Annotated in this window: 42 protein-coding genes and 11 riboswitches (1 of these 53 running past the window's edge); of the genes, 3 read left to right on the top strand and 39 right to left on the bottom strand. The window is 50.4% G+C overall.

Annotated features, from left to right (window positions below):
* The 10 genes from BMW43_RS14840 to BMW43_RS14795 all read right to left on the bottom strand — a co-directional run.
* Window positions 1-121, bottom strand: the 5' portion of a protein-coding gene (locus BMW43_RS14840; protein ID WP_091749230.1) for an ABC transporter substrate-binding protein. 839 nt of this gene lie to the left of the window's left edge; 121 of the gene's 960 nt are visible here — the first part of the coding sequence; the start codon lies at window positions 119-121; its stop codon lies beyond the left edge, outside the window.
* A gap of 185 nt (window positions 122-306) precedes the next feature.
* Window positions 307-1,269, bottom strand: coding sequence for a sugar phosphate isomerase/epimerase family protein (locus tag BMW43_RS14835; RefSeq protein WP_091749227.1), 963 nt, complete (start codon window positions 1,267-1,269; stop codon window positions 307-309).
* A 72-nt stretch (window positions 1,270-1,341) separates the two neighbouring features.
* Window positions 1,342-3,249, bottom strand: a complete 1,908-nt coding sequence (locus BMW43_RS14830; RefSeq protein WP_091749223.1) for a TonB-dependent receptor plug domain-containing protein — start codon at window positions 3,247-3,249, stop codon at window positions 1,342-1,344.
* A gap of 156 nt (window positions 3,250-3,405) precedes the next feature.
* A riboswitch (cobalamin riboswitch) is annotated at window positions 3,406-3,586 on the bottom strand.
* Between the two features lie 94 nt (window positions 3,587-3,680).
* The gene (locus BMW43_RS14825) at window positions 3,681-4,787 is read right to left on the bottom strand and encodes a glycerol dehydrogenase (protein ID WP_091749221.1); all 1,107 of its coding nucleotides are present in this window, start codon (window positions 4,785-4,787) and stop codon (window positions 3,681-3,683) included.
* 132 nt (window positions 4,788-4,919) lie between these two features.
* Window positions 4,920-5,102, bottom strand: a riboswitch (cobalamin riboswitch).
* Window positions 5,103-5,184: 82 nt separating this feature from the next.
* Entirely contained in the window at window positions 5,185-6,282 is a 1,098-nt protein-coding gene (locus BMW43_RS14820) for an adenosylcobinamide amidohydrolase (protein ID WP_091749219.1), read from the bottom strand.
* A gap of 66 nt (window positions 6,283-6,348) precedes the next feature.
* The gene (locus tag BMW43_RS14815) at window positions 6,349-7,473 is read right to left on the bottom strand and encodes a hypothetical protein (protein WP_091749217.1); all 1,125 of its coding nucleotides are present in this window, start codon (window positions 7,471-7,473) and stop codon (window positions 6,349-6,351) included.
* A gap of 46 nt (window positions 7,474-7,519) precedes the next feature.
* Window positions 7,520-8,416 carry a C1 family peptidase gene (locus BMW43_RS14810; protein WP_091749215.1) on the bottom strand — a complete coding sequence of 299 codons (897 nt, stop codon included), beginning with the start codon at window positions 8,414-8,416 and terminating at the stop codon, window positions 7,520-7,522.
* A gap of 115 nt (window positions 8,417-8,531) precedes the next feature.
* On the bottom strand, window positions 8,532-12,932 hold the full coding sequence (locus tag BMW43_RS14805) for a TonB-dependent receptor domain-containing protein (protein WP_091749213.1): 4,401 nt from the start codon (window positions 12,930-12,932) through the stop codon (window positions 8,532-8,534).
* 69 nt (window positions 12,933-13,001) lie between these two features.
* On the bottom strand, window positions 13,002-14,420 hold the full coding sequence (locus BMW43_RS14800; RefSeq protein WP_091749211.1) for a hypothetical protein: 1,419 nt from the start codon (window positions 14,418-14,420) through the stop codon (window positions 13,002-13,004).
* 195 nt (window positions 14,421-14,615) lie between these two features.
* Window positions 14,616-15,059 carry an OmpH/Skp family outer membrane protein gene (locus BMW43_RS14795; RefSeq protein ID WP_177173615.1) on the bottom strand — a complete coding sequence of 148 codons (444 nt, stop codon included), beginning with the start codon at window positions 15,057-15,059 and terminating at the stop codon, window positions 14,616-14,618.
* A gap of 238 nt (window positions 15,060-15,297) precedes the next feature.
* A riboswitch (cobalamin riboswitch) is annotated at window positions 15,298-15,512 on the bottom strand.
* Window positions 15,513-15,781: 269 nt separating this feature from the next.
* A riboswitch (cobalamin riboswitch) is annotated at window positions 15,782-15,996 on the bottom strand.
* A 274-nt stretch (window positions 15,997-16,270) separates the two neighbouring features.
* Window positions 16,271-16,445: riboswitch (cobalamin riboswitch) on the bottom strand.
* A gap of 197 nt (window positions 16,446-16,642) precedes the next feature.
* Here BMW43_RS14795 and BMW43_RS14790 point away from each other — a divergent pair.
* Entirely contained in the window at window positions 16,643-18,316 is a 1,674-nt protein-coding gene (locus BMW43_RS14790; protein ID WP_177173614.1) for an ABC transporter ATP-binding protein/permease, read from the top strand.
* 56 nt (window positions 18,317-18,372) lie between these two features.
* Here BMW43_RS14790 and BMW43_RS14785 read toward each other — a convergent pair whose 3' ends face one another.
* Window positions 18,373-19,038 carry an NAD(P)H-dependent oxidoreductase gene (locus BMW43_RS14785; RefSeq protein ID WP_091749201.1) on the bottom strand — a complete coding sequence of 222 codons (666 nt, stop codon included), beginning with the start codon at window positions 19,036-19,038 and terminating at the stop codon, window positions 18,373-18,375.
* 282 nt (window positions 19,039-19,320) lie between these two features.
* Between BMW43_RS14785 and BMW43_RS14780 the strand changes: the two genes are divergently transcribed.
* Window positions 19,321-19,659 (top strand): winged helix-turn-helix transcriptional regulator, encoded by a 339-nt coding sequence (locus BMW43_RS14780; RefSeq protein WP_091749199.1) that lies wholly within the window; start codon window positions 19,321-19,323, stop codon window positions 19,657-19,659.
* A gap of 195 nt (window positions 19,660-19,854) precedes the next feature.
* Here the strand turns inward: BMW43_RS14780 and BMW43_RS14775 are convergent, their stop codons facing one another.
* From BMW43_RS14775 to BMW43_RS14640, 28 genes are all read right to left on the bottom strand, one after another.
* The gene (locus tag BMW43_RS14775; RefSeq protein ID WP_091749197.1) at window positions 19,855-20,418 is read right to left on the bottom strand and encodes an adenine nucleotide alpha hydrolase family protein; all 564 of its coding nucleotides are present in this window, start codon (window positions 20,416-20,418) and stop codon (window positions 19,855-19,857) included.
* Between the two features lie 56 nt (window positions 20,419-20,474).
* Entirely contained in the window at window positions 20,475-20,792 is a 318-nt protein-coding gene (locus BMW43_RS14770) for a hypothetical protein (RefSeq protein WP_091749194.1), read from the bottom strand.
* 38 nt (window positions 20,793-20,830) lie between these two features.
* Entirely contained in the window at window positions 20,831-22,264 is a 1,434-nt protein-coding gene (locus BMW43_RS14765; RefSeq protein WP_091749191.1) for a monomeric [FeFe] hydrogenase, read from the bottom strand.
* Between the two features lie 25 nt (window positions 22,265-22,289).
* The gene (locus tag BMW43_RS14760; RefSeq protein ID WP_091749188.1) at window positions 22,290-22,712 is read right to left on the bottom strand and encodes an iron-containing alcohol dehydrogenase; all 423 of its coding nucleotides are present in this window, start codon (window positions 22,710-22,712) and stop codon (window positions 22,290-22,292) included.
* A 386-nt stretch (window positions 22,713-23,098) separates the two neighbouring features.
* Complete coding sequence (locus BMW43_RS14755) at window positions 23,099-24,394, bottom strand: acetyl-CoA hydrolase/transferase family protein (protein ID WP_091749185.1); 1,296 nt, start codon at window positions 24,392-24,394, stop codon at window positions 23,099-23,101.
* A 25-nt stretch (window positions 24,395-24,419) separates the two neighbouring features.
* Window positions 24,420-24,716: a NifU family protein gene (locus tag BMW43_RS14750; RefSeq protein ID WP_218140699.1), complete on the bottom strand. Its 297-nt coding sequence runs from the start codon at window positions 24,714-24,716 to the stop codon at window positions 24,420-24,422.
* Between the two features lies 1 nt (window position 24,717).
* Window positions 24,718-26,181, bottom strand: a complete 1,464-nt coding sequence (locus BMW43_RS14745; protein ID WP_091749182.1) for a 4-hydroxyphenylacetate 3-hydroxylase family protein — start codon at window positions 26,179-26,181, stop codon at window positions 24,718-24,720.
* A 239-nt stretch (window positions 26,182-26,420) separates the two neighbouring features.
* Entirely contained in the window at window positions 26,421-27,533 is a 1,113-nt protein-coding gene (locus BMW43_RS14740) for a 4-hydroxybutyrate dehydrogenase (protein ID WP_091749179.1), read from the bottom strand.
* A gap of 188 nt (window positions 27,534-27,721) precedes the next feature.
* Window positions 27,722-29,080 carry an aldehyde dehydrogenase family protein gene (locus tag BMW43_RS14735; RefSeq protein WP_091749176.1) on the bottom strand — a complete coding sequence of 453 codons (1,359 nt, stop codon included), beginning with the start codon at window positions 29,078-29,080 and terminating at the stop codon, window positions 27,722-27,724.
* A 43-nt stretch (window positions 29,081-29,123) separates the two neighbouring features.
* Window positions 29,124-30,266, bottom strand: a complete 1,143-nt coding sequence (locus BMW43_RS14730; protein WP_091749174.1) for an acyl-CoA dehydrogenase family protein — start codon at window positions 30,264-30,266, stop codon at window positions 29,124-29,126.
* 24 nt (window positions 30,267-30,290) lie between these two features.
* Entirely contained in the window at window positions 30,291-31,337 is a 1,047-nt protein-coding gene (locus BMW43_RS14725) for an electron transfer flavoprotein subunit alpha/FixB family protein (protein ID WP_091749171.1), read from the bottom strand.
* A gap of 3 nt (window positions 31,338-31,340) precedes the next feature.
* Entirely contained in the window at window positions 31,341-32,162 is an 822-nt protein-coding gene (locus BMW43_RS14720; RefSeq protein WP_091749168.1) for an electron transfer flavoprotein subunit beta/FixA family protein, read from the bottom strand.
* Window positions 32,163-32,206: 44 nt separating this feature from the next.
* Complete coding sequence (locus tag BMW43_RS14715) at window positions 32,207-33,349, bottom strand: acyl-CoA dehydrogenase family protein (RefSeq protein ID WP_091749166.1); 1,143 nt, start codon at window positions 33,347-33,349, stop codon at window positions 32,207-32,209.
* Between the two features lie 210 nt (window positions 33,350-33,559).
* Window positions 33,560-33,743: riboswitch (cobalamin riboswitch) on the bottom strand.
* A 242-nt stretch (window positions 33,744-33,985) separates the two neighbouring features.
* A riboswitch (cobalamin riboswitch) is annotated at window positions 33,986-34,170 on the bottom strand.
* 242 nt (window positions 34,171-34,412) lie between these two features.
* Window positions 34,413-34,596, bottom strand: a riboswitch (cobalamin riboswitch).
* Window positions 34,597-35,139: 543 nt separating this feature from the next.
* Window positions 35,140-35,523: a DUF1667 domain-containing protein gene (locus BMW43_RS14710; RefSeq protein WP_091749163.1), complete on the bottom strand. Its 384-nt coding sequence runs from the start codon at window positions 35,521-35,523 to the stop codon at window positions 35,140-35,142.
* 1 nt (window position 35,524) lies between these two features.
* Entirely contained in the window at window positions 35,525-36,790 is a 1,266-nt protein-coding gene (locus BMW43_RS14705) for an NAD(P)/FAD-dependent oxidoreductase (protein ID WP_245732502.1), read from the bottom strand.
* Window positions 36,774-38,276, bottom strand: a complete 1,503-nt coding sequence (locus BMW43_RS14700) for an NAD(P)/FAD-dependent oxidoreductase (RefSeq protein WP_091749160.1) — start codon at window positions 38,274-38,276, stop codon at window positions 36,774-36,776. Before BMW43_RS14700 ends, BMW43_RS14705 begins: the two co-directional genes overlap by 17 nt.
* Window positions 38,277-38,730: 454 nt before the next feature.
* Window positions 38,731-38,904: riboswitch (cobalamin riboswitch) on the bottom strand.
* A 237-nt stretch (window positions 38,905-39,141) separates the two neighbouring features.
* A riboswitch (cobalamin riboswitch) is annotated at window positions 39,142-39,326 on the bottom strand.
* A gap of 136 nt (window positions 39,327-39,462) precedes the next feature.
* Window positions 39,463-40,221, bottom strand: a complete 759-nt coding sequence (locus BMW43_RS14695) for an SDR family NAD(P)-dependent oxidoreductase (RefSeq protein ID WP_091749157.1) — start codon at window positions 40,219-40,221, stop codon at window positions 39,463-39,465.
* A gap of 86 nt (window positions 40,222-40,307) precedes the next feature.
* A complete protein-coding gene (locus BMW43_RS14690; protein WP_091749154.1) occupies window positions 40,308-41,201 on the bottom strand; it encodes a sirohydrochlorin cobaltochelatase in 894 nt (297 codons plus the stop codon).
* 192 nt (window positions 41,202-41,393) lie between these two features.
* A complete protein-coding gene (locus BMW43_RS14685; RefSeq protein ID WP_091749152.1) occupies window positions 41,394-42,428 on the bottom strand; it encodes a sirohydrochlorin cobaltochelatase in 1,035 nt (344 codons plus the stop codon).
* A gap of 259 nt (window positions 42,429-42,687) precedes the next feature.
* Window positions 42,688-43,809, bottom strand: a complete 1,122-nt coding sequence (meaB, locus tag BMW43_RS14680; protein WP_091749149.1) for a methylmalonyl Co-A mutase-associated GTPase MeaB — start codon at window positions 43,807-43,809, stop codon at window positions 42,688-42,690.
* Between the two features lie 2 nt (window positions 43,810-43,811).
* Window positions 43,812-46,001: a methylmalonyl-CoA mutase gene (gene scpA / locus BMW43_RS14675; RefSeq protein WP_091749146.1), complete on the bottom strand. Its 2,190-nt coding sequence runs from the start codon at window positions 45,999-46,001 to the stop codon at window positions 43,812-43,814.
* Complete coding sequence (locus BMW43_RS14670; RefSeq protein ID WP_091749143.1) at window positions 46,001-48,151, bottom strand: methylmalonyl-CoA mutase family protein; 2,151 nt, start codon at window positions 48,149-48,151, stop codon at window positions 46,001-46,003. The genes scpA and BMW43_RS14670 overlap by 1 nt, the downstream gene beginning before the upstream one ends.
* A 661-nt stretch (window positions 48,152-48,812) precedes the next feature.
* A riboswitch (cobalamin riboswitch) is annotated at window positions 48,813-48,995 on the bottom strand.
* A gap of 141 nt (window positions 48,996-49,136) precedes the next feature.
* Window positions 49,137-50,165, bottom strand: a complete 1,029-nt coding sequence (locus BMW43_RS14665; protein ID WP_177173613.1) for a TIGR00266 family protein — start codon at window positions 50,163-50,165, stop codon at window positions 49,137-49,139.
* Window positions 50,166-50,298: 133 nt separating this feature from the next.
* Window positions 50,299-50,532, bottom strand: coding sequence for a hypothetical protein (locus BMW43_RS14660; RefSeq protein WP_091749137.1), 234 nt, complete (start codon window positions 50,530-50,532; stop codon window positions 50,299-50,301).
* Window positions 50,533-50,994: 462 nt separating this feature from the next.
* Window positions 50,995-52,245 (bottom strand): PTS galactitol transporter subunit IIC, encoded by a 1,251-nt coding sequence (locus BMW43_RS14655; RefSeq protein ID WP_091749134.1) that lies wholly within the window; start codon window positions 52,243-52,245, stop codon window positions 50,995-50,997.
* A gap of 99 nt (window positions 52,246-52,344) precedes the next feature.
* Entirely contained in the window at window positions 52,345-52,647 is a 303-nt protein-coding gene (locus BMW43_RS14650) for a PTS sugar transporter subunit IIB (protein ID WP_091749131.1), read from the bottom strand.
* A gap of 23 nt (window positions 52,648-52,670) precedes the next feature.
* On the bottom strand, window positions 52,671-53,138 hold the full coding sequence (locus BMW43_RS14645) for a PTS sugar transporter subunit IIA (protein WP_091749128.1): 468 nt from the start codon (window positions 53,136-53,138) through the stop codon (window positions 52,671-52,673).
* Window positions 53,122-56,088 carry a sigma 54-interacting transcriptional regulator gene (locus tag BMW43_RS14640; protein ID WP_091749125.1) on the bottom strand — a complete coding sequence of 989 codons (2,967 nt, stop codon included), beginning with the start codon at window positions 56,086-56,088 and terminating at the stop codon, window positions 53,122-53,124. Before BMW43_RS14640 ends, BMW43_RS14645 begins: the two co-directional genes overlap by 17 nt.
* A 387-nt stretch (window positions 56,089-56,475) precedes the next feature.
* Between BMW43_RS14640 and BMW43_RS14635 the strand changes: the two genes are divergently transcribed.
* Window positions 56,476-57,540 (top strand): NAD(P)H-dependent glycerol-3-phosphate dehydrogenase, encoded by a 1,065-nt coding sequence (locus BMW43_RS14635; RefSeq protein WP_091749121.1) that lies wholly within the window; start codon window positions 56,476-56,478, stop codon window positions 57,538-57,540.
* The last annotated feature ends 131 nt before the right edge of the window (window positions 57,541-57,671 follow it).

The following is a 57,671-nucleotide window of genomic DNA, read 5'->3' as shown; positions in this document are numbered from 1 at the left end:
TGTCGGTCACCGTATAATCTTCCGCCACCGGCTGCTGTTGCCCGGCGCCATGGCCGCAGCCGCTCAGCAACGCCATCAGCAGCATCCATATGAATAAGACGCTCAGCCATCTTTGTTTCAAAAAGGTTACCTCCTTACGCTAAGGCGTATCTTCAAACTATCCAAAACGCTCCCTGACGGCGCTTTTTATGCCATACTTCATTACATTTTTTTTTGGAATAGGGGCCGCTATTCCTGCAAAAATTCGCGTGCCCCTTTGGGGTATAATCCGCCTGGCGCAAAAAAACCTCGCCATGGATCATTCCGTTAGCTCGAAGACACGCCTAAGGCCTGCTGCTGCTGAGTTATTTTCTCGCTCCAGTCTTGCAGCGAAGTCTGGATAAATTCATGCACCACATACTCCGGCTGTATATATTGAATGAGTTGCCGGACTGCCGGACTGCTAAACGGCAGATGCTCATCAATTCGCAAAACATGGCTCATAGTTTCCGCCATGGTATATTCCGTCTTTAGCTTTTGCCTGCTTCGCCTTACATATTCCCCTGATAGGGAACGGTGCAGATGAATGCCTTTGATGCGTTCTTTATATTTGCCCAGTGCCTTTACTGTGTCGATAATATAGGCCACGCCCTCTTCTTCCGTTGTCAATGCCGGATTGGTATTCATCAAGTGACCGGTATCCAGCATAATGCCCACTCTGGGATGGGCAATTCCTTCCAAAAGCCGGGCCGTCAAATCCCTGTTGGTGAGAGTCATTCCCGGCCACCAAAGATTTTCCAGGAGCAACGTCATATGCTCCGGTATTTCTTGGACCAGACTATTCAATACTTCCAGAGCCGCCTCCACTACTTCGCAATCATTATATCGAAAGTTCCAGTCGAATGCTTCGCTTGGAGCAGTATGACTGACATGAAACACCGCATACCGGGCACCAGTCTGCCCGGCGGCGCGGATATTCTCCCGGTACAGTTGAAGCCAATCTTCCCGGTGTAAACCACCATAGCAGGCTTTGATTTCTGCCTCATTCTTAAAACTTTTCGCCAGAGCCTTCGTATCGCCCCGCCAAAAATCCAGCCAATAGGGCCAAAACCGCAAATGCACGCCATAAACCCATTCCGGCCGGTGAATACGGCTGTCCCAGGCATCGCAGAGCATAAGCTCCAAACCGTCGAGCTGATTCCGTTCCAGAAACAGACGAAGACAGGTGGCGCTATGGCTGATTAAATCTAAATCAGTTTGGTAGTTGGATAAGTTTACAAGTTGCAGCATGACTTCCTCACAAAAATAAAATTACGAGAGAAGATCCCCGGCATCAGGCATCTTCTCTCTTTCCTCTGTTGCTTAGAATTGATATTGAACTCCGAGTTGATAGTTGCGGCCAGGGCTGGTATACCATTCACCAGGACTACCGCCATAGTCGGATCTGGCATAGGACTGTTCTGCATAGAACTTATCTAACAAATTATTAACCCGCAAAAAGGTTTTTGTATTGGGGGTTATTTTATAGTTCAAGGCCAAATCCCATACCCAATAGGTGTTTTCAGGAAAATAGTTGCTATAAGCAGCACTATTTTGCGGACCTGGTTTATCAAACACACCACGGCCCTGCAAATGAACATCGTATTTTTCCTGACGATAATCTACTCCTACATTCCAGTATCCTTTGGGAATACAGCCATCTACATTTTGCGACCGTTCAACCGTAGGATCGATAGTAGTGTGAGTATAACCGATATATGTACTCAATTGCTCCGTCAACTTTTTGTTTAACTGAATGTCCCAGCCATGAGCTTTTTCATCAAAATTAACGTACTTATATGAACTCATGTCAAACCCTACGGCATTGCTGGAATCTCTTCTGAATAGATGAAATGCGGTGCTCAACGTATCACTTAATTGATGATTCACACCAAGTTCCAGATTGTCACCTTTTTCCGCTTTCAAATTATAATTGCCGTAAGTGTCATTAAACACTTGATAAGGGGTCGGCACAATAAAATATTTATTATAAGAAATATAGTAATTTGTCTCATCGCTGGCTTTATATCCGATATTGACGTGTGGCGAAGTATTGGAACCGTATTGCGTACTGTCATCATAGCGGATGCCGGAAGTCAGCTTCCATCGCCGGTCCAAATCCCACTCATCCTGAACATAGTAGGCAGAATTGCTGATCTTTTTATTCCCGCTGGAAACCACTTTGTCCCGTGAATATTCAAAACCACCGGTAACGGTGTGATTGTCGGCAAAGGTTTGAGTAAACTCGTCCTGCAACCGCATAGTTTTTACTTTTGTCCAGGATGTACCTATACCCATTCCCCAATAGGGATCATTGGTTTGGAACGTATTATCATATACACCATTATAAAAAGTCAGCCGGTTTTTTAGATTGTCCGTTAATTGATTATTATAAATCAATTTCCAATTGTAATTATCCATATTCCCCGGATTACGCTGGCTTAGATAATAATTCGTTCCCGAATACATATAGTCCGACTGATACTTCTGATAGTCAAAGGTTATGTCCGACTTTTCATTAATCGCCTTAGTCAGTTTAAAGGTTGTGGTCTCTGCATTACGGTGCTCTGGAACCGTAGTGCCGTTAGCATCCCTATAATCTCCCATGATATCCTTCTGGCTGGTAACAACCCAACTGTAATCGCCTGATTTGCCTTGATTCATGAAAGCATAGTTTTCCTTATCATAGCTGCCGCCGGTATAGGTCAGCGTACTTTTGTTTTCCTCAGCCTTTCGCGTAATAATCTGAATAACCCCGCCTTTGGCATTTGCCCCATATAGAGAGGCGGCGGCTCCTTTTAGTATTTCAATTCTTTCCACATTATCCAGATTGCCGTATGCGGCGGCAGCAAAATTAACCCCTGCCGCATCCACTCTGACACCGTCAACTAATACAACGATTTTATCGGAACCGTTAATTCGCAGCATGTTCGACGCTTCATAACCAATACCTGTACCGAAATTATTGATGGTTACACCGGGTACATTCCGTAAGGCTTCCGATAAATCAGAGTAATGCTGTTCTTCAATATCCTTACGGGTAATCACCGTCAGGTTGGCATTAGATTCTGAAAGCTTTACCGGTGTCTTGGTAGCTGTTACTACGATGGGATCAAAATCAAACTGGTTATCCTCGCCTTCCGCCCAGGATATTCCCGGGATTTGGCAGAGAACGGCGCTGCTGAGCAAGGCACAGAGCACGGCTTTACTGTGTTTTCCTTTCCTTTTCAATGTTTTCCCCCCAATAAAATAAGTCCTCCACGCGAGCGGGAAGGACTTAGAAAATAGGGCCGCTCAATCAAAAATCCCGGCACATATGTAGCCGGGATGATAGATGAAAACGAAAGACCTGCATCTAAAATCCCCTTCCCATCGCTCGTGGGTCAAACGGTGATTGTCAAACAGGCAGTTCTCCTGGCTCTGAATCATCGCGCAGCCAAACCTTCCCAGGATTTTCATCCCAGTGGCATTTTTTTGGCCTTGCTCCTCATTACAGTGGCGGGACCGCGCCGGCATTACACCGGACTTCCCTATTAAGCCTTACGGCACCTGTTTCTTACTATGTAGTTTGTACTATTTATAACTTTCGTGTTAAAAATAGCACATTACGGTAACGATGTCAAACGGTTCAGGTGTGAAATACTGTATACTATTGTAAAAGCTCAGTTCCGCCACTCTTTCAGGCAATGCTTGCCCCACGCATCGGCCGCCAGAATGGCTGCATAGACTCCGTCGACAGTAACGGCAAAGGGCTCATTATGCACCGTTTCGCCGCCGGCACAAACTGCTTCTGCCACTTGGTAGATTCTCTCATCGGAAACTTGTTTTACGCCGATGTCCGCCAAGGTGACCGGCAGCCCAACCTCGATGCAAAACTTTATAACCCGCTCGATTTCTTCGGTCTTTCTATTTTCCATTACCAGTTGCACCAGCGTGCCGAAAGCAACCTTCTCACCATGATACATCGCATGAGTTTCCGGTAACAGGGTAAACCCGTTGTGTACGGCATGCGCTGCCGCCAGCCCGGAGCTTTCAAACCCCAGACCACTGAGTAAAGTATTGGCTTCTACAACCTTTTCCACTGCCTCCGTAACGACGCCCTTCTCCACTGCCAGCTTGGCCGGAAAGCCATAGTCCAGCAAAGTATCAAAGCATAGCCGCGCCAGGCATAACGCCGCCGCAGTGGACAAGCCGCCTGGTAAATTAAGCGCCGGAGCTTTGCTGCAGGCCTCAGCCTCAAACCAGGTGGCCAGCGCGTCACCCATGCCGGACACAAACAAGCGGATCGGCGCCTTGGCGATAATTGACGTATCCACCAATACCAAATCCGGATTTCTGGGCAGAACCAGATAGGACTCAAAGACTCCCTGTTCGGAATAAATAACCGACAAAGCACTACAGGGTGCATCGGTGGCAGCAATGGTAGGTACAATCGCCACCGGCAGCTTGGCGTAATAAGCTACTGCCTTAGCCACATCCAGCGCTTTGCCGCCGCCGACTCCGACAATCACATTAGCGCCAAGCCGTTCCGTGATGCCAACCAGTCTGTCAATTTCAGCCTTCGAACATTCGCCCCGAAAGGTTTCCAACGAGCAGGTAACCTGGTGCTCGCTGCAGCTTTGCCGTAATTCCGCTTCAACCGACTGCAGCCCCCGTTTGCCACCAATGCACAGCGCACAATTGCCTAAGAGCAAAATGTGGCGGCCAATATTTTTCATGGCACCACTGCCTTGCACATACCGACTGGGAGATATCATAATCCGTTCCATATCATACCCACCTTACCTTCTCAATTTTTTTATAAATAAAAAAACTCCCTTTGCGGGAGTATGCTTACGCTAATCGGACAGACAACGGCCTTGGCCTATGCGTAATCCCCTCCCCATCGCTCGCAGGTTATAACGGTGATTGTTAAACAGGCAGTTCTCCTGGCTCCGGATCATCGCGCCGCCAAACCTTCCCAGAAACTTCATTCCAGTGGCATATTCTTGGCTTTGCTCCCCATTACAGTGGCGGGACCGCGCCGGCATTACACCGGACTTCCCTATTAAGCCCTAACGGGCACCTGTTTCTTGCTTATGTAATTTGTACGATTTGTAACTTTCGTGTTAAAAATAGCATATTATAGTAACAATGTCAAATATCTTATTTGAAAAAGGCAGAGTTTTATAAACTATTTTTCACGGTCATTGTCTTACTTGCCAGCATCGCCAGCAGCCTGCCCCAGGCCGTCAAATAATCCTCCAATTTCCCCCCGCCAATTTGCGGTGCACCTATGCCAAAACGGGAACTTACCTGTTCGATTAGCTCCTGTCCGGTCCGACGGACTTCTTCCGGGTTCAACAGCCCCCAAAGCCATTGGTCCAGCAAATGGACATAGAGTGAAGTGTAGGTTACCAGCCGGGAATTGGCATCCAGGCATCGCAACCGTTGTAAAAACCGCACTTGATCGGAATCACCGCTTTCTTGCCGATAAAAATCCCACAGGGTTTCCTCCCGCACACCAAACCGCTTGAGCCGCCGCAGCGAACTATACTGCAGCGTGGGCGACAGTCCGGTCTGCCGCTGCAACGCTTCCTTTACGGCCTGTTTAACCACACAGCCGATCAGTTCACCCAGCTTGGCATGCTTTCCCGCACTCTCCAAATACAGGGGCGAGTGGGGATTGGCAATGATCATAGTCTGATCGGTGCCTGAGCCGGTTGCCAGACCGGTGGAGTAATTGCTGCCGGCCATCAGCTCCTGCAAAGCGGCGGTTTTGGCCTCCGTGCAGGTCACCAGCGCCCGTACCAGTGAGGCCGGCGGCATATCCGCATCAATCACTAAGAAGATATTGATCGTACCCGGCTTATACAAGGTATTTCGTTCCGCCGGTTCAAAATACGTGGCCGGGTCGCCCACCCTTCCCCCGTTCTCCTCAATTCCGCCGGTGACCAGCGCCGTAACCTGCAAGCTCTGGTAACAGGCCGTATGAATGGCCACATTGTCCATCGCCGCTGCCGTAGCCATACCGGAAACCGTATCCGGCGCCAGATCCAACCCGGCCGCGGCCTGACGCATGTATTCGTCATAATTGGCCGCCCGCCAGGTACAGCTGCCGTTAGGTACGGCGCAGTCGTAATTAAACACGGCCGTCAACTGTTCCTGATACCCTCCGTTATAGATGGAGGTACTGAGAACTTTACGGGACTCTTTAAACCGGATGATGATGCTTTTTTCGGACCGGTAAACCGAATCGCCATTCGCTAGCTCATATATCTTCATAACTTCCTCCGTATCTGACAACCCGCCTTAGGGGCACTAAAAAACATACGACCTGACCTGCAAGCCTTACAATTCGGGCAACGCAAAAACATTATTGAAAATCATCCTCAGAATTTGATCGGCTACCACCGTATCATCCAACGGATAGGGTTTCAGGAGCGGCGTAATTTTTTCAGCCACCGCTGCCGGATCGATGGCCAGCGCCCTGTCATGCAGCCATTCTTCCTTGTCGCCAGCCGGTTTTTCCTGCAGCGAAAGCCGCTCTTCATATTCCTGTTTCAAGGCCGCCGCGACCCGTGTTTTATCGACATAAGTCAGATCGTCCGATTTGAACACAGCCAGCATCGCCGCCCGGATGACGGCGTCCCCTTCGCTTCTGTCGGTCATGCCTTTTTCAATGGCCGTATAGAGCAAGCTGTTGTATTCGTCAAAATAACGGAAATCGTCCCGGTACAGCGCCGCTTCCACACTAAACAGCATATAGTCGTAACCGGTAAGCGGTTTAGCCGCTGCTGCATCCTCGCCATAGCAAAGCCGTGAAGCTTTAACCAGCAGCTTTTCCGTGGCAAATTGCCCGGCATCGGCATTTATTACAACGAAATAGCCGTTTGTCAGCGATACACCGCCCAGGCTGTCCGTACCGGCATATTCATTATGATACACCAGACGGATGTCCTTGTCACCACCGTCCAGGAGGTCCTGCAGACTATTGACCGCGCTGTCGACTACTTTAAGGGTGGTTGACAACTGGCCGCTGGTCAGCAGGCTGGAAATACTGTTGGCCAGTGTGATAAACGGCTGAAAATAGTCTTTATTCACATAAGCCAGCAGGGCCGCGCTGATGGATACAGTGCCGCCACGGTAAGGTACCAGGTTGGTCAAGGCATAATTCAGTTCTACCCCCTTGCCTAAGGAAGTTGCATTCAGATTAAGCGAAAGCGGTCCGGCTACACTGGGTAACTGCTGCGCGGCATTGCTGCCGAATTGCAGCTCGACAACGGAAGAAACCACCGGCACATAGCTGCGGAATAATTTGCGGTCATCCTTTAAAAACATTTCCGCCAGGCGCAGCCGGAGATAATGCTGCCCCTCTTTCAATTCGATCCGTTCCACGTCCGACGTTACCGGCGCAAATACATAATGCTTCGACTCTTTAACAAATAAATTGCTAAACCAGTCAATCAGGCTCATAAAACACTCTCCCCCTTTCTCCTTCTGCCGTTACTATCGTTTCTTTTTACAGGCCAAATTGATCGGCGGCAATCCATTCCATGTTTAAGAGCGACCAAAAGTCTGTCGCCAGCTTGTTCAGGACATATTCATAGGGCAGCCAGCCATAGCCGGCATCGCCCCAGGCACTGCCCCAGGAATTACGGATCAGCAAGGCTCCGGTAGTTTCCTTATTATATTGGGTGTTTCTCATTGCCAGCGTATCATCATAGCCGAAAGCCGCCACGGCATGCCCCCATTGAGCCTGTTCATTCGGACCGGGAGCCGGGATGCCGCCGGGTACATCGGACGCCGTAAAGGAAGCAAAACCGTAGAAACCAAACATGCTGGGAATTCCGGCCGCCAGGTATTTTTTTACGCTGCCAAGAACATCGGCCGGAGCCGGATTAACCCCGGCGGCATCATGGCAAAAGTACTGCAGCGCTTCATAGTTGTCGGCCACCGCATAGACAAAAGAGGTCGGTTCTTTATCAAAGTCAGGCGCTTTGTCGGTGTAGGGCCAGTATTTTTCCGGCGGTACGCCGCACAAGGCCAGAGCTCCCATGGTATCTCGGATATAGGAACCGCTGTCGCCGGCCACTCCCTGTAGATTTCGGGCGTTCTTATAGATAAACAGACGGGAAGCGGTCATATTCCGGGAAAAGGAACGATTCTCAAAATACTCGACCATGCCTGCCGCCGCATGAGCGGTGCAGGCACCCAGCGCCCCCTGGTCCTGGACAGGTGAGCACCACTGCCTAAGATCTACCCGGTCCGGCAAAGGAGTATCCCGGTCCATTCCCAGCTTTTTCAACGTTTGCTGCAGATTGGGATGGTCCTCATTGTAATCACGCAGATCAGGCAGGGGCGGCAGCCAGCCCGTACCCACCACCCGGCTGTCAGGCAGAACAATTCTGGCATTCATCTTCATACCTCCTCACCATTGGGAAACGCTGCTCCGGCCAAATGCCGCAGCAGCGTTTCCATTTTTATTTGCAAATTTACCAACTTTCCTTATTCATTTACCTATGATCCGCCGGCTAAAAAAAGTACTGCATGGTCATATAATAGGTCCGGCCTTGCTGCGGATAGGCCACGCTGCCACTGGCATCCAACGTACCATACCCACTACGGTACCATAATTGATCAGGTCCCTTGTCAAACAGGTCATTGATGCCGGTAGTCAGTTTGAGTTCTTTGTTTATATCATATTTTAGGCCGATATTGATCAAGCCCAGTGGTTCATACAGCGCTGTTTTGCTGCCGAAATACACACCGGTTTCACCCAGGTAATGATACTCGCCAAAAACGCTAAGCTTGTCGCCGGGGAAACGATAGCCCAGACGAATATTGCCTTCCCATTCGGGTATCCAGGGGAAGGGGTTGCCGGCTGCAGTCTCGGAGGGGATTACCAGACCGTCTTTGCCGCCTTTAGTTACCATTGAGTCGTTCCAAGTAGCTGCCAACAGAAGGTCCCAGCGTTTCCACAGCAGCTTGCTTTCCAGTTCCAGCCCCTGAATGTTGCCGGCTGCCAGATTGGTGTAGTAACCAAAGCCGTAGGGATCTAGCGTATAACTTAATAAGTTTTTGGAACGGCGGTTGAAGTAAGTCAATGTCACATCAGCATCTGCTCCGGCCGCCTGGCCTTGCCAGTTGGCGCTGACGTCCCAACTGGTACCGTGTTCCACAAACGAGTTGGTCAAATAATCGGATACCTTGGTCGTAGAATACATTTCCCAGCGGGACTTGACGTTAACACCATCGCCGAACAGTTCATACCAGTTGGGATATTTATGGTAGGTGCCATAAGTGCTGCGGAAGGTCCAATGATCGTTCTGCACTTTTTTCAAGCCCAGACCGTAGGAGTAATTCCATCGATCCAGATCGGGATCGCCCAAATCGACATCCATAGCCAGCTTCTGCGCCCGCAGTACCGGAGTAAAGAACAGGTTGCCGCTCTTGTTGAGCGTCATAGTATCCTGTACCTGGAAGTAATAGTTATCGCTTTGGTAGTCGTTCTTAAAGAATTTAGAATATAGCGCCTTGGCCTGATTACTGCCGACACTGCTGTCCCAATTCGGCCACTTATTGTAATTATTGGTGTCCACCTTCATGGTTTCACGGGAGGTGTCCAACAGAAACTCAACCAAATGGGCTTTGCCCATTTTCCAGCTACCGTCAACCGCACCGCCTAAGCGCCGATTACGGAATTCATTGTCGGCGGTGAACTTTACATTACCACTCACTAAAGACTTAACGTCCATATCGGTTGCCTGCTTGTACTGATAGGAACCGTCCAACCGCCAGCCCCATTCGAGATTGCCGGCGGTCTGTCGCCGCCCCAGCGAAAGCTCTGTTTTTTCTATCTCCTGGCGTTTGCCGGAAAGATCAATGTCGTCGGCATATTGCCCATAGGCGGACTGCGGGAAGGCCGTGCTGTTATTCTGATAGGTCAGCTTGGCGAACCAGTTGTCATCCTGCCATTTCAGCAGGGCGTCCGTGTTATGATAGTCATTGTTTTTGCGCCATTTGCTCTCGGTAATGGCAGGAACGTTCTGGGAAGTCTGATACACATGGTCATAGTGGAAATCACCCGCCGCCTGATCGCGGTTAAGGGCGAACAGCATACTGCCGCCGCCCACCGGCGCGGTCACTTCCAGATTGCCGGTATAACCGTCAAAGGAGCGCAGGCCAGTCGTGATGCTGCCCTTGGTGTCCTGGGGCTTCTTGGTGACAATGTTGATCGCCCCGCCGATGGGCGCGCCGGCAAAGCGGGCCGGTACATAGCCGCGATAGACTTCGATCCGTTCAACATTTTCCACCGGAATAGTTGACAAATCGACCGCGGCATCGGCATTGGAATTAACGAGTACGCCATCGACGTAGATATTAACCTGGCCGCCGGTCGAACCGCGGACGCGGGCCACGCTATAATGGCCGGTGCCCTGCAACCGCTGCACGTAAACACCGGGTACGGTCTGCAACAGGTCGGGCAGATTTTTCATTTCGCCCTTATACTCCGGCACATGAATAACCGAAACGGTGCCGGGTGAGAGCTTTTTCTCCCAATCGGGGCGCTTGGCTTCGACCACCAAGGGTTCCAAGGTAAAAGTTGCTGTCTCGCCGCTGTCGGCAACCGCCGTTTCCGTTGCGGCAGCGACGGTTCTGACGCCGGCAGAAGTAGGGACAGCGACCGGCTGCCCGTCGCCGCTGGCCGGTTTTGTCTGCATAGTTCGGCTGTCCGCCGGTACCTGATCAGGCAATTGCGCCGCAAGCTGTCCGCTTTGCGCAACGGCAACAGCCTGTGCCGCTCTTTGTTCTGTCCCATCTCCGGCTGCAGCCGTTCCATTGGTCGCAGCCCTGCTAGATAAATCCTCCTGGTTTAGTGCCATTGGGCCGGTCTTAGCAGAGCGTTCGGCTTGACTTGACTGCGCCGCTAATGAACTTGCCCCGCTTGACTGCCCGGTTGGCAAGGTTTCTCCTTCGTTCAGGCTATTACCGGTGGCAGGAGGCTGAGAAAGCTCGCCTTTGCCGGCAACAGGCCCGTTAAAGCGCCAGGATAGCCCAGCATTCACCTGCCAGTCGGTATTAACCTTGCCACCGGTGGTTTTGGTCAGTTCGACAAAGGCGTTTTTATCTTTCCCAATCATTAGATTGGCCCCCAGGGCGAATTCGTACCAAGTATCCTTACCGGCTAGGGTATTCATAGGCAGGGTGGCTCCCACCTTCCAGCCGCCGGAAAAACCATTGAGCGAGGCATCCCAGACCAGAGCGTCCGCGCTACCGCTGCCGCCGTCCTTAAAGTCATGGTTGACCGCAGCCTTGGCATAGACCGTGCCGCGTTTATCACCATGCGTGAAATTCCGGCCGGCAGTGACGCCAAAGCGGCCGATCAGCATATCCATCTGTTCCTGGTTATAACGCAGGTTATTGCCGGCGGTGTAACTATAATCCTTCATCGTGCCATAAGACAGGCCAGCCTGGGGTTCCCAATACCAGCCCTTGTGCAGCTCTTGTTGATACCCGTAGCGAAAACCGGCTCCGTAGGTCCAGGTGCTGTAGTCGTTGTCATATAGATTATCGTCGGCATCGTAGTATTGATACTTGTTGCTGAGTCGGGAGCCGCGAACGGTAAAATCCAGGTAGTGGCCTTTATCACCGGCCCAGGTGGTATACAAGCCAATTCCTTTACTGTCCAGATCGCCATTGGCGTGTGTGTAATAGGCTTTATCCACGCCATTATCGCTGAGAACCGTGTGCTGATGGAAATCGGCATCGGAATTGAGCAAGCTGAGGAACAGGCCGCTATGGAGCTTGCCGCCGAACAGCTTGCCCTCGCGCTGCTTGTCATAGCCAAGTTGAATGCCGTCATAGCTCTGGCCGAAGCCCGAAGCAACGACACCGTCAAAATCATACTTACCGCGCCAGATTTGCGCCCAGGCTCCGTCAGCCCCTTCGTCGTCCTGTCCCAGCCGATCGGCGGCGCGCAGCTCTTCGCCCCTCTTCCAGAACAGACCGTCCTCGATCCGCCACAAATTACGCAGGGAAAGCTGGGCATTGGCGGCGCTGAATACGCCCTGGGACAAGAAGTCGGTCCGGGTGGCGGTCCAGCTTAAATCATAGTATTTAGTGGCACCGGAAACATAATTGGTGGTCAGGGTCGGCACAAATAAATATTTGTGCAGCGCATCGTCAACGTAACTATTGTCGACCTCCGCCACAAAGCTCAGGTTTTGTTCCACACCGGCGTCTAAATTTCTTAGAGTGATAACGCTACCCACTGTCCCGTTTAAATTGATCGCCTTGGCCGCTTCCCAACTGCCTGCCGCCACGCCGCTGTTGGTGCCGCTGAAAAAGCTTTTATCAAACCGCCACTGGACTTTGACGGTGGCCGATGATTCCCCGGTCCCAAACTGCGGGTTCTTAAAGGTAAATGTCGTTTTTCTCGAATTACTCCATATCGTTCCCCGCAGGATGGCCCCATCATAAAAGACTGTTTTGGTCGCAGTATTATTATTGTTATTAAAATTCCGGACAAACTCTATGCCGTCGGTCGATGTCCCATCGTAAGGATAATTTTCGTACTTATAGGTCATGTCCAGGACCGCGCCGGCACCTATTGTCAAATCTCCAGTCGTAAAGCTAAGATCCATGGGTCGCCAAACCCCACCATTTTCAATAACCACTGCCTTATAGCGCAAAGCCGAAGAATTGGTCTGGTCTGCATTAGCCCAGGTTGTTTTTGTCAGCCCCGCGCCGACGGTGTAAGTGGCCGGTCCACTTGCCGTACCTAACTCTGAATCGTTTACCGTCTCACCAGCTATCACGACCGTTGCCGCCTTTACCGGTGCAGCACAGCCCAAAGCGGCCGCCAGGACGATCGCCAGCAGAGCCTGTCTTGCCCGTTTTTTCCGTTGTATCCGTTTTTTCCACTTTCGCAATGCATTCTCTCCTTACTGCTTACATAAAAAAGCGGAGGGACAAGCCATTCCCTCCGCCAGAAACGCTGCTTAGTCTTTGGCTGCCGCAATTTGCTCCAGCAAGCGCTTGCGTTCGATAAGGGCTGCCGCCGTATTGGAGGCGAAGGCCGGTGCAACATAGCCTTTTAAGGTCTTGGCTGTTGGCGCCTCTTCGCCGCCGTAGATGGTAATGGAGTTAAGATAGGAGCCGCTGCCCAGGGTGGTCAGGCTACCGATCGCCGCCGCACTGCCGACCATACCGCCGGTATTGTAAATTGCCAGATCATTGCCGCGGCTGAACCAGGTTTTCTGCGTACTTTCCGAATACAGCAGCGCCCAAAGATAGCCGGCTGAGCTTCCCGACGTTATAACCGTTGCCGTTGGATCTGGAGCACTGGCTGCCACTAAATCACTAAGCAAAGCACCACCGGCATTGAGCAGTGAGTTCATAGTGAGCCAGTACAAACGCCAATTCATAGTAGAAAAGCTGGAATTGTAGATGCCCGTCAGAATAAAGACTTCCGTACCACTGGCATTAAACGACAGCGCCCGGAAATCGAACTGGTCTTCCGCCGGATCACTGGAACTGGCGGCTGCCAAAAGCAAATCGCTAACAGCCAGCGTGCTCTGATCAATCTGTTGAATGCGGGAGTCAGGATTCCAGGTGCCGGCCTGCTGCGGTCCGCCGATGGCAGTCAGCAGCAGTACGCCGCTATAGGGCTGGATGCTGAATGCGTTTTTAGCCGGCTTAGTCCCGCTCGGCGTCGTGCTGCCATGAGGTCCGGCATAGGTGGCGCCGCCGAACGTCAGATTGGTCTTAACCACCGTACTGTCAAGGTAAGATGCGCTGGGCGCTCCCGATGACAGGTTGGTCCCGCTGATCCAGAGAGTAAACACATTACTGCCGACAATTTGCAAATCAACGCCGTGTCCTTCACTGGCCGCAGAAGGCCGGTCAAAGGTATAGTAATTGGTGGTATCCAGCGTATAGGTCGAGCCGCTGGCCGCGAGACGGAAGGCGCTGGCGGCATCATAGTCAATGCCGTAGATATAGAAGGTACCGCTGATGGTCGTTGTCTGGATTTTGTACAGGTTGGCTAAGGCAGTGCTGCCAATGGCCCAGGTGGTAGGACCATACACCGGTGTTCCCCAATTGTAACCGGTAGGAATCGTGGCTGGAACGGTAGCATCAAAAATCAGGTATTTGCATACCGGCGTCCCGCTAGTCCACTGTGTTGCTGTAACCAAAGCCTGATCCACACCGGAGCTGTTTTTGAAGTGGAATACTTTGGTGTCACCAGGCAGCGAGACCGTACTGCCACCATCGGTATACTGGGTGACCACACCTGTCTGCGTGGCAATCACGGTACCGCTGGTACCGCCGGCATACTGGGCCGTGCTGACATCCCCCACCCCAACGTAATCAGGCGCCGGATAGTTATAGGCAGTTACCGCTACTTTACTAGACATACAACTCACTCTCCCTTTTGCTTTTTCTTACCTTGCGCCCCCCAACAGCTTGTCGGCTGCTGAGGTCTTTCCCTTACTGCTCATCGGAAAAGAACTCACCTCCTTATCACGAATTCCTATCACAGCCTGTCCGGGCGTCGTTATCACGGCCGGGCAGGACGGTTAGGCTTTCAGTGCCGCCAAACACGCCGCCGCTTACTGTTTCATTTTGGCAATCACGTCGGCGGTGATGTCGATGCCGCCATAGACCACAATGCCTGCGTCGACGATGGCGGGCAAGCCCTTTTCTCCGGCTACAGCCTTGATCGACGCCTCGATTTTATCGCCTACCGGTTTCATCAGGGCGTCCTCCCGCTGCGCTTCCTCGCGGGCGATGGTATCATTCAGTGCTTTTCGCTCCCCGGGCGACAGATCTTTGCTCCGGGCGTCATAGTCTTTTTGCGCCGCCTCCCGCATGCTTTGAATCTGCCGCAGGAGGTCCTGAATGCCAGGATAACTGTTAAAAACCTGCTGCCGGTCGACATAGCCGACGTTTGGTTCTGGGGCGGCCTTAGCGGCCAGAGCCGGGGCCGGCGCAACCAGTCCGGACAGGAACAAAGCCGCTGCCACCAGAGAAATCATTCGGGATATTTTTTTCATGTACTCTCTCCTTACCATAATCTCTATCTGTTATGTACAGCCGGCGGCGGGGCTTGTCTACGGCTAACCCCTGCCTTGGCTACAAAGCAACCTGCCAAATAAAAAACTCCCTTTACGGGAGTGTGCTTACGCCAACCAGGCGGACACGGTCCCTGGTTTTAAGCGTAATCCCCTCCCCCGATCCATCGCGGGTTCTGTGTGGCAACAAGTTCCTAATTTTGAACTGGTCACACACTAACGGTGATTGTCGGATAAGGCAGTTCTCCTGGCTCTGGTTCCTCGCTCCCCTGCACCTTCCCAAAGCGTTCGCTCCAGTGGCAGAGTACAGTACGATCAGGTTTAAGATCGGCACTATACTGCAAGTTCACTCCCCATTACAGTGGCGGGTCCGCGCCGGCCTTCAACCGGCTTCCCTATTAAGCCCCGTAGGGCACCTATCCCAACGCTATATAGTTGTGTTACTTTCTTCCTATGCGGTACTGCGCGACTGCCTCACTATAGGCTCCAACCTGTTATGTAAAGCCATCGCAAAGCCTGTACACAGCTAACCCTTTACCAGATCCACCGGTCCAGGTGTACCAAATAAAAAAACTCCCTTTACGGGAGTGTGCTTACGCCAACCAGGCAGACACTGTCCCTGGTTTTAAGCGTAATCCCCTCCCCGGTCCATCGCGGGTTCTGTGTGGCAACAAGTTCCTATTTTGAACTTGTCACAACACCAACGGTGATTGTCGGATAAGGCAGTTCTCCTGGCTCTGGTTCCTCGCTCCCCTGCGCCTTCCCAAAGCGTTCGCTCCAGTGGCAGAGTACAGTACGATCAAGTTTAAGATCGACACTATACTGCAAGTTTGCTCCCCATTACAGTGGCGGGTCCGCGCCGGCCTTCAACCGGCTTCCCTATTAAGCCCCGTAGGGCACCTATCCCAACGCTATATAGTTTTCGTCACTTTCTCATCCTATGCAGTCCTGCTTATCGATATGCTTCGTCATACGACTTGCCGATAAACAAAAGAGCGTCAATCGTTCCGTCCGGCGGAACAATTGACGCTTTACTTTTTTCAAAGCCGCCTGCTGTCAATGCCGGGTTAAGAACCTACATGCTATTAAGGCGAAAAGGCTCATCTTAATAAGCCTACCGTCAAGTTATAACTCAGAGAGCTATCTCCATGCCTGCAAGTGTTCTTAATCCCAGACCTGTCCATCGCAGGCTGTACGGATGCTAAAACCAGGCAGTACCCTGACTTAGGGTCATGGCCATCTTCCTCCTTGGTAAGAGGCTTACAGAAACATGGCTCTCCTTCACAGTTGCGAGACAGCGCCGGAATCACACCGGACTTCCCTTTTAAATCCGGCCTACTGCCGGATACCTGATTTCATATGAAATTTTATAAAAATCTTTGTTTTTCCTTTAATTAAAAAGTACCACTAATGGTTAATTCTGTCAACATATATTCGGTTGTATACAATATATTCTAAGCGTATCACATTGTCCCCCATTCAAAATCCCGCACTCATACCATGTTCCGGCACCTCATATAATGAACTGCATCAGCCATTTCCATTCCGTTAAAGGAGGCTGTTCCTTGAAAGCTCCGCCCAACAATCTGCTGCGACTTTCTCTTACTTACTGGGTTTCCGGCAAAAGCCACGTGGCCTGGTTTCTCGCTTTGCTGGTTATCGGCTGTACTGTCGTCATCGTATCGCTCAATCTGGCCTTAAACAACTGGCAGGCAGGCTTTTACAACCAGTTGCAGGCTTATGACCGCCCCGGCTTTCACCGGACCCTGCTGCAGTTTCTGCTCATATCGACCCTCTATATCCTGACCTCAGGCTACCAGTCTTACGGCAAGCTGCTGCTGCAGCTCCGTTGGCGGCAGTGGCTGACTGACGTATTTACCCGTCTCTGGCTGACTAACCGGACTTACTATCATCTGAACCTATTGCAAACGTCCATTGACAATCCGGGCCAGCGAATCAGTGAAGATATTCGTATTTTCATCAATACCACGGTTGATATTGTGGTGGACGTGCTGCGCCACTTGACTACACTGGCCGTATTTTCCACTGTCCTTTGGCAATTATCCGGTACGCTGACACTACCCTTTTTCCCGTTTGCTCTCCCCGGCTATCTGCTCTGGCTGGCCTTGTTCTACTCACTTACCGGAACCTGGTTTACTTTCCGGGCCGGCCTTCCGCTGGTTTCCCGCAATGTAGTCCAGCAAACCGCCGAAGCCGATTTCCGCAGTCACCTGGATCATCTGGGCGGCCATGACGAAAGCGTGGCCCTCTACAGGGGCGAAGCAACGGAACAAATAACCCTCACCAGGCATTTTAGAAAGCTGGCGCAAAATTACCTGGCCATTGCCAAGGCCACGAAAAATCTTACCCTGCTGTCGGTAGCCTACTCTCAGTTATCCATCGTGTTCGCCTTTCTGGTATCGTCGCCCCGTTACTTTTCCAACGAAATACAGTTAGGCCAGTTATTTGAAATCTCCGGTGCTTATTGGTATGTCCACGCCTCATTGTCCTATATGGTGGAAAACTTTAATAAACTGGCTCTCTGGAAAGCCGTCCATATCCGGCTTACCCATTTTATCCATATGATGTCGGCTGTGGAAAAGCTGGCCAAGGCCGAAGGAACTACCGTCCCGCAAAAAGCAAATCAGTTTGAACTAAAAAATGTCACTTTATTTTCACCTACCGGCGACGTTCTGCAAAAAAATATCTCCTGCACACTCCGCCCACAGGAACACCTGCTGATCAGCGGTCCGCCAGGCTGCGGCAAAACAACGCTGCTGCGGACCATTGCCGGTATTTGGCCTCACTTCAGCGGCCTGGTACTAAAACCGGGCCGGCAATCCCAATTTTTCCTGCCACAAACGCCTTATCTCTTTAAAACCACTTTACGGGAGCTTCTGCTTTATCCCCAGCATCCGCCGGTCAGCGATGAAGTCCTGCAAGAACTGTTAATTTGCTGCCAATTGCCCGCTCTGTACGCCAGGCTGAATGAGTATGAAGACTGGCCTAAAAGCTTATCCCTTGGTCAGCAGCAATGCCTGTCGCTAATCAGAGCAATCCTGCACAAGCCCGCCTGGCTCTTTTTAGATGAAGCAACTGCCAGTCTCGATCCGGCTACGGAAGAGCGGCTCTACGCCTGTCTCCGGCAAAAGCTTCCGGCAACCACGCTGATCAGCGTTGGCCACCGGAAGGGCTTGCTGCCCTATCATCAACGTCATTTACAATTACGCACTGATTAATTTACAGATTATGTGACACCAAAATTTTTACCTGGCTGTGTCAGATGGTTGGACAATCACACCCATTGTACGACGGAAGTCAGTGGCTGCCGGGTTTTGGGATGCGGCTCAACGGCGCGATAGCCAAAGCTGACCATAGCCGATACGCCAAAATGTCCGGCATCCAGAATTCCTTCTTCCAGGAGGATTTTTTCCACTGCTGCCCGGTTGAAGCCCTCAATCGGGCACGAGTCTATTTTTAACAAAGCGGCCGTTGTCATCATATTGGCCATGGCAATATAGGTTTGTTTGCAGGCCCAGTCAAAAACTGCCCGGTCACTCTCCAATAAAGCAAAATCATGCTTTTGAAATTCCTCGAAGGCTTGTTTTTTTTGTTCCGCTATGTTCTGCGGCAGTTTTTGTATATCTTTCATTATGTAGCTAACATAGTCCGAACTATAAACAGTATCCGCCTTTTTCCTTGCCAGCAAAATTACAAAATGACTGGCGCCGTTAAAGCTGTTCCGGGCTCCCCAGGCTACAGGAAAAAGTTTCTCCTTTAATTCGGCACTTTGTACAACAAGAAATCGCCAGGGCTCAAAACCAAAAGAGCTGGGCGAAAGACGCGCCGCTTCCAGAATAACGGAAAAGTCCTTTTCCGAAACGGCTTTAGCCGCATTGAAATGCTTGCAGGCATGCCGGAATTGAAATACCTCCAAAATATGTTCCTGTTTACTGTTCATAACTACCTTCCTGCCTTTCTGAATGAAATTACCGTCAGTATATCATGCCATATTCTTTAGTTGAAGTACGCACATTTTTTATATATAATATACAAGATGTTACCTAAGTATCCTTTTTATCCTTACTCTACCTAATACTCCACCAACCTGGAAAGCAGAAATTGCTGACGGTCAAAATTTCGTACGCCTCCTTCCCCCGCCTTGGCCGACAAAATTTTGCCTCACCATCATCTTCCGGTTTCAAAGTTGGCGGAGCACATATCCGGCGAAGGAGGCCCTAAGATGGAAAACACAGAAAAGACTGCTTGCACTCACAAACCTTGTCCTGTAGAAACGACGCTAAATATCATCGGCGGTAAATGGAAGGGAATTATTCTGTATCGTTTGCTTGAAGGCAAGAAGCGGTTCAATGAGCTGCAACGGTTAATGACAACAGTGACGCATCGTGCCTTGACCCTGCAATTGCGGGAACTGGAGCAGGACGGGATTGTCAAGCGAACCGTCTATGCCGAAGTACCGCCCCGGGTGGAATATGAACTGACCGAACTGGGTCATTCTATGCATCCCATCATTCAGGCGTTATACAACTGGGGCAACGATTACCAGCAGCGAAAAGCATAATTCTCTGAACACAAGTTAAAGCCCGCTCTCTTGTCATAAGCCAAGAAAGCGGGCTTTATTTATTATAGCTTATCATCATACTGCAGAGAGTCGGTTAAGCTTCAGAAAATGTTTTTACACGCTCTGAAGCTTAACCGGAATTACCCTGTGCTCATGGGTATAGCTCCTGCTTAAAAGAATGAGTTATAGAACAGGCTACTCATCGGATAAGACCCCGAGCATTAGCCCTGGCAGCATCAACGGTGTTCTACCGCCGCTGTTTAACGGCATATGGATGAGTCGTCCGGCCCGTTCTGTATCGGCAGCAGCCGGATACGCATCGACTGCCAGCGTGATAATCGCCGGCAGACTTTGCCGACCGGTAAGAACCATGCCGCCTCCGTCTACTTTCCTTTTAACCAATAGATCTTTGCCATCAAAACCGGCCTGTAAAGCATCATGAACCAGTCTCATCGGCAGCCGTACAGCCAATGCCATAGCCAAGTCCCTGCCGCGCAAAGTATCATCCAGTAGGATAACGGCAGGTTCTTCCCGCAAGGCAAGCTGAATTATGCTTTGCGAGTAGCTAACGGTATAGCCCAGGTATTCCCGTAAAATCATCCCTTCATCGGCTCCGCAATCAATGTATTCCAGTCCTGTTTTCGCCTCAAAGCAAAAAACCCGCAGCGGCTGGCCCAGCGCCTGTCTAAGCTCTGTTCCCAATGTAATCAGCCGTTTTGCTATTTCCACCTTTTCTGAAAAAATCCAAATCCCCGCCATCGCAACCTCCTGCCTGCTTCTCTTCTCTATTTACCTGTATGATCAAAGATCAGTCTTCAGCTCTCTGCCGTACCGCCAAAGAAGTCCTTTATTTTCCGGATAATATCCGCAACGATCTCCGGTTTGCTGACAAACCAGCCGTTCACCATTTCACCGGCTACACAAACACCCGGTATGGAGTCATCGCGCTTTTTCCAGCTGCAGCCCGCCGTACAACCGCACAAGTACACAATATAATCGGCTTTATTGGTATTAAATAAAACCGTATAATCGCGGGACAACGAACGGATCAGTTGTCCGGCTATTTCGTCTCTGTTAATGCGTGGGTTGCAACCCCCACAAAAATAAATGGCAATCCGCCGCCTTCTATTCATCCGAATCACCCCTATACCTGCCGTCTGTGTATCAAACCTCACGATCCGCAACGTGCCGTCTGTGAAAAGTTTTTAACCAGCCGCTGCGTTACCCGGACATCATTCATCGTTCCCGGGCCACCGGAACAGCCGCCGCTGCAGGCCATTCCTTCCATAAAATTAACTGTCAGTTCACCTTTTTTTAGTTGCTTCAGCATAGCCTGGCAAGCTTCCAGGCCTTCGCTTTGGCAGGCTGTTACGGTTACCTCCCCGTCCTGTGCCTGTACCGCCTGGGCTACCGCCTGAGCCACACCACCGGCTATAGCAAACAAATTGCCACTTGCCGTAGCCTGGCTGCCCATCGCTTCGTCCGGCATCATTGCCGCCTGCAGGCCTGCTCCTGTCAGTAAGGCTTCCGCTTCCTCAAAGGTCAATACAAAATCGACGTCTGCCGGATAAGCAAGGGCTTCCGCTTTTTTAGCAATACAAGGTCCGATAAACACCGTCACAGCTTCCGGGTCTTTTTCCTTGAGCAGCCTCGCCAACGCCACCATGGGCGAAACGGTTGTCGAAAGATGTTCTTCATACTCTTTGGCATGTTTTTTGATCATTCCCACAAAAGCCGGACAGCAGGAACTGGTCATAAATGGTTTACTTGCCGGCACCTGTTCGGTAAATTCCGCCGCTTCGCGGGCAATCACCCAGTCGGCGCCGACAGACACCTCGGCCACGGCATAAAATCCGGCTTTACGCAAAGCAGCAACCACCTGAGCGGCTGTGACCTTTACACCAAACTGGCCGACAAAGGAAGGAGCCAGCATGGCATAGGTCCGCCGTTTGTTTAATGTCCGAATAACCTGCACCAGTACCGAACGGTCACCGATCGCTCCAAAGGGACAGGCTGTCTTGCAGGCACCACAGGCTACACATTTCTCATGATCAATGACAGCCTTTTTATTCGGCGCCGCCGTAATTGCCTGCACCTCGCAGGCATGTTCACAGGGATGCTTGATTTCAACAATCGCACTGTACGAACAGGCCGTTTTGCATCTGCCGCAGGAGCAGCATTTCTCCCGGTCAATATAAGCCCTGTTCCGTACTGTGAATATTGCATTTTTAGGACAACTGACGATACAATGATGAGCCAGGCAATTCCGGCAGGCATCAGTGACCATAAACTTATCGGCCAGACAGCGGTCACAGGCTGATGGCAGCATGGACATAACCGGTCCTTTCGCTATTTTTCCCTGCAAAGCTTGTGCCGCTGCAAGCTCCAGCGGAATATCCATCGGCTGGCTAAGCGCCAGATGAACCCGTTCCTCCAGAATACTTCTCTCCCGGTAGATACAGCAACGATGTCTTGGTCCATCATCGGTCACAACTGTATACAATATATCCCGTACAGTATCCTTCAGCGTCCCGTCAAAAGCCTTCTTAGCCAGTTCTTTTAAGACTTCCCGCCTAATCTTCACAGCTTCACTAATATTTGCCATAGATTATCCTCGCCTTACTTTTTTATTAGCCAAAACTTCGTTCATACTGAGTCGGTTCCGGTAGTTCTCCCGGAAAAAAGGTTTCAGTCACAGCAGACACCGGAATCACCATAACAGGCAGTTTAGCCAATCCAGCCACCGCTTCGCCGATGGCTGCCACCCTGCCGTTGCCAATCGCAACAATGATGCTGGCGTTTACCTTGCATATGGCCAGGGCAACCATTCGGTTAATTTCCTGTCTGGAATCATGACCATTAAACCGTTCCATGACAAACTCCACTTGATGCAACCGGCAGCTATCAGCCAGTAACGGCTTGATAGCGGCAAGATTGCTCTGCGTTCCTAAAACGAGGGCTTTTCTGCCGGTAAGCGCAATATATCGGCCAATATCACTGATTGTTTTCTTCCCCGATACATAATGGCAGCGGGTTAACGCACTGTTTTTCATCCTGTTCCTCCTTCAGGAACCACTGATTTATTCACACCACGCAGCTAGTGGTCCACCAACTCTGAAAATACAATTCCTTTATGGTCCTTTTTCCGCAAGGCCTCGTTGTCGTCGACTTACCTATGTTCGATAGGTGCGTCTCCTCCGCCTTGCCTTACGAAAAAATTCCCGCAAATTAATTTGTACTTTCAAAGTCGGCGAACCATTGGCGGATCTTTTTCCGACTGGCTGCGTCAGCCAAACCTTGAAATAGGGGCCGCTATTCCTGCGGTTTTACTTCCTTGCCAGCCGAGAAAATCTCTCGCCAGGCTGGCAGGCTCATTAAATCAGCGGTTCCTTTACGGCTTCGTTCTGTTGGCAGCCAACCGGCCTTTTCAATCCTCTTCTTAAAGAAGCTTTTTCTGCTTTGCCTGTTCCGTTAATGCTGCCCGGAAATCCGGATGAGCAATGGCAATCAATGCCGCTGCCCGTTGGCGGAGCGTTTTTCCCCGCAAATCGGCCATGCCGTATTCGGTAACAACATAGTGCACATCATTACGCGAAGTGGATACGGCAGCTCCCTCATCCAGCGCACAGGCAATGCGGGATATTTTCCCGCCGGCAGCCGTCGCCGGCAATGCAATAATCGAAATACCCTGTTTGGAACGACCGGCGCCGCGGATAAAGTCAATCTGACCGCCAATACCGCTAAACTGCCTGCTGCCGATCATCTCCGCATTGACCTGGCCCATCAGATCTACCTGCAAAGCGGAATTAATGGAGATCATCCGGTCATGCTGGGCAATGACAAAGGGATCATTGGTATAATCGGCAGGGTGGAGTTCCACCGCCGGATTGTTATGCACAAAATCATAGAGCTTTCTCGTTCCCATCAGAAAGGTGGCAATGAATTTTCCGGGATTAAGGGTCTTTTGCCGGTTGGTGATCACTCCGGCTTCCGCCAGCGCCACGACACCGTCGGAGAACATTTCGGAATGGATGCCCAGCTCCTTCTTATTGCCCAGAAACAGTAAAACAGCATCAGGAATCGCGCCAATACCCAATTGCAGTGTCGCCCCATCCGGTACCAGACTGGCAATTTGCTCACCGATTCTTTTTTCCACCTCGCCAATGACCGGCGGCGGCAGTTCAATCAGCTCCGCGTCCTGCGGCACCAGAATATCGATGTCACGAACAGAAAGCTTGGCTCCACCGGTACGGGGCAGCCGGCTGTTAACCTGAGCAATGACCGTTTTGGCGCATTCCGCTCCTGCTACCGTATAGTCGGCGGAAATCCCGTAGCTGCAATAGCCGTCGGCATCAGGCGGCGTTACTTGCAGTAAGACGACATCAACCGGCAGAATATTATTTTTAAACAGCCGCGGTATCTCAGAAAAAAAGCAGGGAGTATAGTCGGCCCGCTGCTCTTCCACAGCCTTTCTGGTTGATTTTCCGACAAACAGAGCATTATGGCGGAAATTATCTTCCATGCCCGGTCGGGCATAAGGAGCATCCCCCATCGCCACCATGTGAACAATTTCCACGTTTGCCAATTCCGGTGCCCGTTCAGTGAGCGCCTCGACCAATACTGTCGGCTCGCCGCAGGCATGACCGACCACAATCCGGTCACCGTTTTTAACCGCCTGTACCGCCTGCCGGGGTGACATAATTTTATTTTTATATGTTTCCTGCCAGGTTTTCATGACTGTTTCCCCTCTTCCCCCACCCTCACCGTTCATGTCTTAGCAGCCGTAAGGCCTCGGCAATCAGTTCAGAACTAACCGACTGCTCCACCAGCACGACCTTCTTTATTTCCGGCAGGGCTTCTTTTATCTGTGTTTCCACTATATCGGCCACTGTAGACCGGGAACCGGGGCATGTTGCACAAGCCCCGGTCAGTCTTACGGTTACGATGCCGGCTTTCACATCCACTACCTGGATATCCCCTTGATGTGCGGCCAATAAAGGACGAACTTTTTCATCCATAACTTGCTTTAGCTTATCTTCCAGGGCGTTCTCACTCATCTCAGTTAGCCTTGTCCTGAGTAATTCCCGCGATGGCTTTAGCCAGTTGTTTTTTCTGCTCCAGATTACCCTGGCGGGCAATCATGATGCGCTGAGCCTGGGGTGAACCGGCTCCATGCATCGATTCCGTCCGGTAGCCGACCGCCGCCGTACCCAGGGTAAGGTTTTCCACCAGACGCAAAATCCGCATCCGCTGCTCCATCGGCACATCAGACACACCCTTAAAGTATTTCTCCACTACTTTGCCAATTTCAGGATTATGCAAATCTTTTTCCGACGGCATGGTAACCATCAGACCGCCGGCAATATCTTCGGCTAATCTGGCAATTTCGTAAGGATAGCGGGTAACATTCTGCTTACAGACATTGGCCAGCAACAGGTTGATCAGATAATTGCCTGATGCCGTTTTATGGCCTTCCGCCGAGCAGGCAATGCCGCAGGCATATAAGGTCTCATTCAAATGGGTCATTTCAATCAGCTTATCTTTCACATGGGAAGCTTTAGCCGCGCCGTTATACTCGGCAGCCACGGCGGCAGCCCCAATCAGGACGTCACCTACGCCAACCTTACAGCCGCCATAGCTTTGACGGTGGTAACCGGCAAACCGCTCGACCAACAGACCGCTAAATTCAGCTTCACCACACATGAACACGTTTTCCCAGGGAACAAACACATCATCAAATACCATCAGTGCTTCATGGCCGCCAAATTCGCTGTTGCCTACATCAATCTTGCCGCCTTCCAGCTTCCGCGTATCACAGGACTGGCGGCCATAGATATAAAAGATACCTTCCGCATCAGCCGGTGCAGCAAAGGAAAGCGCATACTCGGCGTCATCCTTGCCCATGGCGATGGTCGGCATAACCAAGATCCAGTGGGAATTAATCGCGCCTGTTTGATGCGCCTTGGCACCGCGAACCACAATGCCATCCTGCCGCTTTTCCACAACATGAACATAGAGATCGGGATCGGCCTGTTTACTGGGGGCCAGACTCCGGTCACCCTTGGGATCGGTCATGGCACCGTCAACCGTCCAGTCCTCCTGCTGCATTTTCAACAAGAACTGATTAAACCGTTCATGATAGTTAGTGCCTAATTTTTGGTCCATCTCAAAGGTTACACTGTCCACGGCATTGATCGCGTCCATGCCCACACAGCGCTGGAAGCAAGCTGCAGTCTGCTGACCCAGCAGACGCTGCATCTTCACTTTATTCACCAGGTCTCCGGTACTTTGATGCAAATGGCAAAAACGGTTGACCTTTTCTCCCGTCAAATGGGATACAGCCGTCATCAGATCGGCATATTCCGGCTTCTGGGCCAGTTCGTAGGTTTTTTTCACCGAATTCATCGACGGCCGGATGATCGGATGATCTACCGGGTTTTCCACCAATTCTCCCTGCAGATATACCTTGAGCTTAAGTTTGCGCAAACTTTCCTCGTACTGTTCCGGTGTTTTCAACGCCATAGTAAAACCCTCCTTATTTTTGTCTATTTCAGTGGTTCCTTCGGGCGTGTCTCTTATCTGGATCATTCCGTTAGTTTCAAGACACGCCCCGGGTAAAAAATATTTATTCTCACTGCACGTTCTGACGGATCTTTTTTCGTCAGGCCATGTTAGAAAATCTTTGAAGTAGCCTGTGCGGCTTTACTTCCTTGTCAGGCGAAAAATTTATTCGTCATAACGACAGGTTCATTAAACAGCATCTAGTACAACTCGGTGTAAATGGCGATCATCTGCTCTCTGGACAAGGAAACATAATTGTTTTTCAATAACCGCTGCTGATTTTTTATGACACTGTCGGTAAAGAGCACAATATCTTCTTCTTTCATACCGTATGCCTTGAGCGGTTTTCTGGGGAGAATAGCCTCCAACAGGCTGTCAAAAGCCGGCCATACTTCATTTACCGAGACGCCTAGATTGTGCGCCAGAATTTCTTCCAACGCTTCGATTTTCCCCTGCGCCTTGATTTCTTTATAGGCCCGGAAGATGGTGGTAAACATCTGCTGATTGGCTTCGCCATGCGGCACGTGATATACGCCGCCCAGCGGATAAGACAGGGCATGCACCGCCCCAACCCCGGTATTGCCAAAGGCGATGCCGGCATAAGTGCTGGCCAGCAGGAAGTCTCCCATAAGCTCCCGCCGAGAGTCCTTCCCTTCCGCAGCAATGGTCTTATAACCCTGCAAAATCATGGCAATGGCCTGTATGGCATATAATTCGGTCAGAGGATTTGATCCCGGTGCCACAAAGGATTCCGTCGCGTGAATCAGGGCGTCGATCGAGCTGGTAGCAAATACCTGATAAGGCAGGCTCGCTAAGAGTTCCGGAATTAGAACAGCATAGTCGGCAAAAATCGCATCTGTCGCCAGCCCTTTTTTTGTCTTCTGTTCTTTGATCTCCATAATGGCAATGTTGGTTACTTCGCTGCCGGTCCCGCAGGTTGTCGGGATAATAATCAGTTCCCTGGCTTTTTCCACCGGGATGCGCCCTTCAAAATAATCCACCGTGCTGCCGTTGCCGCCCAAAGCCAACAACTTAGCCACATCGATGACCGTACCGCCGCCTACGGCTATGACCCGTTTATAAGGCTGACGGCGCGCTTCCTGAAAAATACTGTCCATCATCACATTGGAAGGTTCGCCTGTACCAAACCGTTCCTGAAAAACAACCCGGGCCGCCAAATCGGCCGGTTTCACTCCGGTCTGAATAAATTCGTTAGTAACAATTAAGTCCTCGCCATTAAGCTGAAATTCCTTAATAAATTCCGCAAAGCTCGAATGCAATGCGATACGGGGAACCAGTCTAAAAGGTACCATATTTATCAACCTCCTGTTTTATTTAGGAAACCGTTGATTTATTCGCAGATGCATCACGCGGATCTTTTCCGCCTGACTTTGTCAGAAAAAACTTAAAAAGCGATGAGACTCCTGCTGTTTTTCTTCCTTGTCAGGCGAAAAAATCTCTCGTCGTGCCGGTATGCTTACTAAATCAGCAAATTCCTGACTTAGCCCCAGATTTCTTTGGCCGTGGGAATGGTAGTATCTTTCATGAAAAAGCCGATGCGGGATACATTAATCAAATGTTCATAGTTCAGGTTTTCAGAGATGCTGTTATTGCCCCACGAACCGCAACCCAGGGTAGTCGTCGGGTTAAAGCCGTTGTAGAAGCTGCCGCCGGCACCGGTGGAAGACGGTTGATTGACTACCAGGCGGCTGATCGGCAGCACAGCTCCGGCCTGGCGGATATGCTCTTCATTATGGGAATGAATGGCTGCCGTATGACCGGCTCCCTCATAAAGCAGATTGGTGTTGGCGATTTCAACCGCTTCTTCAAAGGTATCGTAGGGGAGGGTAATCATAATGGGGAACATTTTTTCCTTGCATAATAAATCTGCCGTACCCCGTCCCTGCGGTTTCAAAACGATAATCTTCGTATTTTCCGGCACGCTGACTCCGGCAGCATCAGCAATGTACTGCACCGACTTGCCGACCAGCGCCGAATTGATTTTTCCTTCGGGGAACATGATTTTTCTAAACTTATCAACGGTGGATTCATCCTGAATATAGTAAGCGCCGTTGCGTTCAAAAGCGGCCATGACAGCTACATGATCTTCCTTCGGCGCAATAATGCATTGTTCGCCGGAGCAAATAATCCCATTGTCAAATTTACGGCCCGCAATAATATCCTTAGCCGCCTGATCATAATCATAACCGCGATCGACGATAACCTGCACATTGCCGGCGCCCACGCCGTAGGCCGGTTTACCGCTGGCATAAGCAGCTTTGACCAGACCCATACCGCCGGTAGCAACCACTACGTCGGCAGCCTTCATTAATTCCTGGGTCAACTCCATCGTCGGCTCCTCAATCACCTGGATCAAATCTTCCGGAGCACCCAGTTTTTTCAGCTCGTTCCGCATTAAATTCACCGTATGAGCGGAACATTTTTTCGAGCGGGGATGGGGTGCCACGATGATAACATTCCGGCCCTTTAAGGCAAACATGGCATTGCACATAGGCGTAACAACCGGGTTGGTGGTTGGAGTAATCGCAGCAATAACGCCTTTAGGCTTCGCCACATAAAGCAAACCTTTTTCCGGTTCCTCTTTAATAATGCCTACTGATTTCTTATCCTTCAGGTTGTGCCAGATAGTTTGCGATTTACCCCGGCATTTGGCTACTTTGTCTTCATAGACACCCATACCGGTTTCATCTACCGCCTCTCTCGCCAGCATTTCGGCATTGTCATAGACCACCTGGCCAATGACCCTTACCAATTGATCGATCTCTTCCTGCGTGTAATCCTCAATGGCGCTCTGCGCCGCCTTGGCCTTCGCCATCAAAATGTCTATAGTTCCTTCCATTTAAATCCTCTCCTTACGTATGTTTTATAATTAAGTCGTACTTTCAATCTTTCAGCAATGCACCGGCAATAACCATTCGCTGCACCTGGTTGGTTCCCTCAAATATCTGGGTGATTTTGGCATCGCGCAGCAGACGTTCCACCGGAAATTCCCGCCGATAGCCATAGCCGCCAAAAATCTGCACTGCATCGGTAGCTACCGCCATAGCAATATCGGAGGCAAACAGCTTAGCCATCGCCGCCTCCTTGGCGCAGGACTTCCCCAAGTCTCTGGCGGCCGCCGCCTGATAAGTAAGCAGCCGCGCCGCCTCCACTCTTGTCGCCATATCGGCCAATAAGAAGGAAATTCCCTGATTGGCAACGACCGGTTTGCCAAACTGCTCTCTTTGCTTGGCATAGGCCAGCGCATAATCCAGCGCGGCCTGGGCAATCCCCAGAGCCTGAGCCGCCACGCTGATGCGTCCGCCATCCAGCGTCGTCATGGCGATCTTAAAGCCCTGCCCTTCGGCTCCCAGCAAATTCTCTCCGGGTACATAGACATCCTGGAAAATCAATTCCCTGGTCACCGAACTGCGGATGCCCAGCTTCCGCTCGGTTTTACCAAAGATAAAGCCAGGCATGCCCTTTTCCAGAATAAAAGCGCTGATTCCTTTGATTCCCTTGCTTTTATCGGTCATGGCGAATACGACATAGGTTTCCGCCTCACCGCCATTGGTAATGAAAATCTTATTGCCCCGCAGCCGGTAGCCGTCGCCCTGGCGGGTGGCTGTGGTCTGCTGCCCGGCCGCATCAGTACCTGCCTGCGGTTCGGTCAGCGCAAAAGCCCCCAGCCGCCTTCCTTCCACCAGCGGTTTCAGATACCGTTCCTTTTGGTCTTCCGTGCCATATTGGTAAAGCGGCCATTGACAGAGCATAACGGAAGCTGAAAGCGACACCGCCAGGCTGTCATCCACCTTGGCCAGCTCTTCCGCTGCCAGGATATAACTGAGACAATCGCCGCCGCGACCGCCATACTTTTCCGGGAAACAAATCCCGGTAAGCCCCAGCAGTCCCAACTCATCATACAACGAGCGGGAAAATTCCTCCGCCTCATCCCGTTCCTGCACGGTAGGCGCAATATATTTCACAGCAAACTCCTGACTCAACCGGCGCCATGCTTCTTGTTCCTTGCTCAGCTCAAACTGCACGTCTTTTCCCCTCCTTAGCCGGCCTTATGCCAGACGGCAGACCTCATCCTGGCTATTTTTCTGCAGTCCTTCAATGACCAGCGGTAAAATAGTTGCCACATCGGCGGTAACGCGAATGTCGGATACTTCAAAAATAGGAGCCTTCTCATCTTTATTGATAGAAATGATCAGCCCGGCATCTTTCATCCCGCAGACATGATGGGTGGCACCGGAAATCCCCACACCGATATACACTTTGGGACGCACCGATTTGCCGCTGGTGCCGATCATCTGATAGTCTCTGGCCCAGCCTTCATCCAGGGGCGGTCTGGTGCACCCCACGGCGCCGCCCAGCACGCCGGCCAGCGTTTCAACCAACTGCCAGTTTTCTTCGGTGGCTGCGCCAAAGCCGCCGGCCACCACAACTTCCGCTTCCTCCAAAGGTACGCCCTGCACCGGTTCATAGCTGACACCAATCGCTTGTACCAGCCCTTTGTCCTTAACCAAGGCAGCGGCAGGATCATGATGCTCCACTTGATAGTGGTCATGAGGGAAACAAAGCGCTTTGCCCAAAATGCCGGGACGGACAGTTGCCATCTGCGGCCGGAGTTCGGGACATAAAATATCGCCCAGTACTTTGCCGCCAAAGGCCGGTACCACAGCCACCAGATTGCCTTGGTCATTTAATTTCAAATCCACGCAGTGGGCAGCCACCCCAGTCCACAATTTAGCTCCCACCGTAGGAGCCAGATCCGAACCGGCTGCCGTAGCGCCCATGAGAATCACCGACGGTTTTCTTTCTTCCACAAGTTCTTTAATGATGAGCGCATAGGCTTCATTCCGGAAATAACGCAGCGCGGCATGATCTACTAAAATAACAGCTTCCGCTCCGGCTTCCGCCAGCTTGGCCGGAAAGTCCGCCAGGTTAGTTCCTAACAGCACGGCAGTCACCGGTTCAGCAAGCTTTCCTTGCTCTTTTAACTCTCTGGCCTTAGTTAACAGCTCCAAGCTCACCCGGCTGATGCGGTCACCGTCCTGTTCGGCGATAACCCATATGCCGCGGTAATCTTCCCGCTTATAGCTCTGCTTCATTTCTTACGCCTCCTTAGCAACAACCGGAGTAATACCGGCCGCACGTATTTTTTCGATCAGGTTGGCCGCGATTTCTTCCGGCGTGCCGGTCAGGGCCTGGCCCTTGCGCGACAGGGAAGCGATGAAAATATCGCCCGGCCAGGTCGGTGAACCTTGCTGACCGATTTTTTTCGCATCAGCCTGCAGTTCCCGGTTGTCAATAACGGTCAATTTTTTCCCCTTGGCTTTGACGATGCCAAAAGCGGTGGTATAACGGGGTTTATTGACTTCCCGTGAAACGGCCAGTAACGCCGGCAAGGTGATGAGGTATTCGCCGGTAGCCGCCTCCAGTTTGACTTTAGCCTGAATTTTGCGCTGCTCCGTCAGGGCAAACTCCTTCACGTTCCACAAATGCGGTATTCCCAGACACTCGGCCAACTGAGCAGGTACCTGCGAGGTGGCGCCATCGGCACTTTCCGTACCGGTCAGCACCAGATCAAAGTCGCCATTTCTTTTTAGCCCCTGAGCCAGAGTGTACGAAGTGGCCAACGTGTCGGCACCGGCAAAAGCCCGGTCGCTTAAGAGCACGGCTTCATCGGCCCCCATGGCCAGTGCTTCGAACAATTCCCTTTTCGCTTCCGGCGGCGCCATGCCAATGACGGTAACTGTACCGCCATATTGATCCTTTAGCTGCAGAGCCGCTTCCAAAGCGTGCTTATCTCCCGGGCTGATAATGGCCGGAATTCCTTTACGGGTAATAGTTTTCGTCTTAGGATCAATGCTGATCTTATCGTAATAAGCCGGATCGGGTACCGATTTGATACACACCGCTATGTTTAGTCCCATAACAATCTCTCCTTATGCCTGATATAAATTAAGCTTCCAGGGAACTACTGTTTCACCGTTTCACCGGCAATGACCACTTTCAGAACATCTGAAGTCCCGCCGGCAGTCGAACCGGCCAGGGCGTCTCTTAAATATCTCCCTACGGGATATTCATTAATCACGCCATAACCGCCCATGAGATCAATCGTCCGTTTTGCCGCCCGGATTGCTCCTTCGGTAGCCGCATATTTGGCCATGGCAAACTCGGCGGAACAAGGGACGCCTTTGTCCTTCATTGACGCAGCCCGATAGGTCAGCAAACGGGCCGTTTCATAATCCAGCCGGTTTTCCGCCAGGGCAAACTGGATATTGGTCATGTGGTGCAGCGGCTTACCATAGATAATCCGCTCATTGGAGAACCGGACCGCTTCCTCCAGGCAGCCACGCAGAATCCCCAGATTAATAGCACTCATGCCGGCACGGCCTACTTCCTGAATGGTGCTCAGTGCCACTTTGGCACCTTTGCCCCGTTGCTCGAGCATTTGGGAAGCATCCACCCGGACATTGACGCAGCTTACATCACCGGTGTTAGACGAGCGCATGCCCAGTTTGTGTTCGGCTCTTCCCGGCGTATGCCCCGGCGTTCCCCGGTCAATCAGGAAGGCACTCAGTTCAGGCCGGCCTTTGGCATTTTTCCCGGTAACAACCGTCCACAGGTCAAGATCGGCAAGGTGGGCATTGGTGATAAAACACTTACGGCCATTGAGCACCCACTGACCGTCTTTCCATTCCCCATTAGCCGTCTGTCCCATGAAATTAGAGCCGCCGGTAGCTTCCGTCAGTGACAGCGCCCCGATTTTTCTGCCCCTGGCCAGATCAGGCAAATACTTTTGCTTTTGCTCTTCTGTGCCATAGTTCATGACACCGCCCATGCACAGTTGATGGGCCATCACCGTAATCGCCAGACCGGCACAGTGGCGGGCCAGTTCTTCCAGGCAGATAACCCGCTCCACGTAGCCCAAGCCTACGCCGCCATACGCTTCCGGCACAAAAATCCCGATTATCCCCATATCGCCCAGCAGGGGAAACAGTTCTGCCGGACAATGATCCTGCTCATCCCATTCCTGTGCTTTAGGAGCCACTTCCGCTTCCACAAACTCGCGTACGGCACGGCGAAGCATTTCCTGCTCTTCAGTAAATGTAAACATGCGTATCTCTTCTCTCCTTTTTATCTTTGTCTTAAGTCAAATAAAAATAGGTTTCCTTTGCCATCAACCGGCCTGCCGCCGTAAAAGTTGATCACAAAGGAAACCTATCTTACCGTACTATTTCGGGTATCCTTAAAAAAGGACAGCCTGAAATTAGCCTATGGGCATAGACTTTCCGTCGTAATCGCCTCCCCGTCGCTCGCAGGTCAACCGGTGATTGTCAGATAGGCAGTTCTCCTGGCTCTGCGTCATCGCTCCCCCAATCCTTCCCAGGATGAATATCCCAGTGGCCTTTCCCTTGGAGTCGCTCCTCATTACAGTGGCGGGACCGCACCGGTCTTGCACCGGACTTCCCTATTAAGCCCCGTAGGGCACCTACCTCTTTTCATATGTGGTTCTTATAGGACTATGGAACATTCAATCATATTCCCAGTGCCGATTTTCGCTTACCGATCTCTCCTTACCATAAAAAATAGGTTTCTTTTGCCATCAACCGGCCTGCTGCCGTAAAAGTTGATCACAAAAGAAACCTATCTTCCCAGCACTATTTTCGGTATCCATAAAAAGGACAATCTGAAAATAGCCTATGGCTATAGACTTTCCGTCGTAATCGCCTCCCCGTCGCTCGCAGGTCAACCGGTGATTGTCAGATAGGCAGTTCTCCTGGCTCTGCGTCATCGCTCCCCCAATCCTTCCCAGGATGAATATCCCAGTGGCCTTGCCTCTTGAAGTCGCTCTTCATTACAGTGGCGGGACCGCACCGGTCTTGCACCGGACTTCCCTATTAAGCCCCGTAGGGCACCTACCTCTTTTCATATGTGGTTCTTATAGGACTATGGAACATTCAATCATATTCCCAGTGCCGATTTTCGCTTACCGATCTCTCCTTACCATAAAAAATAGGTTTCTTTTGCCATCAACCGGCCTGCTGCCGTAAAAGTTGATCACAAAAGAAACCTATCTTCCCAGCACTATTTTCGGTATCCATAAAAAGGACAATCTGAAAATAGCCTATGGCTATAGACTTTCCGTCGTAATCGCCTCCCCGTCGCTCGCAGGTCAACCGGTGATTGTCAGATAGGCAGTTCTCCTGGCTCTGCGTCATCGCTCCCCCAATCCTTCCCAGGATGAATATCCCAGTGGCCTTTCCCTTGGAGTCGCTCCTCATTACAGTGGCGGGACCGCACCGGTCTTGCACCGGACTTCCCTATTAAGCCCCGTAGGGCACCTACCTCTTTGCGTATTCAATTGTGCTTTTTCGAACTTACTTGTTTAAAATACCATGAACCCGCAAAAAAGTCAAATCAGTTGTTGTGTATATAATGTATACACGGCGTAAATATTGAATACAATATTTTTCCCTGAAATTTTCCAATACAAAAACACGGCTCCGGATCGAAAAATAGACTGAGGCTGTCACAACATGATTTTTATTTATTTATAACAGCCTGTGGTGTGGCAAACCAGCTTGTCGTCCCTTTGTCATTGCCACAAAGGGACCCAAAAGGCTAGGCCTGTCCTCCAACATACTTGAAAAATTGCCGGCTTCCTAAAATCTGTAAACTCGCTTCGCTCAAACAAATACCCAAAGGGCACAGCGCGGATTTCTTAACGGAAGCCGGCAATTTTTCATCCTGCGGAACGTATGTTTCCGGAAAAGGCCGAACGGGGAACCAAAGAACAAGGCTCTTACTCTTAGTGCGACGGCCCCAGTCTGTTTTGGCGTTCTTCCTGTCAGCAGCAATGCTATACCGGACAAAAAGCGCAATCGCTCTACAATGAAACTCCGCCTATAACGGCGCTCCCGCCGTCGTAATATCTCTGGCGGCCACAATATCAATGCCGAGATTTAGTATATTACCGGTAATAATATCTCCTTCAAAAACAGGCGCCGTAACGGTAATTTCCGCCAAAGCGCGGGCACAGGCCAAAACTTCTTCCTTCGGCAGCGGAGTACGGGAAATAACCGGCAGCAAAGGCAGCGCGCCACCTTCCACCCGTACCGTGGTAGTCAGGGTTCGTTTCGGTGCGGTTACTTCCTCCTGAGCATAACGAATGCCACGCGGGCAGCTAAACCCGCTAATATCGGTAATTTCATTTTGCTGAAAAACAATTTTGCCGCTGCAGCTCAACGGACAAACAATACAATGCAGTTTTTCTTCTTTATAACTCATATCATTCGCCTCCCTGGTTAAGTGATATAATAATTTCCTGTCCTATTCCGGCCAGCTTGGCGGCGGGAATTTCAACCATGATCATTTCGCCCGGTTTAACAACAGACAACTTGCGGCTAAGTAGAGTCTGACCGTTGCTTTCTACCGCTAGAATAACCTTTTGCGCCGGTTGTTTCACCCGCAAAAACAGCTTTGCCGGAGCAGGCTCTGTCGACACGGTGAGTTTTTGCGGCACCACCGTGCGTATACCGGTGCCGGAAATTAGCTGAACGGTTATTTCACCTACAGGTAACCTGTTCTGAGCATACAGGGCAGCAGCCCGGCCGGCTATGGCACCTTCCTCGGATACAAAATCCACCAGATCATGGACATGCACCACATTACCGGCCGCAAAGAAGCCCGGTGCCGAGGTTTGCCGGTACTGGTCAACCACCGGACCGCTGGTCACCTTGTCCATGTCCACCAGCCGCTGCGACAGCTCATTCTCCGGAATCAGTCCGACTGACAGCAGCAGGCAGTCACAGGCTATGTCAAATTCGGTACCTGCCACCGGTCGCAAATTTTCGTCCACCTTGGCGCAGGTGACAGAGGTTACCCGGTCACGGCCAGCTACCGTTGTGATAGTGTGTCCCAGATACAAGGGAATCTGATAATCTTCCAGACACTGCACCACGTTACGTGTCAGACCATTCGAATAGGGCATCAGTTCAATAACCGCCTCAACTTTGGCGCCCTCCAGCGTCAACCGCCTGGCCATAATCAGGCCAATATCGCCGGAGCCCAGAATAACAATACTTTTTCCCGGAATACAGCCTTCCATATTAGTCATGCGCTGGGCAACTCCGGCGGTAAACACACCGGCCGGTCGCTCTCCGGGAATACGGATGGCGCCACGGGTGCGTTCCCGGCAACCCATGGTAAACACAACGGCCCGGCAATGAATTTCGCATAAGCCGTCCTGTGGGTTGGCGGCAATCACTGTTTTGTCAGACTGCACATCAAGCACCATGGTATCCAGCATCACGCGAATCGACTTTTTCTGTCCGACCATTTGGATATACCGTCGGGCATAACCGGGACCGGTCAGTTCCTCTTTAAACCGGTGCAAACCAAACCCGTTATGGATGCACTGTTGAAGAATACCACCCAATTCGCGGTCGCGTTCAATAATCAGTATATTTTCGGCGCCTTGTTCGGCAGCGCTATAAGCGGCGGCAAGGCCGGCCGGTCCACCGCCGATAATGGCTATGTCAACGAATTGTTTCACTTTGATTTCCTCCGGCATCAACTGGAATTTTGTCATAAAACAGATAGGACTGGGCCGTTTCCTTACGAATGGCGGTTAGCGGCACCTGCAGCTCACGGGCCAGAATAGCGGCCACCTTAGGTCCACAGAAACCACCCTGGCAGCGGCCCATGCCGGCGCGGGTCCGTCTTTTTACACCGTCAACCGTTTTCGCCCCGCAGGGAGAATGAATAGCAGCCACGATTTCCGCTTCGGTAACGGTTTCACAGCGGCAAATAACGCGTCCGTATAATGGATTTTTACGAATGAGCGTTTGTTTCTGCTCATTTGATAATTCACGGAATACAATTTTGGGTTCATTATGGCTAATAAATTTTTTCTTAGGCAGCAGCAGCAAACCACACTCTTTTAAAAGTTCAGCGACAAGCTCGGCAATGGCCGGAGCAGCCGTCAAACCAGGCGACTGAATACCAGCGGCATGAATTAACCCGTTAACAACCGTTGATGGACGAATCACAAAATCATCGCTATCGGCAACGGCCCGCAGACCGGAAAACTCGGTAATCGATGCATTAAGCGGTATAGCCGGGAACAAACGTTTAGCGCCTGTGATAACTTCCTGGAAACCGGCGGCGGTTGTCGCCAGATTTTCTTTGGCGGCTATCGCCAAATTCTCCTCCTCAGGCATATTCTGGGCGTTCGGTCCAATGAAAGTATTACCGTGTACGGTAGGTGCAACTAAAATACCTTTCGAGTGCTTGGTTGGTGTGGGAAATAGTACGTGATTCACTCTGGGTCCGGCGTTTTTGTCAAATAATATATATTCGCCTTTACGCGGAGTAAGGGTAAAGCTGCTATCACCTGCCAAACGGGCGACCGTATCGGCATAAAGTCCAGCGGCATTGATGACATAGCTGGCTGTAATCGAGCCTTGCGGTGTCCTGACCCCGGTAATCCGGCCATTGGTTATTTCCATATTGGTAACAGGACATTCTGTGAGAATTTGCACGCCATTTTGGGCGGCGTTTTCGGCAAACGCAAGCGCAGCATCAAACGGAAGAAAGATTCCTGTCGAAGGCGCCCACAACGCGCCTTCAGCGTTCACTAAGCCGGGTTCCTTGGTCAGCGCTTCCTCCCGGCTCAGCAAAGCCAGCCCAGGCACTTGGTTCTGGTTTCCCCGGTTCAAAAGTTCCGCTATGGTCTGCAGCTCTTCTTTATCAGTAGCAACAACCAGTGAACCTATCCATTGGATGGCAAGGGACAACTCCTCCCGCAACGCATGGTACAGAGCATTACCCCGTACATTTAATCTGGCTTTCAGCGTCCCCGGTTTGGCATCGAAACCCGCATGAAGGATGGCACTGTTTGCCTTGGTGGTGCCAGCGGCCAGTTCCGGTTCCTTTTCCAGCAGGACAACGCGTAGCTGGTATTTGGCTAATTCCCTGGCAATAGCCGTACCAACGATACCGCCACCAATGATAACGACATCGGACTTAAGTGTTGACATGTTTTCACTCCCTGTATGACTGCAATATTAATTAATAGAAAAAATAAAAAAACCGGATAAACATCTGCCGTTCAGACATTTATTCGGACTTCTCTTTGTTCTGTCCATCTAGGAAACCACTGAATTATTCGCACTGCACGTCCGTCCAGACGGATTTTTTTCCGTCCGGCTGCGTCAGCCAAACCCCAATTATCAGCGACTCCCTATTAAATTGTATCAGGCATAGCTTTATATTCACCGCCATTCGATATTCCGGCCAGTTTACCGGCAAACATAAAATAAGGACGTATTCTCATTTATGCAAAAAAAGCAGGTTTCCTTTATGATCAACCGCACAGCCGTAAAAGTTGATTACAAAGGAAGCCCGCTTTCCCAGCCGTTTCCGGACAACCCAAAAACAGCCTATGGGTATAGACTTTCCGTCGTAATCGCCTCCCCGTCGCTCGCAGGTCAATCGGTGATTGTCAGATAGGCAGTTCTCCTGGCTTTGCGTCATCGCTTCCCCAATCCTTCCCAGGATGAATATCCCAGTGGCCTTGCCTTTTGGAGTCACTCTTCATTACAGTGGCGGGACCGCACCGGCCTTCCCTATTAAGCCCCGCAGGGCACCTACCTCTTTGCGTATTTCATTATAAAAATCCACAACAACTGCCCGCTCCAATCCGGCAGTCGTAACCAGAGTCCCCCCTTCACAACATAAAATAGGTTTCTTTTGTCATCAACTCTCGCCTGCTGCCGAAAAAATTGATTACAAAAGAAACCTATCTTCAAAGCGCCATACAGGATGCCTAAAAAGAGGCAACCCAAAGACAGCCTATGCATATAGACTTCCCTTATAATCGCCTTCCCGTCGCTCGCAGGTCAATCGGTGATTGTCAGATAGGCAGTTCTCCTGGCTCTGCGTCATCGCTCCCCCAATCCTTCCCAGGATGAATATCCCAGTGGCCTTGCTTTTTGGAGTCACTCTTCATTACAGTGGCGGGACCGCACCGGCCTTGCACCGGACTTCCCTATTAAGCCCCGTAGGGCACCTACCTCTTTACGTATTTCATTGTATATTCATAACTTTCTCATTTAACATATCATGCAGCAAACAGGAAGTCAAATAAAAAGCCTTCTATATAATGTATACACAGGCTAAATATTGAATACAGTATTCTCTATCTTTTGTTTGGCAGCCAAATCCTTAACAGGCGGTCAGTCCGCCATCGACCGACCATAACGCGCCTGTAACAAAGGCGGCCTGCGGCGAAGCCAGAAACAAAATTACCTGAGCCACCTCATCGGGCGTTCCCAGCCGTCCCAAGGGATAAATACCGGCCATATCCCGCAGTGTTCTTTCTCTGTCCGCAGCCTGCTCTAATTGTTTTTCCAGCAAAGGTGTATGAATATCGCCGGGGCATACGGCATTGACCCGGATGCCATAGGGCGCCAATTCCAGAGCCAAAGCTTTGGTAAAAGTGTTGACAGCCCCTTTTGCCGCGCAATAGGCAGTACACAGCCAGTTGCCCTGCAGCCCGGCATCGGAAGAGACATTGACAATGGCGCCGCCCTTGCCTTTCTTTAATTCCGGCACGGCAAACTTAGCAATAAAATAGGTCCCTTTCATATTCACATCCATGATCGCTTCATAATCATCCTCGTTAACCTCTTCAATGGCTTTCTCCTGATAGGTACCGGCACAATTAACGACAATATCCAGCCGGCCCATAACCTTACAGGTTTGGACGACCGCTTTCTGACAATCAGCTACCTTAGCCACGTCAGCTTCGATGTAGCAGACTTTCCCATATGAGTCTAATTCCTGTACCGCTTTTTCGCCTTTCTTCCGGTCCCTTCCCACAACGGCAACTCCGGCGCCTTGCTCCAGGAATAGCCTGGCTGCCGCCAGGCCAATACCGGAGGTACCGCCGGTAATGAGTACCGCTTTTCCCTGTATGTTCATTGCTTACCCCTTTCGTCCGTTTATCCTGTCCGGACGGCCGCTAACTACGTCTTCTGAAAAAGCTTTCCCTCCGGTAGTTCTTCTATTCAGGAAAAGTCCTTTTTCTCAGCGATAGCATCTTTAACATGCTGGACATAAATATCCTGAATCGCCGGGTTCTCACCAACCCCCTGCAAACAAACGCTTACTTCAAAGCCGGCGTCCTGCAGCCGGGACTGAAAAGAATCAGGCTCATCTCCCGCCATATCCCGTCTGGCATGTTCGCCGGCTACCAGCAGCAACGGAATAAGGGTGACTTTCCTGACACCATCGGCTGCCAGCCGCCTGATCAGATCTTCCACGGCAGGATAGCCGTCCACGGTAAATACATACACCTGCCCAATTCCCGCATCCTGCAGCTTTAACTGCAGGGCAGCATAAACAGCATTGGCCGGGTGCAAACCGCCATGCCCCAACAGAGCAATCGCTTCCTGCGGCCCGATTGGCGGAAAAGTCCGGCGTACTGCCTGTATGGCAGCCAAATAGTCATCCGTTACGCCTTCCTGACCGGCATAATAGAGAAGCGGCCTGCCCAGATAAAGATTTTCAAAAGCCTGTTTATCCCGGTAAGTCTCCACGACTCTGCGCACTTTGTCATACTCATAACCGGCTTCCATGTGCAGCGGCTGGACAACTACCTCACGAAAACCCTCCTCAGCCAGTGCAGCCAGTGCCTGTTCCTCGGTCAAATACCGTATACCTTCCCTGGTGTTAATCCGCTCAATGACCCGTCGCGAGGTAAACGCCTGACGTACGGTATATTCCGGAAAGGCCAGCCGGATCTTTGCTGTTACCTGATCAATGGCCGCTTGCCGGGCCTCCGGATAGGTAGTGCCAAAGCTCACAACCAAAATTGCTTTTCTATCGTTTGCTGTCTGTCCGGCAGACAATGGTACTACTGCTTCCGATGGTTTTCTGACAATCCTTGCATCTATTTTCATCTTTTTAACTCCGTTTCATCAATCATTACCGCTGCGCAGTCCCTATTACTTCTTTTAGTCATTAACCTGTTTTCTTATTTCACTATGCTTTATAGTTTGTCCTGCTCTGATAACGATATAAAATTCACTAAAAAAACTCTCCCTGCGGCGTTTTATCGTCAGCAAGGAGAGTTGGAGAGGGCATAGCCAAATTTATTTCATCATCATGCCATGGCCTTTTTCCTTCACAGGAGTTGCGGCTTCCAGGGCATCCCACGCTTCATTAGCCCGGTCGACAAACAGTTTGCGGATAGCTTGGTTTTCACCAAGACCGTGGATGTACGGGGTGACTTTAAAGCCTTCTTTTTCCAGGATGGATTTATGCGATTCCGGTTCGCTGCCAGCCATATCGTTGTTGGCATGGTCTCCGGCCACCATCATCATCGGAATCAGCGTAACATTTTTAATACCCTGTGCCTTCAACTGAGGAATAACTGTGTCCAAATGAGGCCAGCCTTCTACCGAATAGACATAGGTATTTTTGAAACCAAGTTCAGTTAAACGGTCCTGCATAACGGCATAGTAAGCATTGGACGGATGCGGCGTACCATGAGCCATCAATAAGACGGCATCCTTTTTGCCAGTCTTAGGGAATTCAGTACTAAAGGCTTTCATAGCCTCAGTCACATCATCACGTTGGTTTTCCTGTCCCATCCAGTACATCAGTGTCGTACCCAGGGTCATTTTCTTGAACTGGCTCTTATAGATATCGAAAATAGCGGTGTCATAGGCATATTCCATACCCGGAATGACATCCAGCGAGGTCAGGGCAATACGGCTGTAGCCTTCTGCCTTAAGTTGGGCCAGAGCTTCTTCCGGTGTGGGGATCTTAATTCCTTCATTGGCCTGAATCCGGTCAACAATAATATGGGAAGTAAAAGCCAGCACCACTTTGGTATTGGGATGAGCCGCCTGAATGTCTGCCACCGTTTTTTCAATGGTGGCCTTGCGGGAATCAGTAAAGGTTGTCCCAAAACTCATAACCAAAATAGCATCTTTATTTTCCAGGTTCTGCAGCGAAGGTGTTTCCGAAACGCGAACACCAATTTCCGCTGCCTGTTTCAAGGCCGGAGTGGCATCCTTCACTTCCGGGTTTAACTGATAAGCGGCAAAGCCGGTTGCCGTCAAGCCCGTCATCATAGCACATACCACAGATGCAATCAACAGTTTCTTTCCACTAAGTCTCATTATTTCTACTCCCTTATACATTGAATTGCAGGAGAAATAACCCTGGTGCTCCTGCTAGTCACCGGCTAGACAGTTTTTAACTTATCCAAGAACCTTTCGCCTGTAGGCGACACCTCTCCTTCTATGATAACCTCTTCAATTTATTATTTGGCAATCTTTTTGCCCTTGTCAGCCCAATCCGGACCGGCTCAGGGCGCAGTGCGAAAAGAAACTTCCGCAACTGGCCTGATTTTTCAATCCGTTGACGACAACCGGGCTATTATGACTGCTCAAACATACCAATTAACCGGTTAACCGCCATAGTAGCCGAGACCTTGCCGGTGATAACATCCTGTTCCACGGCAGTCTTACCGACCCGTACGGCCGGATTTTGGAAAAACAGATTATGCAGGTGCTCCTCCACCATAGAGTACACCCAGGAAAGAGTCTGTGCCTTGCGACGTCCTTCGAACACACCGGAAGCCCCCATCCTGTCCCGGAACTCACAGACCACCGACCAGATATCGTCAATTCCCTCGCCGCTCAACGCTGAGCAGGTATAGGCCTTGGTCTGCCAGCCTTCGGTTGCCGGACGCAGATAATGAAGAATACGTTCATAGTCCACCCGGGCGGCCAGAGCACGCCGTCTGTTATCGCCGTCGGCTTTATTGATCAAAATGGCATCGGCCAGCTCCATGACACCTTTCTTCATGCCTTGCAGTTCATCGCCGGCACCGGTTAACACAATCAGGAGAAAGAAATCCACCATAGACCGGACGGTGACTTCACTCTGTCCGACCCCCACCGTTTCCACCAGGATGACATCATAGCCGGCGGCCTCACAAAGCAGCAAAGTCTCCCGGCTTTTCCGGGTTACGCCGCCCAGCGTTCCGCCTGATGGCGAGGGACGGATAAAGGCCTGTGGTTCCTTGGACAGATTCTCCATCCGGGTTTTATCACCCAGGATGCTGCCCTTGGTCACACTGCTGCTGGGGTCAACCGCCAGCACCGCCACCTTGTGCCCGGTCCGGCACAACCGGCAGCCAAGAGCTTCAATAAAGGTACTCTTGCCGGCACCGGGCACCCCGGTAATGCCAACCCGCAGTGACTTTCCCGCATAGGGCAGCAATTGCTGCAGCACCTGCTGGGCCATATCCATATGAGCCGGGGCATTGCTTTCAATCAGGGTGATAGCCCGGGACAATAAGACTCTGTCACCGGCCAGCACACCCTGCACGTAGTCTTCGACCGTCAGTTTTTTTCGTTTTACGGCAGCCGCCGTCTGTCCTTCGGGCCGGCCCTGCGGCAGGCCGTCATGCCCGCCAGCCACACCGGTCATGACCCGGCAGGCAAATTCATTGCCCGCATCCTGCGGCGTCCACTCCGGTTTATAGGTACTCATCGTTACGCCTCTTCCCAGTCCAAACGGTTCATTAATTCTTCCAATACCTTTCTGGCAGCGACCGGAATAATGGTTCCCGGTCCAAAAATAGCAGCGGCACCATGTTCTTTCAAATATTCGTAATCCTGGGCCGGAATAACACCGCCGGCTACCACCATGATATCCTCGCGGCCGCGCTTTTTCAGTTCTTCCACCAATTGCGGCAGCAGCGTCTTATGTCCGGCAGCCAGCGAACTCATGCCTACCACGTGAACGTCATTATCCACCGCATCCTGGGCCGTTTCCTCCGGCGTTTGGAATAACGGTCCGATATCCACGTCAAAGCCCAAATCGGCAAAGGCCGTAGCGATTACCTTGGCACCCCGGTCATGTCCGTCCTGGCCCATCTTGGCAATCATAATTCTCGGCCGGCGACCTTCCTTGGCTTCAAAGGTATCGGTCATTTTCCGTACTTCGGCAATTTCATCCTCATCGGCAAATTCACTGCTGTATACGCCTGAAATGGAACGGATCACCGCTTTATGCCTCCCGCTGACTTTTTCCACGGCAGAGGAAATTTCCCCCAGACTGGCTCTGGCCCGGGTAGCCTTAATCGCCAGATCCAGCAGATTGCCTTCACCGGTTTCCACCGATTTGGTAATCGCCTCCAGGCAAGACTTCACCCGGTCCTCGTCCCGGTTGGAACGAAGTTTTTCCAGACGCTTGATCTGAGCTATCCGTACAGCCGTATTGTCAACTTCCAGAATGTCCAGCGGATCTTCCTTATCCAGGCGGAACTTGTTTACACCGACAATCATTTCCTTGGCGGAGTCAATGTGCGCCTGACGGCGGGCGGCCGCTTCCTCAATCCGCATTTTGGGCAGACCCGTGTCAATAGCCTTGGCCATACCGCCCAGTTCTTCGACTTCCTGGATATGAGCCCAGGCCCGGCGGGCCAGTTCATCGGTCAAAGCTTCCACGTAGTAAGAGCCGCCCCAGGGATCAATAACCTTACAAATTTGTGTTTCATCCTGCAGATAAAGCTGCGTATTCCGGGCAATCCGGGCCGAGAAGTCGGTCGGCAGGGCAATGGCTTCATCCAGCGCGTTGGTGTGCAGTGATTGGGTATGCCCCAAAGCAGCCGCCATGGCTTCAATACAGGTCCGTGCCACATTGTTGAACGGGTCCTGTTCGGTCAGGCTCCAGCCCGAAGTCTGCGAGTGGGTTCTGAGCGCCATGGATTTCGAACTTTTCGGTCCGAACTGCTTGATAATTTTAGCCCACAGCAAGCGGCCAGCCCGCATCTTGGCCACTTCCATAAAGTAATTTTTACCCATGGCCCAGAAGAATGACAACCGAGGCGCAAACGCGTCAATCGCCAGGCCAGAGTTTACCCCGGTCCGGATGTACTCCAGTCCGTCGGCCAGCGTATAGCCAAGCTCAATGTCGGCGGTGGCCCCCGCTTCCTGCATATGATAGCCGGAAATACTGATGCTGTTGAACTTCGGCATAAACTGTGAGGTATAGGCGAAAATATCGCCGATAATCCGCATCGAGGCCGTCGGCGGATAAATATAAGTGTTACGAACCATAAATTCTTTTAAAATATCATTCTGAATCGTGCCTGACAGGACTTCCTGCTTTACACCCTGTTCCTCGGCCGCCACAATGTAGAAGGCCAGAACCGGCAAAACGGCACCGTTCATCGTCATCGACACCGACATTTTATCCAGGGGGATGCCGGAAAAGAGAATTTCCATATCCAGAATAGAATCGACCGCCACGCCGGCTTTCCCCACGTCGCCGACAACCCGGGGATGGTCCGAGTCATAGCCGCGGTGCGTCGCCAGGTCAAAGGCAATAGAAAGCCCCTTCTGACCGGCGGCCAGATTACGACGGTAAAAGGCATTACTTTCTTCCGCCGTGGAGAAACCGGCATACTGCCGGACCGTCCAGGGGCGGGTTACATACATCGTGGGATAAGGCCCTCTTAAGAAAGGCGGAATTCCGGCCATATAAGACAGGTGGTTCATATCCTTCAGATCGGCCTCAGTATAAAGAGGTTTTACATCAATCTGCTCCATGGCCCGCCAGTATAATTCTTCAAAAGACTTGCCTGTTTTAGCCTCAAGCTGCTTTTTCCATTCAGCCAGATTGGCCGGTCCATTTTCTTTTTTCAGTGACATGTTGGTAAAATCAGGTTTCTGATACATTAGGCAATCCCTCCTGCTTTCTGCAGCCAGTCAAGTATCTTATAGCAATTGGCGCGGATATGGATGAACTCGTCTACGCCGGCTTCCCGGTAGACCGGTTCAAACTCCGGTGCCGGCGCTCCAGCCAGCATAACCAGCATAGATGGGTTACCTGCCTTGATTTGCTTGGCCAAAGGCGGTACCAGTTCCGGATAGGTATCGTCGGTGGAACAGATGATGACTGCCTTTGCTCCCGAGGCAAGAGCCGCCTCTACCGCGCTGTCCACATCGGCAAAACCGTCATTCTTCAGTACTTCAAACCCGCCGACTTCCACAAAGCCGGTCGAAAAATCCGCCCGGGCTTTATGCTGCGGAATGGGTCCCATATTGGCCAGGAATATTTTTAAGTTGTCGCCAGTCCGTTCCTTATAGGCGTCGGTTTTTTGACGCAAGGCCTCAAACTGCTCGGTAAACCGATGCGGTACAAGCGCCGTCACAGACGGTTCGGCAGTTTCATCCTGACGCAGAGCCGCTGTCACCTGTTCTAAAGTGGCTCCGGCTGAAAAAGCCTGCATCACGGCTTCCACCAATTGTCCGGGCTCACCGCTTATAGCATCAGCTAATTTCGCTAATTGTTCCTGGCAAAAGGTTTGATCAATGTCGCGGCAATACTCCGTTACCCGCTTGCTATGCTGCTCCTTCAAGGCAGCCATATCGACCGGTTGCTGTTTCAACAGGACTTCCTGGGCATTGGCATACATGTTGATGCCTACGGCGCGGTCGATCCGTTTGGCCAGTTGGCTGAACCGTTTGGCCAGCACCTCCTGTACAGCCTGCTGCGGAATGCCCTGACGCAGAGCCTTCAGCAAGCCGCCGGCTGCTTCGGTGTCCTGCAGCAGTTTCCAGGTTTTATCGGCAACCTGTTGGGTAAGCGTTTCAATATACCAGGAACCACCGGCCGGATCAACCGGCTGCCGCAGATTACACTCATTTTGCAGGATAATCTGCGTGTTGCGGGCAATACGCCGGGAGAATTCATCCCCTGGACGGATCGCTTCATCAAAGCAGCTTATCTGCAGGCTGTCCACACCACCGACCACACCGGAAAATGCCTCCGTTGTGGTCCGCAGCATATTCACATACGGATCATAGACGCTTTTAGTGAACGCCGAAGTTCTGGCATGGACGTTCATTTTCTGCGCGTCCTTATCGCCGCCGAAGCTTTCCACTACCTGGGACCAGATCATCCTGGCCGCTCTCATTTTGGCAATTTCCATAAAGAAATTGGCGCCCAACGAGAAACTGAACCGCAGATGCTTGGCCGTAGTATTGCAATCGACACCGCGAATTTGCATAGCATGGATGTACTCAATGCCAGTGGCTATGGAATAAGCCAGTTCCTGAATATCACTGGCGCCCCCGTTATGATAAACCGCGCCGTCCACCAGAATCGTACGAAGCTGCGGCGCGTGCTGACTTACCCACGTCAGTTGATGCGCCATTTCATCATAGAGCGCATCCAGGGAACAAGGCAGGCTGCCTTGCGATACCAAAGCTCCCAGCGGATCAGCACCAAGGCAGCCGGTAAGAACTTCCGGTGAACGTCCGTTGGCTTTTAACATGGCAGACAGCAAGGCGACCAGTTGTACGCTGGAAGGCCCTGCGGCAATATGGAAAGAATATTTTTCTAAATCGATATCGGCAAAAGCATCATCGGCATCTTCAATGGTCGACAACATCAGTCCGGTTAAAACTTCCTCCCCGTCACAACTCTTCCCTTGACAGGTACTCTGATCCAGAACGGTATGGATGGCGGTGCTGCCCTTATCCAGCTCATGGCGCAGCACTTCATTGAAGGTCCCCGGCAAAAACTCACTGCATTCCTGGGTGATGAGCCACGGGGTGGTTAAATAGCCGTCTACCCTGGTGCCGCGCATATAGCTGCCGGTTCCCGGCAAGTCATCTACCCGGCCTGCCGCCGCCACATGTTCCTGCGTATAGATGGGCTCAAGCACTATGTCTTCATAAGTTTTGGTAAAAAGCTTTTTCTCAAATACCCCGCCCTTTAGGGAAACAATTGCTTCCTGTTTCCAGGCTTCATAGCCGGGAGCCGCAAATTCGTCAAATGTCACTTTGGGTATTTCCAGCTTGTCTTTACTGTCCGTCGTCATCGTATAATATCCTTTCTTTTCTTTTGTTCTTTTTTTCACAACTTTGGCAATCAGTCAGCCATACCACTGATAAACATAAGTCCACACTACCCACTGCCGGAAAATTATAGGCAAAATACCATTAACCGCCATAAAGCGACTGAACAAGGCTAGCAGTTAGGCAATGCCTAACTGCTAGTACCTTACGTCACTTAAACCATGGTTAAGCTTGTAAGGATTTTTTCGTCCCACAAGGCGGAGAAGCCGCACATATCGGACATATGTAAGGCGACGACAACAAAGGGGGATGGAAAAAGACTACAAGATTGTCCATGGGTTTAGGTGACGCAAGGTACTATATTTTCCGACAGTTCTTATATGTGAAGAGCGCAATGTAGTTGGCATTACGCTTACGCAGAGGAAAAAGGAATCCGTTTTTACACGGACATTTCAGCCCGCACGGGCAGAAAAAATAAAATAATAGTGAGTTTGAACAGTTATATGTCAGCACTTCGTTGCCTATGCGAAATGCGAGCATATCAAAAAAATCTTCCGCGTGAGGTGGAAGATTTAGTGATGAAACAAGATCCTGTCAATAAAAAATCCCGGCCAGATAAGCCGGGAAGAATTTATGCAAAAAGATTGTTTGCACGAAATCCCCTCCCCATCGCTCGTGGGTCAAATGGTGATTATCAGTTAGGCAGTTCTCCTGGCTCTGAATCATCGCTTGACCAAACCTTCCCAGGGCTTCACACCCCAGTGGTACATCTTGGCCTTGCTCCTCATTACAGTGGCGGGACCGCGCCGGTATTACACCGGACTTCCCTATTAAGCCCTCACGGGCACCTAACCTTTTCCTATGAAGTTGTTTTCCATTGCCATAATACCATCATAGACAGCAATTGTCAAACGTGGCTGAGCTAAATTTCCGTCAAGAATCTGATATTCTTTAAAGAATACAGTATACCAGGAGCGACACATGGCAACAGGACGCACCTACCGGCGATTACGACTCCTCATCGTCACCGCCCAGCAAGCCACCTAGCAGCGTTCCTCCCAATAGGGTCGTTCCCAGCACGCTGCCTTCCTCCCGCGATCCGCCCCGCTGTGGCGCTGCGGCCAGCATGCGACCGGCCAGCCGCGAAAAGGGCAGTGACTGCAGCCAAATCCGCCCCGGCCCCTGAAGCACTGCAAAGAATAAACCTTCACCACCGAATAGCGAGGTCTTAATATTGCCGGCTTGCTGGATATCAAACTGCACGCCCGGTTCAAAGGCTACGACACAGCCGGTATCCACATGCAGCACCTCCCCCGGTGCCAGCGTCCGTTCCACAATGGTGCCACCGGCGTGGATAAAGACCATCCCATCGCCTTCCAGCTTCTGCATAATAAAGCCTTCGCCGCCAAACAAGCCGGTCATAATCTTTCTTTGCAGATAAATGCCGACAGACACGCCCTTGGCAGCGCAGAGAAAACTGTCCTTCTGGCAAATCAGCGTGCCGCCCACCGCAGGCAGATGAACCGGAATAATATTGCCGGGGTACGGCGCGCCAAAGGCGGCCTTTGCTTTTCCCTGGCCCTGATGGGTAAACACCGTCATAAACAGGCTTTCCCCTGTCAGCAGGCGTTTTCCGGCGCCCAACAGTTTTCCCATAAAGCCCCCTTGACCGCGCCCTTCCGAGCCGTCACCAAAAACAGTATTCATCGTAATCCGGCTATCTTTATACATCATGGCCCCGGCCTCGGCAATTACACTTTCCCCGGGGTCCAGCTCAATCTCCACAAACTGCATTTCTGACCCGTACACCGTATAGTCAATTTCATCGGCCCGGGCAGTCCGCTGCAGCGGCGGTACATACGACGGCCGTGACACGGAAGGTACTGCGGTCAACTCCGGTACCTCCCCGATGGGTTTCCAGTCGGCCATGCCCTGCCGCCAGGCAAAACCGTCAGGGTTTTCCTTAGCCCGCCGTTTCGCCTCATTTTCATCCAGCGGTCCAACTTGCTGACCGTTATAGCCTAAATACCAATCCATCGTGATCCCTCCGGCAGTTAAAATCTACGTTACTATCGCAACATCCGAATGTATAAAACAAAGTAATCTACCATAATAAACATCATTATCAGTAGATTACTTTAAGAAACAGCATATATTCCCGTTACAGAGATTACTTTTTTTCCGGTTCGGCTTCCGCCACAGACCGTCTTGACCGCATTTTCATACCGTAGAAATCGGTCTTTTCCTCACCCTTCAAATGCGAGCGGTATTTCCGGTCATAGGCAATCCAGGCAATGCCGCCACCAACCACAAAGGTATTCAAAATATCCTGGTGAGCAATATACACGTCTGCCAAACTGCAAACATACGGTCCGGCCATGGCCCGCATCATTTCATAAATCATAAGCAACCTCCCATTATCATGCTTGTTGTCTAGGTAAGCACTGCTTAATTCGCGCTGTGCATTCTGACGGATCTTTTTTCGTCTGACTGCGTCAGCAAAACCTTGAAATAGCAGTACTATTCCTGCGGTTTTGCTTCCTTGCCAGTCGAAAAAATCTTTCGCCAGGCCGATAGCTCATTTATCAGTGCTTACCTGGAATCCGCTCTGACCAAGCACTGCTTTTACCTGCACTCGCGTGTCAATAGGTATGACAAAAACAGTTAACAAATTCGATTTTATTGTACCATGTATTTAATAAAACATCCATGTATTTCAGTAAGCATCTTCTGGAATTATCGCAACAACAAAACTTCAGATATCATACCGCCTCTATAGTAAGACCGGCAGAAGAAGTATGTAGCACGCATACTCTTTCCGCCGGATCTTGGAGGTATAATTATATTAAATTATAGGGATTTGCTATTAATGAAACAGTTCGACGATTTTATACAGAATGTAAGGAATCAGGTGGGCACCACCGTCAAGTGAGGAAATAGCTGCTGTTCCTTCCGGGAACGGGAAGTTAACTCCTTTGGCCATTAACGTGGTAACCGGTGCCAGATCAGTCGCAATATATAGGATAGCTACCATCAAAATGGTACTGATAATCAGGCCACGGAACACATTTCCCTTGGTAGGCGCCACGGCCCATAAGAGGCAGAACGGCAAACCGGCCAAGTCGGTAAACGGTAAAATCCGGTTGCCGGGAAGTACAGCTGCCAATAACAACGTAATCGGAATCATCAGCAAACAAACTGCCATAACTGAAGGATGGCCGATAACGACTGCAGCATCCAAACCAATAAATACTTCTTTTCCCGGGAAACGCTTATTTAAATATTCACGGCCGCTTTCCGATAAGGGCAGCAAACCTTCCATCAGAATCCGCACCATACGGGGCATCAAAAACAGAACAGCCGCCATATTTACACTTAGTTGAACAATACCTTTTATATCATACCCGGCTAATGAACCGATAAACGCACCAAGTACTAACCCAATCAACATAGGTTCACCAAAAACACCAAACCGTTCCTGGATTTTCACAGGATTGATATCAATTTTATTAATGCCGGGAATTTTATCAATGAGACTGTTTAAAAAGATACCTACCGGCGCCCAGGAAACCGACTCGGTATGAGGCAGGGAAATCCCCGGCATATCAAAGACTTTTACCAGATAAGGCTGCGTCCAGTCAGCCAGTTTAAGAATGATAATAATCGTAATACCTGATGCGATAATCCCCATAATGGCACTATTCGTCAAATACATGACCAGAGCTCCGGCATAGATAAAGTGCCAGTAGTTCCATAAGTCGATATCCATAGTTTTTGTCCAGTTCATCGCCAGCATAATCACATTAATAAAAAGGCCTAAAGCGAAGACGGCCGGAACGATGGGTGTACCAAAACTAATGGCTGCGGCAATCGGCCAGCCGACATCCATAACATCCAGATGAAGGCCCCAGTTTGTAACCATGGCCTGCGTGGCCGGAGACAGGTTGCTGGTCAACATGCCGATGACCAGAAAGATACCGGCAAAGCCAATACCAATGGTTAATCCGGAACGAAACGCTTTGGGAAATCCCTGACGAAACAGCAAACCCAATAACATAATAATAATCGGCATCATTACCGTTGGACCTAAATCGAGAATAAATTTAATGATTTGCACAAAATTACCCTCCCAATATATTGATTTCAGTATCTATGCTAATCAGAGTTTTTCCGCATTAAAGGTATTAATAGCTCCAAAGCTTGGAGTAGCAGGATGCTACTCTAAGCTTTTTAAATAATCGGCAATTTCATCAGCCAGTTTATCCATGCCTACGCCAATCAAAAACGGTAGCCCCACAAATTTTTTCACTCCGTGTAAAGCACTATCGTTGATCGGAGTGGTCGCTATCACAACATGTGGGTTATATACCGGAATTTTCCCGGAAACCTCTACGGCTTTGCACTCAACTACTTCTACACTTAAACCGCGCTTCGTTAGAAATTCCTTACACTTTTCAGCCGCCACAGTCGACGTGGCAATTCCCGTGCCACACACGGTAAGTACCCGAAATGTTTTCATAATTTCATCTTCCTCCCAACTGTCTATAAATAAATCTTTCCATTTAACAGTCTTACTAAATCACTGACCGACTTTGCTGCCGCCAGTTGTTCCAGTAAATGCTGATCCTGGATAACCTGCATCAACTGTGACAACAATCTGACCTGATTGTCGCCACTATTCATTGCCAGCATAAAAACGATTTTTACCGGCACCGTCTCTTCTAATCCACCCATACTTTTAAATTCTACAGGTGTCTTAAGCGTTCCAACCGCAATCATGGGAGCCTTTACATGACATACATCGGTATGCGGAATGGCTACCCCGTTTATGCCTGTTGGCAAACCGGTTGGAAAACTGCGCTCCCGCAAAATAATGGCCTCACTGTAGGTCTCCAGCACATAATCTGCGTTATACAATTTTTGCGCCATCTTTTTTAATACATCTTCCTGATCGCTGGCCTCCAGACAAACGGCCATCACTTCCCTATCAAACTCAAAACATGTCCCCATCTGTAACCACCCGTATAAATTGTTCTATATTTTCTGATTGTTTCATTTTCAACAATTGCCTACCATCGTTGAGCAGTGCATACAACTTTCGAAAAGCATCTTTTTGATAGCTGTTCAAAGCTAACATAAATACAAGTTCTACCTGATGCCCATCAACCCACTCAATCGGCTGCCGAAGCGTCATAACGGCAATCGCCGGTTTTATGATGTATTCCGGACTGCCGTGCGGCAGAGCCACTTCCTGAAACACCGTCTGAGACAGTGCTTCCCGCTCATGAATGGATACAATATACTGTTCGCGTACATACCCCTGCCTGATCAGCCGCTGGCCAAGAATATTCAGTACTTCTTTCTTATTGCGGCAAGGTTGCTTGATAAGCACCAGATCCGGATGAATCAATCCATTTAACAGGCTACCGGTATTTACCGGCTCATTTCCCACCTTGTCAGAAAATCCTCGTCGCAGTTGAACAATTTTCTTAAGCTTTTCCAGACCATTTCCCTTTACGATTTCTTTTGCCGTTATGAAAGGAATCCCCGGCACAATTGTTCTAATCGTGCCTACAACCGCCAACAAATTATAGTCCTGACTTATTTGCATCAGCCGGCTTTGCATATCCTCGTCGACCAGAGCCCCTAGCGTGATCAGTTTAACCTGTCTCAGATTTTCCGGCATATAATCGCCAATCATTCGGGCAACCCATTCCGCAGTTCCCTGTCCGGTCAGGCAAATGCTGACAATGGCATCGGGCAGCTTGCTTTTCAGAGTACCATGATATTCCTCCAGTTCATAGCTCAAGTTATCCCATGTCAAAGAACTGGCAATTTCATCAATATCCGCATCCGGTAAGAGGGCCTTACGGACAGCTTCAATAACCATTGGTGTATTGACCCGCGTCACAGTGCGCGTTACGACTCCCAACGAATCCGTAATTAGTTTACCGAAGCCCACCAGTGATCCCATGTCAGCAAGCATCAGCACCCCTTTACCGCTGTCGGCCTGTCTGACAATATGAAGCGCCCGTTGCAAAGCAGTCTCCGAACTTTCTTCCAGAGGCATTTCCAAAGCTTTGGCATACTCCACACCCAAAAGCCGGTTGGCCACCTGGACCATTCCTTCCGCTACCCGGCCATGTGATAATACAACAACACCCACATGCGCTTCATTCAACGGGTCTTTCTTGGCATATGCCTTCAGATACATGGTGATAAAGCCAATCTCATCTTCCGGCAAATCGTCTCCCAGGTAATACGATGCAATTTGAACCATCTTTTTAGCCAGTTCAAATTCTGCCGGATATTCATTCTGTAATTGTTGAAACTGCGGGTTGACAATCAGCTTACTATTCATGCGCAACCGCTCGCAAGTTGCCGCCAGGTGAGTCGATAGACAGTAAAATAAGCTATCGTCAATTTCCGGCAGACGGGTTTTCGCCAATTTGATCATACGGTCAACAGCATTGATAATTTTTTCGCCAACAATTTTCTCCAGATCCTGGCGGATTAAGTTACGTTTATTTTTTTGCGCCTGCCTGATCAGTTGACGAACTTTTACTTCCAACTCATCGCTAATTACCCGGTTTATAATGGAAATATCAATTCCTTGATTTTCCATTTTGATATAATTGTCTTCAATTTCCTGGTATACCTCTCCAGGTAATAAATAGGTCGTTTCCTGCAGAGAATAGCGTTGCTGGTCCATTGGAGAAATTTCCAGATCACCTTGCAAAATGGCTTCTACCACATGACGCTGTTCCGTTAAATACAATAGTCCTTTTACCACCTGAGGCGCCAGATCGTTAATCTCTACTTTCAGCAAATCTTCCTTTTGCACCATGTGTTTTAAAAAGGAACGGGCACACGCCACCTGAATATCCGAACGCAATTGACCAATGTTGCCATGGCATTCGTACATGAGTAAAGCCACAACGGCATTATACGCAACGCGAATAGTCAATTGAATCCGGCTGGCTTCCTCCCTGACAAAACTCACGATGATCCGGAACCGTTCTTCCAGCGGACGCTGGGCAAGACCCGGCAATTCTATAACCATAGGGATACGGCGACGGAAAGGCAATAACAGGAAGGATTCAATATTTTCTGTCGTTGCCGCAATTAACATGAGCGAGACTTCACGAAACGAATCACTTTCCCCTAAGCGGCGGAATTTCCTCTTATCAATCAGATAATAGAGAATTTCCTGTCCTTCCGGAGGCAGACGGTGGATTTCATCCAGAAACAACATCCCATGATGAGCCTTTTCCACCAGCCCTTCTTTGTCGGCATCCGCACCGGTAAAAGCACCTTTTACATAGCCAAACAGTTGGGCCATTAATAATTGCGGTGTTTCAGCATAGTCGGCACAGTTGAAAACGACAAAAGGCATATCTTCCGGCTTGTTGCCGGACTCCGTAGCAAACCGGTGCATACAGTAGGCTAACTCACTCTTGCCAACACCTGTCGCCCCAACAATCAGGGTATGCAACCCTTTGGGCGGATAAAGTACGGCTGCCTTAGCCAGTTCCACCTGAGTCCGTAAACTTCCCTGGGAACCGATTAGCGCATCAAAGGCGGTCTGCAGCTTTTCTATGTTGCCTCCGGAAAGCTGCTGTTCATACGATTCAACCAACTCTCCATTAACCGGCTGCATGACCTCTACTGCCTTGATCTGCTGCCACACGTCACTCACCGCATGGCGCGATACGCAAAAGCCTGCTTCATTTAATTTCTGTGTTAATGCCCGCTCGGACAGAGCAGGAGAAACTTCCATGATTTCCTGAATTGCTTTTTCCAGCGGTTCTCTCATTCTCTGCCGGGAATTGCCAATCCCCAGGGAACGTCTTAACTTGACTACATCACTCCTTCCCATCCCTAACCTTTTTGCAATTTCCTCATCAGTCAGGGGATTTTTTTTGTTCTCTTGATTGATAATTTCTTGTAACTGTTGCATTTACCCCACCGCCCTTATATATTGCAATTGGCGTGCCAAGTCTTGACACATTTTGTGCAAAATCCGGGATCCCCCTGTTATCACCGCTATTATTAAATAAAATTATTTTTATCGTGTGCACAAATGCCGCCACGAAAATTCTAAATAATTTTAATTGTTATATATAATAGGAAATAATCAGAATTCTTTTCCGTTTCCAGGACTTCATTATACACATATTGTGCCATAATGGCTATTTCTATGACAATCCAGGCACATTCGGGACCATATGGCTCTTTATTTCCTCTATTGCATTTTTAATAGAATCTGTTATGATAAAGGCGATAAGAACCATTTGTCATCTGTTGTTCTTTTACTCCACCAATTAGAACAAAGGGGTGTTGACAAATGTCAAAAGTAACAATCATTGGTGCAGGTGCTATGGGAAGCGCACTGGTTGTGCCGCTTATCACGAACGGCCATGAAGTACGGCTCTGGGGTACGGAACTGGACAACAAAATCATACGCGACCTTAAGAACGGCAAAGATCATCCAAAGCATAAGTATCCCCTGCCAAAGGCAGTTAAGCCCTTCTCGGAAGAAGAGCTTCCTGCAGCCATGGAAGATACCGATATGGTGATCATGGGAATTACGTCCGATGCTTTGGGCATGATTTTTGAGCGGGTCGTTCCTTACCTAAAACCAGGTATGATCATTGGCAGTGTGACTAAGGGTTTTGAATACGCTACAGACGGCCGCGTAGTATTGCTGCCGGACATATTAAAAGAAAAGCTTCCTGCCGAACTGAAGGATTCTATTTCATTTGTATTTATCGGCGGTCCCTGCAAAGCCATTGAAGTAGTTTGGGAGTCACCAACTTCGGTCTGCTATTCCAGTGCCAACCTGGAAGCAGCCAAGAAATTGCAAGCTACTTTAATGACACCGGTATACCGGGTGGAAGCCAATACCGATGTAATTGGCACCGAAATCTGCGCTGCCATGAAAAACGCCTACGCCGTGGGTTTAGGCATGGCCGAAGGCTTCAAAAAGCGAAAAGGCTTCCTGCATAACAATACCAAATCAGCTTTATTCACCTTTGCCGTAGCTGAAATGGGCATTTTATCCCGGGCACTGGGCGGCAGCCTGTTTTCGGTATACGGACTGCCCGGCGTCGGCGACCTGGAAGTCACCGGTGAAGCCGGACGAAACCGCACATTAGGCGAAGTTATCGGCGAAGGTCTGACTGCCAGCCAAGCCGTTGCAAAAATGAAAGCTGAAGGCATTACGGTAGAAGGCTATCCGGCAATTCGTTTTGGCTACCTTATGGCCAAGCAGTTGGAGCAGGAGCAAAAACTTTCTCTTAAAGAGCTCCCCCTGCTTGCCGGTTTATATGCCATTCTCTATGAAGATGCACCGGCCTACGAAACGGTTACGATCTTGTTGCAGCAATGCACCGGAGCTTATAAGCAATAAATTAAAGACATAATAAAGCCCCTGCTTTACTTGAACCGGAGCAGGAAAAACGGACATTGAAAGAAAAAGCCTCCAGTCGTAGGATAGAATTACGACTGGAGGTTTTGTCATGTCAGGGAAAAAAGGGATGT

Origin of the sequence: Propionispora vibrioides, assembly GCF_900110485.1 — a bacterium.
Lineage (GTDB): Bacteria > Bacillota > Negativicutes > Propionisporales > Propionisporaceae > Propionispora > Propionispora vibrioides.
The sequence above is the reverse complement of the archived record's forward strand: the minus strand, read 5'-3'. Positions and strand labels throughout refer to the sequence as shown.

Bases quoted from the DNA above. Each gene is read 5' to 3' on its own strand.
- BMW43_RS14810 (WP_091749215.1), bottom strand. From the start codon at position 8,416: ATGAATGCCAGAATTGTTCTGCCTGACAGCCGGGTGGTGGGTACGGGC.
- BMW43_RS14795 (WP_177173615.1), bottom strand. From the start codon at position 15,059: ATGAAAAAAATATCCCGAATGATTTCTCTGGTGGCAGCGGCTTTGTTC.
- BMW43_RS14690 (WP_091749154.1), bottom strand. From the start codon at position 41,201: ATGAAAATAGATGCAAGGATTGTCAGAAAACCATCGGAAGCAGTAGTA.
- BMW43_RS14640 (WP_091749125.1), bottom strand. From the start codon at position 56,088: ATGCAACAGTTACAAGAAATTATCAATCAAGAGAACAAAAAAAATCCC.
- BMW43_RS14755 (WP_091749185.1), bottom strand. From the start codon at position 24,394: ATGAAAACCTGGCAGGAAACATATAAAAATAAAATTATGTCACCCCGG.
- BMW43_RS14700 (WP_091749160.1), bottom strand. From the start codon at position 38,276: ATGTCAACACTTAAGTCCGATGTCGTTATCATTGGTGGCGGTATCGTT.
- BMW43_RS14835 (WP_091749227.1), bottom strand. From the start codon at position 1,269: ATGCTGCAACTTGTAAACTTATCCAACTACCAAACTGATTTAGATTTA.
- BMW43_RS14635 (WP_091749121.1), top strand. From the start codon at position 56,476: ATGTCAAAAGTAACAATCATTGGTGCAGGTGCTATGGGAAGCGCACTG.
- BMW43_RS14770 (WP_091749194.1), bottom strand. From the start codon at position 20,792: ATGAATAGAAGGCGGCGGATTGCCATTTATTTTTGTGGGGGTTGCAAC.
- BMW43_RS14720 (WP_091749168.1), bottom strand. From the start codon at position 32,162: ATGGGACTAAACATAGCGGTGTGTATCAAATCGGTACCCGATCCGGCT.
- BMW43_RS14825 (WP_091749221.1), bottom strand. From the start codon at position 4,787: ATGGAACGGATTATGATATCTCCCAGTCGGTATGTGCAAGGCAGTGGT.
- BMW43_RS14815 (WP_091749217.1), bottom strand. From the start codon at position 7,473: ATGAGCCTGATTGACTGGTTTAGCAATTTATTTGTTAAAGAGTCGAAG.
- BMW43_RS14820 (WP_091749219.1), bottom strand. From the start codon at position 6,282: ATGAAGATATATGAGCTAGCGAATGGCGATTCGGTTTACCGGTCCGAA.
- BMW43_RS14685 (WP_091749152.1), bottom strand. From the start codon at position 42,428: ATGAGACTTAGTGGAAAGAAACTGTTGATTGCATCTGTGGTATGTGCT.
- BMW43_RS14715 (WP_091749166.1), bottom strand. From the start codon at position 33,349: ATGTTTACATTTACTGAAGAGCAGGAAATGCTTCGCCGTGCCGTACGC.
- BMW43_RS14660 (WP_091749137.1), bottom strand. From the start codon at position 50,532: ATGATTTATGAAATGATGCGGGCCATGGCCGGACCGTATGTTTGCAGT.
- scpA (WP_091749146.1), bottom strand. From the start codon at position 46,001: ATGTATCAGAAACCTGATTTTACCAACATGTCACTGAAAAAAGAAAAT.
- BMW43_RS14765 (WP_091749191.1), bottom strand. From the start codon at position 22,264: ATGGCAAATATTAGTGAAGCTGTGAAGATTAGGCGGGAAGTCTTAAAA.
- BMW43_RS14695 (WP_091749157.1), bottom strand. From the start codon at position 40,221: ATGAACATACAGGGAAAAGCGGTACTCATTACCGGCGGTACCTCCGGT.
- BMW43_RS14645 (WP_091749128.1), bottom strand. From the start codon at position 53,138: ATGGGGACATGTTTTGAGTTTGATAGGGAAGTGATGGCCGTTTGTCTG.
- BMW43_RS14760 (WP_091749188.1), bottom strand. From the start codon at position 22,712: ATGAAAAACAGTGCGTTAACCCGCTGCCATTATGTATCGGGGAAGAAA.
- BMW43_RS14710 (WP_091749163.1), bottom strand. From the start codon at position 35,523: ATGAGTTATAAAGAAGAAAAACTGCATTGTATTGTTTGTCCGTTGAGC.
- meaB (WP_091749149.1), bottom strand. From the start codon at position 43,809: ATGAGTACCTATAAACCGGAGTGGACGCCGCAGGATGCGGGCAATGAA.
- BMW43_RS14775 (WP_091749197.1), bottom strand. From the start codon at position 20,418: ATGGCGGGGATTTGGATTTTTTCAGAAAAGGTGGAAATAGCAAAACGG.
- BMW43_RS14735 (WP_091749176.1), bottom strand. From the start codon at position 29,080: ATGGAAGGAACTATAGACATTTTGATGGCGAAGGCCAAGGCGGCGCAG.
- BMW43_RS14725 (WP_091749171.1), bottom strand. From the start codon at position 31,337: ATGAAGCAGAGCTATAAGCGGGAAGATTACCGCGGCATATGGGTTATC.
- BMW43_RS14670 (WP_091749143.1), bottom strand. From the start codon at position 48,151: ATGACGACGGACAGTAAAGACAAGCTGGAAATACCCAAAGTGACATTT.
- BMW43_RS14745 (WP_091749182.1), bottom strand. From the start codon at position 26,181: ATGGCGTTGAAAACACCGGAACAGTACGAGGAAAGTTTGCGCAAACTT.
- BMW43_RS14785 (WP_091749201.1), bottom strand. From the start codon at position 19,038: ATGAACAGTAAACAGGAACATATTTTGGAGGTATTTCAATTCCGGCAT.
- BMW43_RS14780 (WP_091749199.1), top strand. From the start codon at position 19,321: ATGGAAAACACAGAAAAGACTGCTTGCACTCACAAACCTTGTCCTGTA.
- BMW43_RS14650 (WP_091749131.1), bottom strand. From the start codon at position 52,647: ATGAAAACATTTCGGGTACTTACCGTGTGTGGCACGGGAATTGCCACG.
- BMW43_RS14750 (WP_218140699.1), bottom strand. From the start codon at position 24,716: ATGAGTGAGAACGCCCTGGAAGATAAGCTAAAGCAAGTTATGGATGAA.
- BMW43_RS14740 (WP_091749179.1), bottom strand. From the start codon at position 27,533: ATGGTACCTTTTAGACTGGTTCCCCGTATCGCATTGCATTCGAGCTTT.
- BMW43_RS14800 (WP_091749211.1), bottom strand. From the start codon at position 14,420: ATGTCTAGTAAAGTAGCGGTAACTGCCTATAACTATCCGGCGCCTGAT.
- BMW43_RS14665 (WP_177173613.1), bottom strand. From the start codon at position 50,165: ATGGATTGGTATTTAGGCTATAACGGTCAGCAAGTTGGACCGCTGGAT.